The organism is Agrobacterium sp. 20P9.1.2 (assembly GCF_057799395.1).
On record NZ_JBYOKI010000007.1, the window covers coordinates 56,508 to 113,346 of the forward strand.

Annotated in this window: 53 protein-coding genes and 1 tRNA gene (2 of these 54 only partly in view); 23 read left to right on the forward strand and 31 right to left on the reverse strand. The window is 57.4% G+C overall.

Annotated elements, in window-relative coordinates; translation table 11 throughout:
* Window positions 1–1,281, reverse strand: the 5' portion of a protein-coding gene (mgtE, locus tag AC27VJ_RS18700; RefSeq protein WP_454892304.1) for a magnesium transporter. It extends 147 nt beyond the left edge of the window; 1,281 of the gene's 1,428 nt are visible here — the first part of the coding sequence; its start codon is at window positions 1,279–1,281; its stop codon lies beyond the left edge, outside the window.
* Window positions 1,282–1,605: 324 nt separating this feature from the next.
* Between mgtE and AC27VJ_RS18705 the strand changes: the two genes are divergently transcribed.
* From AC27VJ_RS18705 to AC27VJ_RS18715, 3 genes are read left to right on the forward strand one after another with little or no spacing between them, the layout of a single operon-like run.
* On the forward strand, window positions 1,606–3,912 hold the full coding sequence (locus tag AC27VJ_RS18705; RefSeq protein WP_488685288.1) for an FdhF/YdeP family oxidoreductase: 2,307 nt from the start codon (window positions 1,606–1,608) through the stop codon (window positions 3,910–3,912).
* Entirely contained in the window at window positions 3,912–4,241 is a 330-nt protein-coding gene (locus AC27VJ_RS18710; RefSeq protein WP_488685289.1) for a hypothetical protein, read from the forward strand. Before AC27VJ_RS18705 ends, AC27VJ_RS18710 begins: the two co-directional genes overlap by 1 nt.
* An 18-nt stretch (window positions 4,242–4,259) precedes the next feature.
* Window positions 4,260–4,751, forward strand: a complete 492-nt coding sequence (locus tag AC27VJ_RS18715; protein ID WP_488685290.1) for a peptide deformylase — start codon at window positions 4,260–4,262, stop codon at window positions 4,749–4,751.
* Here the strand turns inward: AC27VJ_RS18715 and AC27VJ_RS18720 are convergent, their stop codons facing one another.
* A complete protein-coding gene (locus AC27VJ_RS18720) occupies window positions 4,752–5,174 on the reverse strand; it encodes an OsmC family protein (protein ID WP_488685292.1) in 423 nt (140 codons plus the stop codon).
* A 128-nt stretch (window positions 5,175–5,302) separates the two neighbouring features.
* Here AC27VJ_RS18720 and AC27VJ_RS18725 point away from each other — a divergent pair, with 128 nt between their 5' ends.
* On the forward strand, window positions 5,303–5,470 hold the full coding sequence (locus AC27VJ_RS18725) for a Thivi_2564 family membrane protein (RefSeq protein ID WP_156462533.1): 168 nt from the start codon (window positions 5,303–5,305) through the stop codon (window positions 5,468–5,470).
* A 68-nt stretch (window positions 5,471–5,538) separates the two neighbouring features.
* Here AC27VJ_RS18725 and AC27VJ_RS18730 read toward each other — a convergent pair whose 3' ends face one another.
* On the reverse strand, window positions 5,539–6,378 hold the full coding sequence (locus AC27VJ_RS18730; RefSeq protein ID WP_488685293.1) for a TolB family protein: 840 nt from the start codon (window positions 6,376–6,378) through the stop codon (window positions 5,539–5,541).
* A gap of 1 nt (window position 6,379) precedes the next feature.
* Complete coding sequence (locus AC27VJ_RS18735) at window positions 6,380–8,059, reverse strand: NAD+ synthase (protein ID WP_488685294.1); 1,680 nt, start codon at window positions 8,057–8,059, stop codon at window positions 6,380–6,382.
* A 262-nt stretch (window positions 8,060–8,321) separates the two neighbouring features.
* On the opposite strand from AC27VJ_RS18735, the gene AC27VJ_RS18740 reads away from it, so the two are divergent.
* From AC27VJ_RS18740 to sthA, 3 genes are all read left to right on the forward strand, one after another.
* Entirely contained in the window at window positions 8,322–10,217 is a 1,896-nt protein-coding gene (locus tag AC27VJ_RS18740) for an LTA synthase family protein (protein ID WP_488685403.1), read from the forward strand.
* A gap of 119 nt (window positions 10,218–10,336) precedes the next feature.
* Complete coding sequence (locus AC27VJ_RS18745) at window positions 10,337–10,876, forward strand: DUF1003 domain-containing protein (RefSeq protein ID WP_353575711.1); 540 nt, start codon at window positions 10,337–10,339, stop codon at window positions 10,874–10,876.
* A gap of 241 nt (window positions 10,877–11,117) precedes the next feature.
* Entirely contained in the window at window positions 11,118–12,533 is a 1,416-nt protein-coding gene (sthA, locus tag AC27VJ_RS18750) for a Si-specific NAD(P)(+) transhydrogenase (protein ID WP_113088256.1), read from the forward strand.
* A 17-nt stretch (window positions 12,534–12,550) separates the two neighbouring features.
* Here sthA and AC27VJ_RS18755 read toward each other — a convergent pair whose 3' ends face one another.
* The 3 genes from AC27VJ_RS18755 to AC27VJ_RS18765 form a co-directional block, all read right to left on the reverse strand.
* A complete protein-coding gene (locus AC27VJ_RS18755; protein WP_488685295.1) occupies window positions 12,551–13,207 on the reverse strand; it encodes a hypothetical protein in 657 nt (218 codons plus the stop codon).
* A 471-nt stretch (window positions 13,208–13,678) separates the two neighbouring features.
* A complete protein-coding gene (gene tig / locus AC27VJ_RS18760; protein WP_113088258.1) occupies window positions 13,679–15,151 on the reverse strand; it encodes a trigger factor in 1,473 nt (490 codons plus the stop codon).
* Window positions 15,152–15,343: 192 nt separating this feature from the next.
* A tRNA-Leu gene (locus AC27VJ_RS18765) sits at window positions 15,344–15,428 on the reverse strand.
* A 568-nt stretch (window positions 15,429–15,996) separates the two neighbouring features.
* On the opposite strand from AC27VJ_RS18765, the gene AC27VJ_RS18770 reads away from it, so the two are divergent.
* The 3 genes from AC27VJ_RS18770 (at window position 15,997) to AC27VJ_RS18780 (ending at window position 17,104) form a co-directional block, all read left to right on the forward strand.
* On the forward strand, window positions 15,997–16,143 hold the full coding sequence (locus AC27VJ_RS18770) for a DUF1127 domain-containing protein (protein WP_082453394.1): 147 nt from the start codon (window positions 15,997–15,999) through the stop codon (window positions 16,141–16,143).
* A gap of 351 nt (window positions 16,144–16,494) precedes the next feature.
* Complete coding sequence (locus AC27VJ_RS18775) at window positions 16,495–16,638, forward strand: DUF1127 domain-containing protein (protein WP_488685296.1); 144 nt, start codon at window positions 16,495–16,497, stop codon at window positions 16,636–16,638.
* A 280-nt stretch (window positions 16,639–16,918) separates the two neighbouring features.
* The gene (locus AC27VJ_RS18780) at window positions 16,919–17,104 is read left to right on the forward strand and encodes a hypothetical protein (protein ID WP_488685297.1); all 186 of its coding nucleotides are present in this window, start codon (window positions 16,919–16,921) and stop codon (window positions 17,102–17,104) included.
* Window positions 17,105–17,304: 200 nt separating this feature from the next.
* On the opposite strand, the gene AC27VJ_RS18785 is transcribed toward AC27VJ_RS18780, so the two are convergent.
* Together AC27VJ_RS18785 and AC27VJ_RS18790 are read right to left on the reverse strand one after the other, a co-directional pair.
* Window positions 17,305–17,556 carry a hypothetical protein gene (locus tag AC27VJ_RS18785; RefSeq protein WP_488685298.1) on the reverse strand — a complete coding sequence of 84 codons (252 nt, stop codon included), beginning with the start codon at window positions 17,554–17,556 and terminating at the stop codon, window positions 17,305–17,307.
* 407 nt (window positions 17,557–17,963) lie between these two features.
* Entirely contained in the window at window positions 17,964–18,875 is a 912-nt protein-coding gene (locus AC27VJ_RS18790) for a PhzF family phenazine biosynthesis protein (protein WP_488685299.1), read from the reverse strand.
* A 208-nt stretch (window positions 18,876–19,083) separates the two neighbouring features.
* Between AC27VJ_RS18790 and AC27VJ_RS18795 the strand changes: the two genes are divergently transcribed.
* The 4 genes from AC27VJ_RS18795 to AC27VJ_RS18810 all read left to right on the forward strand — a co-directional run bounded on the left by AC27VJ_RS18795 (window position 19,084) and on the right by AC27VJ_RS18810 (window position 22,230).
* Window positions 19,084–19,857, forward strand: a complete 774-nt coding sequence (locus AC27VJ_RS18795) for an NAD kinase (protein WP_113088263.1) — start codon at window positions 19,084–19,086, stop codon at window positions 19,855–19,857.
* A gap of 10 nt (window positions 19,858–19,867) precedes the next feature.
* Complete coding sequence (locus AC27VJ_RS18800) at window positions 19,868–20,356, forward strand: hypothetical protein (protein ID WP_113088264.1); 489 nt, start codon at window positions 19,868–19,870, stop codon at window positions 20,354–20,356.
* Window positions 20,357–20,549: 193 nt separating this feature from the next.
* Window positions 20,550–20,885: a Grx4 family monothiol glutaredoxin gene (grxD, locus tag AC27VJ_RS18805; RefSeq protein ID WP_353575837.1), complete on the forward strand. Its 336-nt coding sequence runs from the start codon at window positions 20,550–20,552 to the stop codon at window positions 20,883–20,885.
* Window positions 20,886–20,979: 94 nt separating this feature from the next.
* On the forward strand, window positions 20,980–22,230 hold the full coding sequence (locus tag AC27VJ_RS18810) for a multidrug effflux MFS transporter (RefSeq protein ID WP_488685300.1): 1,251 nt from the start codon (window positions 20,980–20,982) through the stop codon (window positions 22,228–22,230).
* 69 nt (window positions 22,231–22,299) lie between these two features.
* Here AC27VJ_RS18810 and AC27VJ_RS18815 read toward each other — a convergent pair whose 3' ends face one another.
* The 5 genes from AC27VJ_RS18815 to AC27VJ_RS18835 all read right to left on the reverse strand — a co-directional run bounded on the left by AC27VJ_RS18815 (window position 22,300) and on the right by AC27VJ_RS18835 (window position 27,999).
* A complete protein-coding gene (locus AC27VJ_RS18815; protein ID WP_488685301.1) occupies window positions 22,300–23,124 on the reverse strand; it encodes an inositol monophosphatase family protein in 825 nt (274 codons plus the stop codon).
* 23 nt (window positions 23,125–23,147) lie between these two features.
* Window positions 23,148–23,975, reverse strand: coding sequence for an inositol monophosphatase family protein (locus AC27VJ_RS18820; RefSeq protein WP_488685302.1), 828 nt, complete (start codon window positions 23,973–23,975; stop codon window positions 23,148–23,150).
* 46 nt (window positions 23,976–24,021) lie between these two features.
* Entirely contained in the window at window positions 24,022–24,900 is an 879-nt protein-coding gene (gene ttcA, locus AC27VJ_RS18825) for a tRNA 2-thiocytidine(32) synthetase TtcA (RefSeq protein WP_488685303.1), read from the reverse strand.
* Window positions 24,901–24,970: 70 nt separating this feature from the next.
* Window positions 24,971–25,900: a glutaminase gene (locus AC27VJ_RS18830; protein ID WP_488685304.1), complete on the reverse strand. Its 930-nt coding sequence runs from the start codon at window positions 25,898–25,900 to the stop codon at window positions 24,971–24,973.
* 194 nt (window positions 25,901–26,094) lie between these two features.
* Window positions 26,095–27,999, reverse strand: a complete 1,905-nt coding sequence (locus AC27VJ_RS18835) for a L,D-transpeptidase family protein (protein ID WP_488685305.1) — start codon at window positions 27,997–27,999, stop codon at window positions 26,095–26,097.
* A 419-nt stretch (window positions 28,000–28,418) separates the two neighbouring features.
* Between AC27VJ_RS18835 and fumC the strand changes: the two genes are divergently transcribed.
* Both fumC and AC27VJ_RS18845 read left to right on the forward strand, forming a co-directional pair.
* Entirely contained in the window at window positions 28,419–29,810 is a 1,392-nt protein-coding gene (gene fumC / locus AC27VJ_RS18840; RefSeq protein WP_488685306.1) for a class II fumarate hydratase, read from the forward strand.
* A gap of 338 nt (window positions 29,811–30,148) precedes the next feature.
* Window positions 30,149–31,216: a GGDEF domain-containing protein gene (locus tag AC27VJ_RS18845; protein WP_113088270.1), complete on the forward strand. Its 1,068-nt coding sequence runs from the start codon at window positions 30,149–30,151 to the stop codon at window positions 31,214–31,216.
* A gap of 28 nt (window positions 31,217–31,244) precedes the next feature.
* On the opposite strand, the gene AC27VJ_RS18850 is transcribed toward AC27VJ_RS18845, so the two are convergent.
* The 3 genes from AC27VJ_RS18850 to AC27VJ_RS18860 all read right to left on the reverse strand — a co-directional run bounded on the left by AC27VJ_RS18850 (window position 31,245) and on the right by AC27VJ_RS18860 (window position 34,139).
* Complete coding sequence (locus AC27VJ_RS18850; RefSeq protein WP_488685307.1) at window positions 31,245–31,853, reverse strand: pyridoxamine 5'-phosphate oxidase family protein; 609 nt, start codon at window positions 31,851–31,853, stop codon at window positions 31,245–31,247.
* Window positions 31,854–31,916: 63 nt separating this feature from the next.
* Window positions 31,917–33,734 (reverse strand): monovalent cation:proton antiporter-2 (CPA2) family protein, encoded by a 1,818-nt coding sequence (locus AC27VJ_RS18855; protein WP_488685308.1) that lies wholly within the window; start codon window positions 33,732–33,734, stop codon window positions 31,917–31,919.
* A gap of 36 nt (window positions 33,735–33,770) precedes the next feature.
* Window positions 33,771–34,139, reverse strand: a complete 369-nt coding sequence (locus tag AC27VJ_RS18860) for a gamma-butyrobetaine hydroxylase family protein (protein WP_488685309.1) — start codon at window positions 34,137–34,139, stop codon at window positions 33,771–33,773.
* Between the two features lie 180 nt (window positions 34,140–34,319).
* Here AC27VJ_RS18860 and moaA point away from each other — a divergent pair, with 180 nt between their 5' ends.
* The 5 genes from moaA (at window position 34,320) to mobB (ending at window position 38,707) form a co-directional block, all read left to right on the forward strand.
* Entirely contained in the window at window positions 34,320–35,309 is a 990-nt protein-coding gene (moaA, locus tag AC27VJ_RS18865; protein ID WP_488685404.1) for a GTP 3',8-cyclase MoaA, read from the forward strand.
* Window positions 35,310–35,443: 134 nt separating this feature from the next.
* Window positions 35,444–36,346 carry a DMT family transporter gene (locus tag AC27VJ_RS18870; protein WP_488685310.1) on the forward strand — a complete coding sequence of 301 codons (903 nt, stop codon included), beginning with the start codon at window positions 35,444–35,446 and terminating at the stop codon, window positions 36,344–36,346.
* Window positions 36,343–37,569 carry a multidrug effflux MFS transporter gene (locus tag AC27VJ_RS18875; RefSeq protein WP_488685311.1) on the forward strand — a complete coding sequence of 409 codons (1,227 nt, stop codon included), beginning with the start codon at window positions 36,343–36,345 and terminating at the stop codon, window positions 37,567–37,569. The genes AC27VJ_RS18870 and AC27VJ_RS18875 overlap by 4 nt, the downstream gene beginning before the upstream one ends.
* The gene (gene mobA, locus AC27VJ_RS18880) at window positions 37,566–38,198 is read left to right on the forward strand and encodes a molybdenum cofactor guanylyltransferase MobA (RefSeq protein WP_488685312.1); all 633 of its coding nucleotides are present in this window, start codon (window positions 37,566–37,568) and stop codon (window positions 38,196–38,198) included. The genes AC27VJ_RS18875 and mobA overlap by 4 nt, the downstream gene beginning before the upstream one ends.
* Entirely contained in the window at window positions 38,195–38,707 is a 513-nt protein-coding gene (mobB, locus tag AC27VJ_RS18885) for a molybdopterin-guanine dinucleotide biosynthesis protein B (protein ID WP_488685313.1), read from the forward strand. The genes mobA and mobB overlap by 4 nt, the downstream gene beginning before the upstream one ends.
* Window positions 38,708–38,761: 54 nt before the next feature.
* Here mobB and AC27VJ_RS18890 read toward each other — a convergent pair whose 3' ends face one another.
* The 13 genes from AC27VJ_RS18890 to AC27VJ_RS18950 all read right to left on the reverse strand — a co-directional run bounded on the left by AC27VJ_RS18890 (window position 38,762) and on the right by AC27VJ_RS18950 (window position 54,805).
* Window positions 38,762–40,375, reverse strand: coding sequence for a peptidoglycan DD-metalloendopeptidase family protein (locus AC27VJ_RS18890; protein ID WP_488685314.1), 1,614 nt, complete (start codon window positions 40,373–40,375; stop codon window positions 38,762–38,764).
* Window positions 40,376–40,673: 298 nt separating this feature from the next.
* Complete coding sequence (locus tag AC27VJ_RS18895; protein WP_488685315.1) at window positions 40,674–41,327, reverse strand: protein-L-isoaspartate(D-aspartate) O-methyltransferase; 654 nt, start codon at window positions 41,325–41,327, stop codon at window positions 40,674–40,676.
* A complete protein-coding gene (gene surE, locus AC27VJ_RS18900; RefSeq protein WP_113088280.1) occupies window positions 41,324–42,100 on the reverse strand; it encodes a 5'/3'-nucleotidase SurE in 777 nt (258 codons plus the stop codon). The genes AC27VJ_RS18895 and surE overlap by 4 nt, the downstream gene beginning before the upstream one ends.
* A gap of 253 nt (window positions 42,101–42,353) precedes the next feature.
* The gene (serS, locus tag AC27VJ_RS18905) at window positions 42,354–43,637 is read right to left on the reverse strand and encodes a serine--tRNA ligase (RefSeq protein WP_488685316.1); all 1,284 of its coding nucleotides are present in this window, start codon (window positions 43,635–43,637) and stop codon (window positions 42,354–42,356) included.
* A 92-nt stretch (window positions 43,638–43,729) separates the two neighbouring features.
* The gene (gene tatC / locus AC27VJ_RS18910) at window positions 43,730–44,542 is read right to left on the reverse strand and encodes a twin-arginine translocase subunit TatC (RefSeq protein ID WP_113088282.1); all 813 of its coding nucleotides are present in this window, start codon (window positions 44,540–44,542) and stop codon (window positions 43,730–43,732) included.
* Window positions 44,539–45,423, reverse strand: coding sequence for a Sec-independent protein translocase protein TatB (tatB, locus tag AC27VJ_RS18915; RefSeq protein ID WP_488685317.1), 885 nt, complete (start codon window positions 45,421–45,423; stop codon window positions 44,539–44,541). Before tatB ends, tatC begins: the two co-directional genes overlap by 4 nt.
* Before the next feature lie 61 nt (window positions 45,424–45,484).
* On the reverse strand, window positions 45,485–45,706 hold the full coding sequence (locus tag AC27VJ_RS18920) for a twin-arginine translocase TatA/TatE family subunit (protein ID WP_113088284.1): 222 nt from the start codon (window positions 45,704–45,706) through the stop codon (window positions 45,485–45,487).
* A gap of 157 nt (window positions 45,707–45,863) precedes the next feature.
* A complete protein-coding gene (gene scpB, locus AC27VJ_RS18925; RefSeq protein WP_488685318.1) occupies window positions 45,864–46,595 on the reverse strand; it encodes an SMC-Scp complex subunit ScpB in 732 nt (243 codons plus the stop codon).
* On the reverse strand, window positions 46,585–47,415 hold the full coding sequence (locus AC27VJ_RS18930; protein WP_488685319.1) for a segregation and condensation protein A: 831 nt from the start codon (window positions 47,413–47,415) through the stop codon (window positions 46,585–46,587). Before AC27VJ_RS18930 ends, scpB begins: the two co-directional genes overlap by 11 nt.
* Window positions 47,416–47,463: 48 nt before the next feature.
* Window positions 47,464–48,480, reverse strand: coding sequence for a beta-N-acetylhexosaminidase (nagZ, locus tag AC27VJ_RS18935; protein WP_488685320.1), 1,017 nt, complete (start codon window positions 48,478–48,480; stop codon window positions 47,464–47,466).
* 229 nt (window positions 48,481–48,709) lie between these two features.
* Window positions 48,710–51,691, reverse strand: a complete 2,982-nt coding sequence (locus AC27VJ_RS18940) for an SPOR domain-containing protein (RefSeq protein ID WP_488685321.1) — start codon at window positions 51,689–51,691, stop codon at window positions 48,710–48,712.
* Between the two features lie 66 nt (window positions 51,692–51,757).
* Window positions 51,758–53,515: an arginine--tRNA ligase gene (gene argS, locus AC27VJ_RS18945; protein ID WP_488685322.1), complete on the reverse strand. Its 1,758-nt coding sequence runs from the start codon at window positions 53,513–53,515 to the stop codon at window positions 51,758–51,760.
* A 72-nt stretch (window positions 53,516–53,587) separates the two neighbouring features.
* Complete coding sequence (locus AC27VJ_RS18950; protein WP_488685323.1) at window positions 53,588–54,805, reverse strand: deoxyguanosinetriphosphate triphosphohydrolase; 1,218 nt, start codon at window positions 54,803–54,805, stop codon at window positions 53,588–53,590.
* A gap of 191 nt (window positions 54,806–54,996) precedes the next feature.
* Here AC27VJ_RS18950 and erpA point away from each other — a divergent pair, with 191 nt between their 5' ends.
* Together erpA and xth are read left to right on the forward strand one after the other, a co-directional pair.
* Window positions 54,997–55,326, forward strand: a complete 330-nt coding sequence (gene erpA / locus AC27VJ_RS18955) for an iron-sulfur cluster insertion protein ErpA (RefSeq protein ID WP_488685324.1) — start codon at window positions 54,997–54,999, stop codon at window positions 55,324–55,326.
* 94 nt (window positions 55,327–55,420) lie between these two features.
* Window positions 55,421–56,218: an exodeoxyribonuclease III gene (xth, locus tag AC27VJ_RS18960; RefSeq protein ID WP_488685325.1), complete on the forward strand. Its 798-nt coding sequence runs from the start codon at window positions 55,421–55,423 to the stop codon at window positions 56,216–56,218.
* Window positions 56,219–56,314: 96 nt separating this feature from the next.
* On the opposite strand, the gene rpsD is transcribed toward xth, so the two are convergent.
* On the reverse strand, window positions 56,315–56,839 hold the 3' portion of the coding sequence (rpsD, locus tag AC27VJ_RS18965) for a 30S ribosomal protein S4 (RefSeq protein ID WP_488685326.1). 93 nt of this gene lie beyond the right edge of the window; 525 of the gene's 618 nt are visible here — the last part of the coding sequence; its start codon lies beyond the right edge, outside the window — the gene reads right to left on this strand; the stop codon is at window positions 56,315–56,317.

The window sequence follows — 56,839 nt, forward strand, 5'->3', positions numbered from 1 at the left end:
GATGGCCGCTGCAAACATGTTGATCAGCATGGCGGTCGCGATAATGCCGCCCAGATTGACATCATGGAACCACAGACCTGCGATCACGCCGATGGCACAGCCGAACAGCGCACCGTTCAGCAACCCCACCCCCGCTTCGCGTCTGATAATGCGGGCAGCATTGTGAATATCGAGGTTTCTGGTCGCCAGCGCGCGTACGGACACGGTCATAGTCTGGGAGCCAGCATTTCCACCCATTCCAGCGACGATGGGCATCAGAACGGCGAGCGCCACGATCTGCTCGATTGTCGCGTCGAAAAGCCCGATCACGGATGCCGCCATGAAGGCCGTAATGAGATTGACCGCCAGCCATGGCACGCGCGAGCGTGAGGTCACGGCAATGGAGTCGGAAAGCTCTTCGTCACCCACACCACCAAGGCGCAGCAAGTCTTCTTCCGCTTCTTCCTGAATGACGTCCACGACGTCATCGATGGTCAGCACACCAACCAGACGGCCATTATCGTCCACCACAGCAGCCGACAAAAGGTCATACTGCTCGAAGAGTTGCGCTGCTTCTTCCTGGTCCATCTCGGCTGCGATGGGATGGTTGGTTTCGTGCATGATCGATTCGACCTTGACCTGCCGCTTGGAGCGCAGCAGGCGGTCGAGATCGAGCGCGCCGACCAGCTTGAAGGTCGGGTCAACAACGAAGATTTGCGAGAAGGACTCCGGCAGTTCTTCTTCTTCGCGCATATAGTCGATGGTCTGCCCGACGGTCCAGAACGGTGGCACGGCCACGAATTCCGTCTGCATACGACGACCGGCGGAGCTTTCTGGATAGTCCAGCGCGCGCAGCAACCTGACACGCTCGGTAAACGGCATTTGCGCGAGAATGTCTTCGCGGTCTTCTCGGTCGAGGTCTTCGAGAATGTAGACGGCGTCGTCCGAATCCATCTCGCCGATACCGGCGGCGATCTGGTCGTTCGGCATCTGCTCCACGATGTCGAGGCGGATTGCTTCATCCACCTCGGTCAGCGCTGTCATGTCGAAGTCGGAGCCCAGCAGCCGCACCATGGCGTGGCGCTGTTCCGGCAGAATGGATTCGAGCAGGTCACCCAGTTCCGATTCGTGCAGCCGAGCAACATTCTGCCGCAGGAACAGCACGTCGCGATCCGCGATCGCAGCGCCGACCATGGCCAGAAAATCGGACCGTATCGATCCGTCTTCGGCATAGATATCCGCCATGATTTCCGGCCTTTTGGCGTCTTCCGGCACGGAATGATGGTCGTCGGTCTGTGTCAACGTGCGCCCCTTTTTCCGGCTGAGTGGCCTGCTTCGCGAAAGCGCAGGAGAATGGCTTTTAAAAGCACAATGTCAACAACAGGATAGGACAAAAGAAGTTGCAATTTTCTATCCGAACCGTGCTCTGCGACAAGGTTTTCCATTAACCAGTCGTGAAACAGTCTCGCGGATTTGAACGCCCGGTTGAAGCCACCGTAAAGTTACGAGTTGACATATGGTAGTTATGCGGGAATCTGAGACAAAGCGCCGCAATAACAATCGATCCGGTTGGCACCGGAAACGAGCGGCGCAAAAAGAAAAACAGATCAGAAAGAGACCTATCAAATGGGCAAGATGGATTTCATCGGTAAGGCCTCATCCGCTGCGGGCGGTTGGGGCGCACTCAAAAGCGTCGGCAAGCGTCTTCTGGAATCGGGCGCACCGATTTCTGGCGCAAGAACCCTGTTGAAAGCCAATCAGCCCGATGGTTTCGATTGCCCCGGTTGCGCCTGGGGTGACCCCGAACACGGCTCCTCCTTCGAGTTCTGCGAAAACGGCGTGAAGGCCGTTGCGTGGGAAGCAACCGAAGCCCGCGTTCCGCCGGATTTCTTTGCCAGCCACACAGTGGCAGAGCTTCGCACATGGTCGGATTACAGCCTGGAAAAGCAAGGCCGCCTCACCGACCCACTGCGTTACGACCGCGCAACCGACAAATACCTTCCGGTTTCATGGGACGATGCCTTTGCTGAAATCGGCGGTGTTCTGAAGAGCCTCGACAGCCCTGACCGCGCCGAGTTCTACACATCCGGTCGCGCCTCCAACGAAGCAGCCTTCCTCTACCAGCTGATGGTTCGCCTCTACGGCACCAACAATTTCCCCGACTGTTCCAACATGTGCCACGAAGCCAGCGGCGTTGGCCTGAAGGCCTCCGTCGGCGTCGGCAAGGGCACCGTTCTCTTGGAAGACTTCGAAAAGGCAGACGCCATTTTCGTCATCGGCCAGAACCCCGGCACCAACCATCCGCGCATGCTGGGTGACCTGCGCCGTGCGGCCATTCGTGGCGCGCGCATTGCCGTGTTCAACCCGATCCGCGAAAAGGGTCTGGAGCGCTTCACCGACCCGCAGGACAAGATCGAAATGATCACCGGCGGCAACACAAAGATTGCCACCAATTATTACCAGCCACGCCAGGGCGGCGACATGGCTGCCGTGCGCGGCATGAGCAAGGCTGTCTTCGCGGCTGACGAAGCCGCCCGCGCGGCTGGCAAGCCTGCGATCATCGATTATGACTTCTTGGCAGAACACGCTGTCGAGTTCGACGCCTATCGCGCCGCCGTCGAGGCAACCAGCTGGGAAACCATTCTCGACCAGTCCGGCCTGACGCGTGAGCAGATCGAGGAAGCCGCTTCCATCTATATGGCATCCAACGCCGTCATCACAACATGGGCGATGGGTGTTACGCAGCATAAGCATTCGGTCATCACGATCCGTGAAATCACCAACTTCATGCTGCTGCGCGGCAACATTGGTCGTCCCGGCGCGGGCCTCTGCCCTGTGCGTGGTCACTCCAACGTGCAGGGTGACCGCACGGTTGGCATCGATGAGAAGGCTCCGCCTGCCCTGCTCGACGCGCTAGAAAAGGAACTCGGCGTACCGATGCCGCGCAACCGTGGCCACAACACGGTCGAGGCCATCAGCGCCATGCTGGATGGCAAGGCACAGGCCTTCATCGCGCTGGGCGGCAACTTCCTGCGTGCCACGCCGGATAGCCCGCTCATCATCAAGGCGTTTGAAAAGCAGAAGCTGACGGTGAATATCGCCACCAAGCTCAACCATTCGCATCTGGTGCCAGGCGAAACATCCTTCATCCTGCCCTGCCTTGGCCGTACCGAAATCGACCGCAACTCGCAGGGCAAATCGCAGATCGTGACCGTGGAAGATTCCATGAGCATGGTGCATGGCTCAGGCGGCATCAACGAGCCTGCCTCGCCGGAACTGCGCTCTGAAGTCGCCATCATCGCCGGCATCTCAGCCGCGACGCTGGGCAATGATCGCGTTCAGTGGGCGAAACTGGCCGACGATTACGACCTGATCCGCGACATGATCTCGCGCGTTCTGCCTGGCTTCCATGAGTTCAACGAGCGTGTGCGCGTGCCGCGCGGTTTCCACCTGCGCAATGCTGCGGCGGAACGTGAATGGAATACGCCTGCCAAGAAGGCCACGTTCTTCACCGGCCCGCTGCCGGAAAAGACGGACCATCAGGAAGCGCTGTCCAAAGAGGGCATCTTCGTTCTGCAGACCTTCCGCAGCCACGACCAGTACAACACCACCATCTACGGCATGGATGACCGGTATCGCGGCGTTTATGGTGAGCGGCAGGTGATTTTCATGAACCCGAAGGACATGGAAAAGCTGGGCGCACATGCCAAGCAGCGCGTGGACGTGATCGGTGAATATGGCGACGGCATCGAGCGCATTGCGGAAAACTTCCGCCTCGTTCCGTACAACATTCCCGAAGGCAGCGTCGGTGGCTATTACCCGGAGCTGAACGTTCTCGTGCCGCTGCACAGCTATGGTGAAGGCAGCTTCACGCCGACATCGAAATCCGTTCTGGTCTCGGTTCGCCTGCGCACCGAAGCAGCAGCAGCCTGATGAATGACGATCAATCCGCCGCGCGCTTTCTGGCCGTAGTGGAACAGATCAGCCAAACGGCCCCGGTCGCGCTCGACGCCACCGGGGCCGCGCTCATTGCAGCGGTTCACCTTGGCATCGGCAGTGACAGCCGTAGCCTTTCCAACAGGCTGGGCATTGCCCACGCGCTGGTGCTGCGGGAAATCAACGGTCTCTCCGGTCGCATGCTGACCATCGTCAAGCGAGATCCGCGGACGCAGCGGACATGGGTGGAACTGACGGATGAGGCGGTGTCTCTTGCGCAATCCGCCTCCGAAATCCTGCTTAAAAGCTCGCTTTCAGCCACATAGAATAAATGGAACTCCTCTATGCCAATTCGTTCTATCGTGCCCTATCCGCATCCGGCACTTGCCTCGCATTGCGAGCCTGTGACAGAGTTCGGGCCGGAACTGGCGCAGCTTGCGACTGATCTGCTGGAGACGATGCGCGCCGCCCCCGGTGTCGGCATCACGGCGGCCCATATCGGTGTGCTGCAACGCGTCTTCGTGCTGGAGCTAAAACCGGGTGACGTCAGAACCTACGTCAATCCCGAGATTTTGGAAACGTCCACTGAGACCTTGCGCCACGTCGAAGGCAGCGTTTCCATGCCGGGCTTTACCGAAGAGGTGGAGCGCCCGTCCAAAGTGACGCTTCGCTTTCAGGATGTCTCCGGCCAGTGGCTTGAAGAACAGGCTGAGGGCTTTCACGCAATTTGCATCCAGCATGAGATAGACCAGTTGAACGGCATGTTCTGGCTGAAGCGCCTATCTAAGCTGAAGCGTGACCGGCTGGTGAAAAAATGGGAAAAGGCGCAGCGCTGATCAGTCGACCGAGAGCTTGAACGCAGCATCCCCACGCAGCGTGTTGCTAACGGTGCAGATCTCTTCGGCCTGATGAGCGATGGCCTCTCTCGTTTCCGCATCGAAATCGCCGGTGATCTTCAGGCGCATGTCGAAATGCGTGATCCGCGCTGGCTCACCCTCGGACTTCTCACCGGTCACGCGCGCCTCCACGCTTTCGAAGCGATCCAGCACGCCCAAGCGGCTGGCGGCGATGCGGGCGCTCAGCACCAGACAGGCGGCGAGCGAGGAATAGAGCAGGTCCAGCGGGTTGAATCCGGGCTCGGACAAAGCCGTGACGACGGCGAGTGCACCGCCTGTCGGCGTTTCGATCTGCGGATGGCCGTTGCGCCTCAACGTTGCGGTGGCACCGGTCTCGCGCTTTTTCACCCTGATTTCGCTCATACCAATGTCCTTAATTTCGAATTCTCAAAAATTACATTTTGCACAATGGAACCAAAAGACAAGCTTACGCTTTTACTCACGGAACGGTGATCGACCGTTACAGATTTATAAAATAGGAGCTGGGACATATGGCTACAGGCGCACTCGTTAGTATTCTGATCACATTTCTGGTCATCGTACTCATTCTTTGGCTGATCAACCGCTTGCCTGTCGCTGGCAGCGCAAAGCAGATTGCTCAGGTCATCGTCATCATCATCGGTATTATTTCGCTGCTGAAGTATCTCGCAGTCTTTTAATCGATCCGACATAGACATCAGAAAGCCCGACCCGGTTTCAAATCGAGGTCGGGCTTTTTGTATGTGGATCAGGCCGGGAAATATCTGACATAGGCGAACTCATCACCATCCGGTGACCAGTTGGGTGAATTCATTGTGCCCTGCCCGCCGAACAAGTCGAACAGCGTTTCCACATTGCCGCCATCCGTATCCATCATGCGCACGCGGACATTCAGATCACGCGGATGATCGAATACATCCACGTCATAGGAAACGAAGACCACCTTGTCACCTCTAGGTGACGGATGCGGAAACCAGTCGCCATACTGGCTATCCGTCACGCGCTCGGCAGCCGAGCCATCCACCTTCACCCGCCAGATCTGCATCTGCCCGGTGCGGCTGGAATTGAAATAAATCCACTGCCCATCCGCCGAGTAATCCGGCCCGTCATTGCGCCCCTCGCCATGGGTCAGCCGCGTTTCTGTCGCCGTCTCCACGTCCATCGAATAAATATCAAAGACCTGATCGCGAATACCGCAATAGGCGAAGCTTTTTCCATCGGGAGACCAGCCGTGCCAATAGGACGGCAGATTATGCGTCATCAGCCTCGGCGCACCACCTTCTGACGGCAGAAGATAAATCGTGCTTTTGCCGAACTCCACCTTATCGGAAATCGCGTACAGCGAACCATCAGGCGAAATGCCGTGGTCATTGTTGCACTCGCTGGCAAAGCCGGTATCGACCTTCTCGACGGATACGTCACCATCCAGTGACAGGCGGTACAGCAGGCCTTCGCTGTTCAGCAAAAGATACGACCCATCCGGCGACCAATTGGGTGCCTCGAACAGTTCCGGCGTTTGCCAGACAACCCGGTTCTCCCGGGTGCGAATGTTGAAGATTTCAACGGAACTGCGAAGCTTTTCTACCAACTTATCGATCCCGGAAGCGGTTGGTGATCGGATAGCGACGGTCGCGACCAAAATTCTTCTTGGTGATCTTCACGCCCGGCGCGGATTGGCGGCGCTTGTATTCGGCGAGATAGAGAAGATGCTCGATGCGATGCACGGTGGCGATATCGTGGCCGCGCGCGACAATCTCTTCCACCGACATTTCCAGCTCCACAAGGCATTCCAGAATATCGTCCAGATTGGGGTATGGCGGCAGCGAGTCCTGGTCGGTCTGGTTTGGGCGCAGCTCTGCGGATGGTGCTTTGGAAATGATATTGGCGGGAATGACTTCGCCGGAAGGGCCCAGAGCAGTCGGCGGCACATGGCCGTTGCGCCATTTGGAGATGGCGTAGACCTGCATTTTATAGAGGTCCTTGATCGGGTTGAAGCCGCCATTCATGTCGCCATACAGCGTGGCGTAACCGACAGACATTTCCGACTTATTGCCTGTTGTGACCACCATGGAACCGAACTTGTTGGAGATGGCCATGAGAATGGTTCCACGGGCGCGGCTTTGCAGGTTTTCTTCGGTAATGCCCTCTTCGGTGCCTTCGAAAAGCTCCGAAAGCGCAGTCATGAAGCCATCCACCGGCTCGGCGATCGGCACGATGTCATAGCGGCAGCCAAGCGCTTTGGCGCAGTCCGCCGCATCCTTCAGCGATTCTTCGGAGGTGTAACGATAGGGCAGCATAATGCAGCGAACCCGCTCCTCGCCCAGCGCATCGACAGCGATGGCCGCGCAGATGGCCGAGTCGATGCCGCCCGAAAGGCCCAACACCACGCTCTTGAAACCATTTTTGTTCACATAATCGCGGAAGCCCAGCATGCAGGCGCGGTAATCCGCCTCCTCGCCTTCGGGTATTTGCGAGAACGGGCCTTCGCTGCAATGCCAGCCCTTTTCCGTGCGCTTCCAGTCTGTGACCGAAAGCGTCGCCTCGAACTGGCTCATCTGGAAGGCCAGCGTCTTGTCCGCGTTGAAGGCGAAACTTGCGCCGTCGAACACAAGCTCGTCCTGACCGCCGACCTGATTGGCGAAGACCAGCGGCAGGCCGCTTTCGATGACCTGTCGCAAGGCCACCTGATGGCGCACATCCACCTTGCCGCGATAATAGGGCGAACCATTCGGCACCAGCAGAATTTCCGCACCGCTTTCGGCCAAAGTTTCGCAGACGCCAAGGTCGTTCCAGATTTCCTCGCAGATGGGAATGCCGATGCGAACACCCCTGAAATTATAGGGGCCAGAAATCGAGCCTTCTGAAAACACGCGCTTTTCATCGAATTCGCCGTAATTCGGTAAATCCACCTTGTCGCGCAGCGCGACGATCTTGCCGCCATCCAGCAGAGCGACGGAATTGTGCCGCCCCGTTTCGCCCTGACGGGGAAATCCGATGATGACGCCGGGGCCACCATCTGCCGTTTCCGCCGCCAGTTCCTCAACCGCCTTCAGGCAGGACTTCAGGAATGAGGGCTTCAAAACCAAATCTTCCGGCGGATAACCGGAGATGAAAAGCTCTGTAAGAAGCAGCAGATCCGCATCTTGCGATGCGGCGTCCGCGCGTGCTTCGCGCGCCTTGGCAAGGTTGCCAGAGACATCGCCGACGGTGGGATTGAACTGCCCGACGGCAATTCGCAAAACATTGGGATTGGTGTGTACTTGGCTCATGACTCTCATTTACCGTGGCTCTGCACGCCGCGCAACGCAAGCCTTTCGACTGGCGTAAAAAATGGCGATCCGCAGCGTGCAATGCGCCTCACGCAAAGGTTATTCCCGCCGCTTGTGGATTCTGCAGAGTTCATGTCGCATTCACCCTGCTAATGTGACAGTTACATGACACTTTCATGACGCCTGATTCACAGGCACATCACAGACTGCCGGAGTTGAAATATTGAGGAATTCGGTGCCCAAAACAACGGTTGCCGAAAGGATGAAGCTCGTCCTTTCAAAACCATTGACGCGGAACCCAGACAGAGTTGCAGGCGACGTTCATCCGTTGCTCAATCTCACGCTTGCGGCCCTGCTTTTGATTGTTTGCATGGAGTGGATTGCACGCGGCTCGCTGCATGATATCGGCACGTTCCTGGCATCCCCTGCTCGCCCCGGCTTTACTACGCTGGCCGCCGTGGTGCTTTGCCTCATGGCCCTCGATGCGCTGTTCGGCAGGCATTATCAATCGCTGCTGGTCGCCGCCCCGCTTCTGCTGGTCACGGCATTCATGTCGCATCAGAAGCAGCTTTATCTTTCCGATCCGCTCTACCCATCCGACCTGCTGTTCGGACGTCAAATCCTGCAGCTTTTGCCAGCGATGCTGAAAGCACACCCATTCACCGCGCTCGCTCTTGCCGTTGGCGTTGTGCTGGCCGTTGCAGCCGGTGCGATGATGTGGCGTTTCGTGCGCAGCCACACGCCTGTTATGCCTTTCAAGGCGCGCGTCTGGCGGCTTACGCTCGCTGTGCCGCTGCTGGCGGGACTTGGTTCGCTGATGGAATATTCGCACCATTCCTGGGTGCGGGACCGGCTCAACATCATCCCCATGATGTGGGACCAGAAGGAAAATTACCGCCACAACGGCTTCCTCATGGCATTTGCCTTCAACATTCCCATGGCGAATGTCACGGCACCCGCAGGTTACGGCGAAAACACCATTGCGGATATCGCCTCGGATGGCTCGGCCTTTGCCGTCAACCACAGCACGCGGCCGGATGTCATCATGATCATGAGTGAATCTCTGTGGGACCCGACGCGGCTCTCCAATGTCTCGTTCTCGCAAGACCCGATGCCGACCATCCGCAGCAGGCAATCCGGCCACGTCTTCTCGCCCGAGTTCGGCGGCATGACGGCCAATGTGGAATTCGAAGCGCTGACTGGTTTTTCCAACGCCTTCCTTCCCTATGGCAGCATTCCCTATCAGCAATATGTCCGCCAGCCCGTGCCTTCGCTCGCCACCTTCTTCCGGGGTGAAGGCTATGCCGCCATGGCCATGCACCCGTTTCAGGACTGGTTCTGGAACCGCCGCGAGGTCTACAAATCATTCGGCTTTGAGGAATTCCGTTCGGAAGAAACGCTGCCGCCCATGGAAAAGCGCGGCATCTTTGCCTCGGATGAAGCCCTGACATCGGAAATCATGCAGGCGGTGGATGCGGCAAACAATCCGCTCTTTCTTTTCGTCGTCACCCTTCAGGGACATGGCCCCTATGAGCCGAACCGCTACGTCAACAACTCGGTCTCCATCAACGGTCCGCTTTCGAATAGTGCGACTGAGGCGCTCACCACCTATGCGCAGGGCGTGGCAGAAGCCGATGAAAGCTTTGCCCGTCTGATTGACTGGGCCAAGAAGCGCGAGCGCGATACGGTTATCGTCCTGTTCGGGGACCATCTGCCACCACTGGGCCAGGTCTATGTCGAAAGCGGCTATATGCCTGGAATGGTCGCCACCCGCCGTGCGCCCTTGGAAACGATGAGACAGGAGCATGAAACGCCGCTGGTGGTCTGGTCATCGAAGACCGGCCTGCACAACCGGATCGGCACGATCAGCCCGGCCCTCCTGCCCTATCATGTGCTGAAAACCGCTGGCTTTGACGATCCGTTCTATACCGGTATTCTGGGCAAGGTTCAGTCCTCATATTCAGTCATCGATCGGCATATGCTGGTGGAAAAAGACGGCTCGGCTGTGCCGGACTGGGCAACGGCGCCAGTGGAAATTCCTTCCGCCATCAATGAGTATCGTCAGCTGCAATTCGACATGATGTTCGGCAAGCAGTTTGGCAAGGAGCGCTTCTTTCCCGGCTTCAGTTGGGTCAATGCCGCACAGCCATCGAACTGAAAACCATGAAAACGCTGCCGATTTCATTTGAATTCGGCAGCTCTCCACGCTTATCTCTTCGGCAGTGTCGGAACCCGTCCTCTCACGCGGTTCTGAGTCAGTTTGGCTGGAGACCAACGATGTCCGCTATTCCCGATTACATCACCTCTCATTTCAGGCGCTCATCAAGAGACATAGGCGAGGTGGAAAAGCACATTCTCGAAATGGCGCACCACAAAAAACTGATCTCCACCAATACCAATGACGCTTTCTCAAAAGACTCGTCCGTTGGAGAGCGGCTGGCAGACAGCATCGCCCGCGTTGGCGGCTCTTGGGGCTTCATCATCAGCTTCATGGTGTTTTTGGGCGTCTGGGCAGTCATCAATACCATCGTGCTGGCCTCCAAAGCCTTCGACCCATACCCTTTCGTCTTTCTCAACCTCATCCTTTCCATGCTGGCCGCCATTCAGGCACCCATCATCATGATGTCGCAGAACCGGCAGGCCACGCGTGATCGCTTCGAGGCCGAGAAGGATTATGAGGTCAACCTCAAGTCCGAACTGGAGGTACTGTCGCTGCATGAGAAGATCGATGTGAAGGTCTTGGCCGAACTGGCCGCGCTGCGGCAGGAGATTGCCAAGCTGCACCACAGGCGCGAAAGCGGCAACGAGCTGCCGTAACAATACAGCGGCAACGCACAAATCCAATTATAGTCATTTTGCGCCTTTTTCTGCGCTGGTTACGAATCCGTCAGATTCTTCCGCTACAGATTGACGCGGGCATTTGTTGCATTGCACTCTTGGTGCAGCGACGCGGGAATCACTTCCGTATCAGAATGGCATCACGCTTTTCCGAGCAGCGACGCCTCCGCGCTGGAACACATGTTTCCAGTAATCGCAAATTCTGTTCCGAGGCTTTTTCATGAACCAGTACGATCTCATTGTTGTCGGTAGCGGCCCTGCTGGCAGGCGCGCTGCCATTCAGGCTGCAAAGCTGGACAAAACCGTTCTGGTCATCGAGAAAGGCCGGCGCGTCGGCGGTGTATCGGTTCACACCGGCACCATTCCCTCTAAGACCATGCGCGAAACGGCGCTCAATCTTTCCGGCTGGCGCGAGCGTGGCTTTTATGGCCGCTCCTACCGCGTCAAACAGGAAATCAGCGCCGAAGATCTCCGTCGCCGTCTGCTGATTACGCTCGACCATGAAGTCGATGTGCTGGAGCATCAGTTCGCCCGCAACCGCGTCACCCACATTCGCGGCAAGGCGACCTTCTTGACATCTGATACGATGGAAATCACCAAGGACGATGGGGAGATCGTCGTCGTCAAGGGCAAGAGCATTCTGCTGGCCGTCGGCACCCGCCCCTTCCGCCCTGATTACATGCCGTTTGACGGCAAGACTGTCATCGACAGCGACGAGTTGCTGGAACTGGAAAAGCTGCCGCGCTCGATGGTCGTCATCGGCGCAGGCGTTATCGGCATTGAATATGCGACGATCTTCAGCGCGCTAGACACCGCCGTTACCCTTATTGATCCGAAGCCCACCATGCTGGATTTCATCGACAAGGAAATCGTCGAGGACTTCACCTACCAGCTGCGTGACCGCAACATGAAACTGCTGTTGGGCCAGAAGGCGGAAAAAGTGGAGCATACAGCAGACGGAAAAGTCTCGCTTACACTCGACAGCGGACGAACGCTGACGACGGAAATGGTGCTGTTTGCCGCTGGCCGCATGGGTGCCACCGATTCGCTCAATCTGGCCGCTGCCGGTCTGGAAGCGGACAATCGTGGTCGCCTGTCCGTCAATCCGGAAACCTTCGAGACATCAGTGCCAGGCATTTATGCTGCGGGCGACGTCATCGGCTTCCCAAGCCTTGCCTCCACCTCCATGGAACAGGGCCGCATTGCCGCGCGCGTTGCCGTCGGCGCAATCGCCATGGAGCCGCAGAAATATTTCCCTTACGGCATCTACGCCGTGCCGGAAATTTCCACCTGCGGCCTGACGGAAGAGGAAATGAAGGAGCGCGGCATTGCCTATGAATGCGGTATCGCCCGCTTCCGCGAAACATCGCGCGGCCACATCATGGGCCTCGATACCGGTCTGCTGAAGCTGATCTTCTCGCTGAAAACCCGTCGCCTTCTCGGCGTGCATATCGTCGGTGAAGGTGCCACCGAACTCGTCCACATCGGACAGGCGGTTCTCAACCTCAAAGGCACGGTCGAATATTTCGTTGAAAACACCTTCAACTATCCGACCCTTGCAGAAGCCTACAAGATTGCCGGTCTGGACGCCTGGAACCGCATGGGCGACATCAAGAACGAAAACGCCACGATCTGATCAAGACGTGAACGCCCCTACCAGCGAATATTGTAGCGGGCGTTCACCGATGGGCGGAAGCTGTCTTCATAACCCTGGTTTAGCTTGCCGGTAACGGTGAAATTATCACCAAACTTCTGCTCCACGGCCACGCTTGACGTGAACTCGTCGAATGTCTCACGGCTTGCACCGGTCAAAACAAAGGCGGTGCCCGTGGCGGAGCGCGTCAGCCGCAAAGATTGCGAGACATCAAGCCCGCTCCATTGCTGGGCAGTGCCATCATAACGAACGGTCATGTTACGGTTGGATTCCACATCGAATTCCGGCGTGGCGATGCGCTTTTGCGATGTCGTCATGGTCCATGCGCTGGAGCCTGTCAGTGCGTTCATCAGCACGGCGATATCACCCGCAACCCTCGCACCCGGCAGGTTGGAGGAAAGCAGCGTGACATTGCCCCAGAATTTTACCGGCGTATCCACCAGCGCCCCGCCTTCCGAGCCGACCATGCCCATTTCAAGACCAGCACGGATCGGCGTTTCGGTCGGCAGCTTCGCACCGATGCGGGCGGAATAGGACTGATCGGAATTCTTCGCGGGAGACCAGATCAAACCTTTCTCCTGCGCATGTGCAGATACCGATGACAAGCCTATGGCGACGGCGGCGATGATGACGCCGTGACGTTTTCCTAACACCATGTCTGTTCCTCAAGCTTTGAACACGCACCATCTCTTGGGAGGCAGACGGCGCATGTTCCAGCAACTGGCGAGCGGCCAAGCCCGGCCTAAAATCGCTGTTGAGTTTGCAGATCACGCAATGATGGCGTCGTGGCCATCTCTGTGGGCATCATCATGCCAGCACAGGCGCGTCGAAAATCATCCGGCGCAACGATGGGATCGATAGCGCCAAACGGAGAGTTGAAACTGAGGGCTAAAAGCCGGGCCGCACATGTTGCGCGACGGATTTGCCGTACATCAGCACTTGCAAATCAATGAGGAGATTCTGCCAGATGAATGGAAGATGAACAAGAGCAGATGCAGCAAAAAATCATTGTGCGCTGCATTGTGATCGAAACGTCACTGCAAGCTCCAACTCTCAGCGCGGAGAAGCCAAAAAGCAAAAGGCCGCAGCTTGCGCCACGGCCTTTTAAAATGTCTTGCGAAAGAAGCTTATTCAGCGTCGCCTTCGGCGGCCTTCTTCTTCGCAGGAGCCTTCTTCTTAGGAGCGGCTTCTTCGCCTTCAGCAGCTTCGGCCTTGGCAGCAGCCTTCTTCTTGGCAGGCTTCTTCTCAGCCTTGTCGCCTTCTTCAGCGTCTTCAGCCAGCAGCTCTTCCTTTGTTACGGTCTTGTCCGTAACGGAGACTTCTTCGAGCAGCTTGTCGATGACCTTTTCTTCGAAGATCGGAGCGCGCAGCGAAGCGGAAGCGCCTGGGGTGTTGCGGAAGAAATCGAGGATTTCCTTCTGCTGGCCCGGGAACTGCTGCAGCTGCTGGAACAGCGCGCGCTGCATTTCTTCTTCTGTCACTTCAACGCCAGCCTTCTCGCCGATTTCGGAGAGAACGAGACCCAGACGAACGCGACGCTCAGCAAGCTTGCGATATTCTTCGCGAGCTTCTTCTTCTGTCGTGTCCTCGTCAGCAAAGGTCTTGCCGGACTGTGCGAGATCGGTGTTGATCTGACGCCAGATGTTGTCGAACTCGGCATCAACCAGACCAGCAGGTGTCTCAAACTGGTAGACTTCGTCCAGCTGGTCGAGGATCTGACGCTTGACCTTCTGGCGCGTGATGTTGCTGTACTGGCTTTCGATCTGGCCGCGAACGATTTCCTTCAGCTTTTCAGCCGATTCGAGACCGAGCTTGGTGGCCAGTTCGTCATTGATTTCAACGGCGGCTGCAGATGCAACGTCCTTGACTGTGATGTCGAACACGGCTTCCTTGCCAGCAAGTTCTGCAGCAGGATACTCGGTCGGGAAGGTAACGGTGATCGCCTTCTCATCGCCAGCCTTGACGCCGACGAGCTGGTCTTCGAAGCCAGGAATGAAGCGGCCCGAACCGATGACCAGTTCTGCATCTTCCGCTGCACCACCATCGAAAGCAACGCCATCGACCTTGCCGAGGTAGTTCATGGTGACGCGGTCGCCTTCAGCGGCCTTGCCCTTCTTGGTTTCGTAGGTGCGTGCGCTTTCAGCGATCTTGAGGATCTGCTCGTTGATTTCGTCTTCGGTGACTTCAACGACTTCGCGCGTAACCTTGATGCCTTCGTTGGACTTCAGCTCGATGGCTGGAATGACTTCGTAGGCAAGGTTGAATTCAAAGTCGGCTTCTGCAGCCAGGATCTTGTCGGCTTCTGCCTGATCTTCCGTCATGGAGATTGCCGGCTGCGTTGCGGACTTTTCGCCACGGCCGGAAATGATTTCGGATGGCTTGTCGCGAACGAGTTCGTTGACGAGATCAGCCATGATCGACTTGCCGTACATCTTCTTGAGATGTGCAACCGGTACCTTGCCCGGACGGAAACCGTTGATGCGAACCTTGTCCTTGGCGTCGACCAGGCGCTCGTCGAGGCGAGCCTTCATATCGGCGGCCGGAATAACGACCTTGATTTCGCGCTTCAGCCCTTCAGCGAGCGTTTCGATAACCTGCATTTTCATACCTTCACATCATGGCGGCGGTGCTCAGACAGCCGTTGGTTTACTTTCGAGCACAGCGCCGGAACCTAAATTCACCGGCCGTGGCTATATAAAATCCATGCACAAGCATTTTGCCGGGCAAAAACTGCGCTTGAGCCAGAGAAGCGGCAAAGCAGATGCTTCACACATTCTTCCCGGCGATTCATGTGGTGCGGGTAGAGGGACTCGAACCCCCACAACTCTCGTCGCCAGAACCTAAATCTGGTGCGTCTACCAATTCCGCCATACCCGCGCTCTTGAATCCTGCATAAACAACATCTGGCACATGAGGCCTTCCGGAGCGCGCGTCTCTATATCACCCGTTTTCTGGAGCGCAAAGGAAAAATGACGGTTTTACGTCGCTATTTACGCCGCCTGCCCTGCGAAACTACATATTCCGCGATGCCACCGGTGCCTTCACCTCATATCCTTATGTCATCAAGATATTCTGGCCGCCCTGATAAGGATGAGTCGCGCCTGCGCGTACCGTCTTTGACGCATGGCTCATCCGTGCCGCAAACACCCCGGACTCGCGATGAAAAGGCCGGGTTAGGGCCACACTGAAAACCCGAAACTAGATTGCGAACACAAAAAACACATCAAAAACGCGATTTCACGCCGCTCTTGGCGCAAAAATGGCGTCAAATTATGCATTTGTTAATGATCGAGGCGAGGAAACGCCCGCCGCAATGCGTCTGGCGCATAGGTGGCATACTCCTTTGTCTGTTTTTGTTTCTTCTAAACCGATTATATTCGGGATCAGCAAATGAGTTCGGCGCTGGTCCCAAGCGGCGCTGACAGACGAACCAAAGGAAACGACCATGAACATCACCCGCTCGCTGAACAACTGGCGCAAGTATCGTCAGACCGTAACTGAACTTGGCCGCATGAGCGACCGCGAACTGAGCGACCTCGGCATCGGCCGCAGCGACATCCGTCGCGTTGCACGCACCGCAGTCGGCATCTAATATAAAAGAATACCGGCGGCATTCGTCGCCGTGTTGGGTACTACCCTAAAAAGGTCTTGAGCTTCGGCTCCGGGCCTTTTTCTTTTTTGGTGTCATGCTTTTGCGCCCCGGCTTTCAGCCGCCTCTGGCACCCTTCCCGCTTCGTTTTTGAACAGCCTAAAAAACACGCAGCATCCGGCAAAAGATGCAAAATTAGCCGACACACTGCACAAACGCATGGCAGTCGCCTAAATTCTGCACTCCACATCAGCACTCTGCATATGTATATACACATCAACAACAGAGAGCGCAGACAGATGAGCCTCTGCACAGAGTTTAGAAGATCAACAAACAAAGATTGAGGAAACGATCATGAACCCTATCCGTATCGCTAAGAAATGGATCAGCTACCGCCGCACGATGAACGAACTTGGCAACCTCTCCAGCCAGGCTCTGAGCGACATTGGCCTGACCCGTTACGACATCCGTAACGTTGCTTCCCGTTCGTTCCGCTAATCAGCGTAAAACGTCTGCCTGCTGACCGACCTCCCACGGACGCAGACTGACCGAGCGACAGGTAATCGAAACGGCGCCTTGTGCGCCGTTTTTGATTCCGGGAACTCCCCGGAACGAGGCTGCTCCTTCACTGAAGCGAACGACGATTTCAGTCTTGAGCGCTGATTGCGCGAATGCGACCGCACCCTCCTCACAGCATCATTTTAAAACCGCCCGAATCGCACGCTTGACAAATGCTGCCAATTAATAGAACATAAAGTGAACAAATGGAGTTGCAGCAATGACAGCAGCAGATAAAACCATTGAACACGCCATGTCTCTGGTTGCCCAATCCCGCAGCCTTCGCGAAAGAGCGCTTGAACGCCGTCGCGAATTGCAGCGACGCACGGAAATGATGACGGCAAAGCCACTTTATATTTTGAAGAAGAATGGCGGCAGGCAGCTGTCTCTGCGTCTCGACAGCTAATCAAGCATTGCAGATGCAGTAATGAATGCGATGTGAGAGTTTGGAAATTCTCCGAAATGGGCCGTTGGAAAAACAGATGGTTTGTAGTCACCCGATCACCTTTTGAACTCTCATCATCGGCTGGTGAAAATTGTCACAAAAAATCCCGTGCTGGAGTTCACTCCGCACGGGATGTTTTGGAACAATATTTGGCATTGATATCACTGCATGCGTTGAAGTGCTGACTGTGGTGATGCGACAATGGCCGTTTCCGTCATGCCTGGCAGCCGGTCTGTCTTTCTCAAAACGACAACAGGCTTTTGTGCAGGTTCAGTTGGCGGCGTAATGCTGGCAGTTTTAAATTCGCGATCTACAGGTATAGAGGCGTTGATATTCTGGTGCATAAGGCAGTCGGCAAATGTCGCAGAAGCGGATAAGCCGATCATGGCTGTGATTACGAGAATTGTCTTCATGTCATTCTCCCTTCTTTTTATATTAGCAAAATATATTCTATTATTTGCCTGATTTGGAATCACGCTTTAGTGCTAGGCGGGCGGGTGCTGGCCTAATTCTTTCGGGCATCAAATGTATTTTTGAGAGAGCGGCGGAAAATCATCGCAACATACGTTCCTCTCAGCGGTATAATCAGAGGCTTGTATGTAGAGACTGCGGCGCTGTTTGCGGCCTGTAGCGTGCGTCGAGTATCTGAACTGTTTTGCGACTTCATGTCACCTCTCCTTCGTGCAAAACAAACGGAAGGAAAGCTGTTTGGTTCCTGCGCCACGTTAGTAAAGGTTAACAATTATAGCCAAAATCATTCAACACGCTTTCACAGGCCTGTGAGCGCGTCATTGCTGACGTATGAAAGGCCAGCAGAAAATCAGATTTCGAGCGTTCCCGTGGCCACGCGCACGGCATGTCCGCCGATTCTGGCGCGCGAAATCTCGTTTTCCTTCACATCCATGATCAACTGGATATGCGAGGGGCGTCCCATTTCGACGCCCTGCTCGATGAGGATGGGATAATGCCCATCCGCAAGACCATCGAAATGGTGAATGGCACCAGACAGCGCCGCCACGGCCGCCCCCGTCGCCGGGTCTTCGGCAATACCCATATCGGGCGAGAACATGCGGGCATGAAATTTTGCGGCGTGGTTGACGCCGCCGCGACAGTAAAGATAGGCGGATGTCAGGCGACCCTCGACCAAAGGTGCCGATTTCACCCAAAGGCCCGCATCGAAATCCACCTCTCCCATGGCGGAGATGTTCTGGATGGGGATCGTCAGAAACGGCACACCTGCAGTCCATATCGACGAGACGTGATTTTCAAAGCCGATCTGTGATGTGGCAAGGCCCAGCGCATCGGCAATCTGGCCGTGGTCGAGCGGAAGGTGGACGCGGGAGGATTTGCGTGGGAGATCGAATTCGGCAAAGCTCGCCTCGCTTTCCCGGATGCGAATGGCGCAGCGCACCGGTCCCACCTTCTCTTCCAGCACCGTCACTATGTCGGCATCGCCCTGCCCATGGTTTTTCTCGGCAATGGCAATGGCGGCCCCGACGGTCGGGTGACCGGCAAAGGGCAGTTCCGAAGCGGGCGTGAAGATGCGCAGCGATGCGGCATAGGCCGGGTTTTCAGACTTTCCGACAAAGACGGTTTCGGACAGGTTCATCTCGTGGGCAATGGCCTGCATGGTGGCATCATCAAGGTGATCCGCGTCGAACATGACGGCCAAAGGATTTCCGGCCAGTTTCTGGCGCGTGAAAACATCGTAGATACTGTAACTTATCGCCACGTCCCACTCCTTGCCAATCCGTCTTCGCACCGCAAACTGCCCGACCTCACCGGCCTCTGCAACCCTGTTTGCAGACACATGGCCAAGAAGCTGTGGACTTCGCCACCGCCTTTGGGCCGTTTCTCAAGGGCGGCGACATGATCGCCCGAAAGAGCTTGTCCTGACTGTACGTCTTCATGTACCAAAGGTCGTCAACAGGGGTGACGGCATGTCGCATACAACTCAGCCTTTATGTTTCGTAGCCTCGACCACGGATGATGCGCAAGCCGCAAGAGACGAGTTGATCAAGCATTATGGCAATGCCCCCTTCGATGAGGCCGACGTCATCGTCGTTCTCGGCGGAGATGGTTTCATGTTGCAGGTGCTGAATGAGACGATGAATTCCGGCAAGCGCGTCTATGGCATGAACCGCGGCTCCGTCGGTTTCCTGATGAATGATTACCGCATCTACGGGCTTCAGGAGCGTATCGCCGTTGCAACCGGCAATGATTTTCACCCGCTGCGAATGACGACTGTGGATGCTGACGGAACCGAGTTTTCGGCGCTCGCCATGAATGAAGTCAGCCTTTTCCGCCAGTCGCATCAGGCTGCGAAGCTGCGGGTGGATGTGGATGGCAAGACACGGCTGGAAGAGCTGATCTGCGATGGCATGATGGTAGCGACACCCGCCGGCTCCACCGCCTATAACTTCTCCGCGCATGGCCCCATCCTGCCGCTGGAATCCCCGCTTCTAGCACTGACGCCCGTCAGCGCCTTTCGTCCGCGCCGCTGGCGTGGCGCCCTGCTTCCCAATAAGGTAACGGTGGACATCCACGTTCTGGAAAGCGAAAAACGCCCGGTCAATGCCGTGGCGGATCACACTGAGGTCAAGTCTGTGCAATCGGTCCGCATTGCGCAATCTCAGGATAGAACCGCAAAAATCTTGTCCGATCCCGACCGATCCTGGTCGGACAGGGTGCTTGCCGAACAGTTTACGAATTGATGAAACGCCCATGATGAAGACACTCCTCGCCACCACATTCCTCGCTGCCAGCATTTGTTGCGCCCAGGCGCAAACCGCCGACATCGAAGCCCTGCCCGCTTCTACGATCTTCGTGACGAGCAGCGGCATGTGGGAACAGGACATGCTTTCGCCCAAGGAAGGCGACGCGAAAACACCAGCCAACGCTCCCCACACCCGCGGATATTACAAGGTCGTCGCGATCCGGCAGGGCGATGGCACCGCCAAAATCTACCTCCAGCAAATCGCCTACACCGCCGCTGGCCCGAGCCTCGTCGAAACGGTGGAGCTGGAAGAGTTCACCCAGATGAAGGCCTATGTCACGGATATCAGGCCCGAAAGCTCCAGCGGCGCATCTGATGTGCCCGGCCTTTTTGTCACCGTGCATCTCAAGACCGACCCCATGCAGAAGGAAGCCGATGCCTGGACGGTTTTGATCGATGAGCTCGGCGACATGAAAATCGAGAAGGCGTCTAACTGACGCCTCTCATGAAGCTTTTTGGGACTTCCCTCATAAGGCGGGCATCTTATCAAGTTTTCATGCCGGCAACGCATGGGCGATATGCGCGACCGTCTTTGATTTTTTGCCGTTCATGGCTGGAAATCGTCCGCCACCATGTTATTTAAGAACAAACGAAGCAGCGGCCTTGAACCGCATGTGAAAGGAAATGGCCATGAGCGGCATTCACGATATGATCGACGGCGAAGTGAAGGGTAACGATATCGTCCTCTTCCTCAAGGGCACCCCACAGTTTCCACAGTGTGGTTTTTCTGGTCAGGTCGTACAGATTCTTGACTATCTCGGCGTGCAGTACAAAGGCATCAACGTGCTTGCCGACGGCGACCTGCGTCAGGGTATCAAGGACTACTCCAACTGGCCAACCATTCCGCAACTTTACATTAAAGGCGAATTTCTCGGCGGCTGTGACATCGTAAGAGAGATGTTCCAGTCTGGCGAGCTTCAGGATCATCTTCAGGAACAGGGTATCAGCGTCCGCGGCGCGGCATGATTTCGGCCGGGTTTTCCGGCCCACCCTACTTTATTAAAACTTGTCTAGGCGTTGCCCCAAGCAACGCCTTTGCCGTTCTTTTGGGACAAAGTCTGTGACAAATCCTTCACAATCGGATTCGACGCGCGCCGTTGCTATGGGGCGTACGGAATTTATCTGCCTTGCGGCGGCGCTGATGGCGCTAAACGCTCTGGCCATCGACATCATGCTGCCCGGCTTGCAGGAAATCGGTGCTTCGCTGGGTGTCGATAATGAAAATCATCGCCAATACGTCATCTCCGCCTATCTTATCGGCTTCGGCATCGCGCAGCTGTTTTATGGACCCATTGCGGACCGTTTCGGTCGGCGCAAGCCCATGCTGTTTGGCCTCGGCATCTACATCCTTTCTTCCATAGCCGTGGTTTTCGTGCCGTCCTTTGCCGGTCTTCTGGCCCTGCGCTTCATTCAGGGCATCGGCTCGGCGGCAACGCGCGTCATCACCATTTCCATCGTTCGCGATATCTATGGCGGGCGGCAGATGGCGGAAGTCATGTCCTTGATCATGATGGTCTTCATGGTCGTTCCGGTCATCGCGCCGGGTACGGGGCAGATCGTGCTTTTCTTCGGTGACTGGCACCTCATCTTCGGCTTCATGGCAGCCATCGCGGCCATCGTTAGCGTTTGGATGTATTTGCGCTTGCCAGAAACGCTGGATGCGCATGACGTTCGCCCCCTCACCGTCTCATCCGTCATCGGCGGCTTCAAGATCGTGCTGACCAACCGTGTTGCGCTTTGCTACACGATCGCCAGCACCATCATTTTCGGCGCGCTGTTCGGCTTCATCAATTCCGCTGAGCAGGTCTACAAGGGCATTTACGATCTGGGTGCATGGTTCGCGGCGGCCTTTGCAGCGGTGGCCCTGTTCATGGCAGCTTCGTCCTTCCTGAACTCGCGGCTTGTCGGAAAGTTCGGCATGAGGAAGCTGTCGCATGGCTCGCTAATTCTCTTCATCCTCATCACCTTCCTCTGGCTTCTGGCGCAAATTTTCGGGCCACAGCCGATGCCTTTCGTGCTGTTCATCGCCATGTTCGCCCTGTCGATGTTCCAGTTCGGCCTCATCGGCTCGAACTTCAACTCGCTTGCCATGGAGCCACTGGGCCACGTCGCAGGCACTGCGTCGTCGGTCATCGGCTTTATGAGCACGATTGGCGGTTCTTTGATTGGTGCGGCCATCGGCCAGGCTTTCAATGGCACGGCGCTGCCGATGGTGACGGGCTTCTTCGTCGTTTCGGTGCTTGGCCTCGTCTTCGTGCTGATCGGTGAAAAGGGCGTTCTCTTTCATCCTCAGAACAAGCCGACACACTAAATACGCCCCATAACGCAAAAGGCGCGGATGTCACCATCCGCGCCTTTTTCGTTTTGATCTCGAGTTGACTTAAACCGTGAAAATCTTCTCGCGCAGCAGCGTCCACGTATCCTTGTCGGGCGCCAGAAGAAGCCCGCCGCTGACATGGTGCGGCAGATAGGGCGAGCCATCCAGACGTGCGGCATAAGCACCGGCTTCCTGCGAAATCAGCGTACCGGCCAGGTGGTCCCATGGCATCAGCTTGTTATACATCAGGAAGTGCATGTGGCCGCCGCAGAAGACGCGGTATTCATGGGCCGCGCAGCGATAGCTGGTGAAGAGACGCACATCGGCCAGATTGTTCAGAAGCCGACGGCGGACCTCGCCTTCGAAATAGCCTGTATTGGCAATACCCACCATCTGCGAAAGCTCAGGCGCTGGCACCACATTCATCTGGCTCTGCGAGCCATCGGCGCTGCACATCCACGCGCCGGAGCCCTTTTCCGCAATTACCCAGTCATTGCCCATGGGATCGAAGATGATACCCGCGACCGTCTCCCCCTTGGAAACCACGCTCAGCATGACGCCGAACAGCGGCAAACCCGCCGCGAAGTTAAACGTGCCGTCGATGGGATCGACCACCACGGCCAGATCCGCCTCGCCCAGCTTTGAGAGCAGCGATGGGGCGGCGGCGACCGCCTCCTCACCCACGAACAGTGCTTCGGGCATGAACTCGGCCACGCGGGCGCGGATTAGCCGTTCGGCGGCTTCATCCGCTTCCGTCACCAGATCGATAGCTTCCGTCTTTATCCGCACATCGCCTTCGCCCAGATTGCGAAACCTTGGCAGAATTTCCACCGCCGCCGCCTCTTGCAGGGCGTTGGCAAGGGATGCGATGTCGAGTTGAACGGTCATGGGTAGTCCTTCCTAGTTTTAGATCAAAGGCCGACGATTTCGCGGCGAAGCATTTTCCAGCTGTCCTTGTCGGGCGCAGACAAAATGCCGCCGGTCAGATCGCCGGGTCGGTAGGGCGTGCCATCGAATTTGGCGGTGTAACCGCCCGCTTCCTGATGCGTCAGCACACCGGCCAGATGGTCCCACGGCATCAGCTTTTCATGGCCAATGAAGTGAAGCTTGCCGGTGGAAACCAGCCAGTATTCATGAGCAGAGCAATTCAGCGATAGCGCCATCTTTGCTTTGGTCATATTGGCGGCGATAACCGGGCGACGCTCTTCGAAGCTGTGACCCCAGGAGAATATGCCAACCATCTGCGACAGATCAACAGCATTGGCCACGCGCAGTTTCGCCTCGCTGCCATTCTTGCGTTTGAGCGTCGCGCCCGCTCCTTTGACGGAAACAATCGTGTCACCCATCACAGGATCATGGATGATGCCCGCAACCGTTTCACCCTTGATGGTGACGGCCAGCAAGGTACCGAAAGCCGGAAAGCCGGAGGCGTAGTTGAATGTGCCATCGATGGGATCGATCACGAAAGCAAGCTCTGCCGTGGATAGCGCCGGAATGACGGAGTGGTCGGCATCATAGGCCTCTTCACCCACGATATGCGCCTTTGGGAAACGCTCCAGCAGCGCTGCAGTGATGCGCTTTTCGGCCAGAATATCGGCCTCTGTGACCAGATCGACAACCGAGGTCTTCTGGGAAATATCGGATGCGCTGAGATTGCGGAAGCGCGGAAGAATTTCTATCACGCCTGCGTCGGCGACGGTGGCCACGAGGAAATCAAGATCGGTATCGGAAAGGGTCATGAAGGATTTCTTTGAAAAGATGGGAGAGGCTTCACGACCTATTCTCCTAGCATGACGGATCAGTGACAGTGAGCGCGGAGAAGTCGAAAAGCTTGGTGTCCAGCAAATGGGACGGATTGACGTGCGCCATCGCGCGCAGCATCACATCTTTCCGGCCCGGCATTCGTCGCTCGATATCGGCCAGCATGTCCTTCATGGCATTGCGCTGAAGCCCATCCTGCGAGCCGCAGAGATCACACGGAATGATCGGGAATTCCATGGCTGAGGCAAATTTCGCCATATCGTCTTCTGCGCAATAGGCCAGCGGACGCAGCACCATCAGGTCGCCTTCGTCATTCATCAGCTTTGGCGGCATGGCGGCCAGCCGCCCGCCATGGAAGAAGTTCATGAAGAAGGTTTCGAGAATGTCTTCGCGGTGGTGGCCGAGCAGAAGCGCATCGCAGCCTTCCTCGCGGGCAATGCGGTAGAGATTGCCGCGGCGCAGCCGCGAACAGAGCGAGCAATAGGTACCGCCAGCCGGCACCTTTTCCTTCACGATGGAATAGGTGTCACGATATTCGATGCGATGCGGCATGCCGATCTTCGTCAGATAATCCGGCAGAATGTGCTTCGGGAAATTCGGCTGTCCCTGATCGAGATTGCAGGCAATCAGCTCGACCGGCAGAAGGCCACGCCACTTCAAATCCAAGAGCAGCGCCAACAGCCCATAGCTGTCCTTGCCTCCGGAAAGGCCCACCAGCCAGCGCTTCTGGCCTTTCAGCATATCGAAATCGTCAAAGGCCTGGCGCACATTGCGCAACAGCCGCTTGCGCAGCTTGTTGAAAGACACGGAGCGTGGTGCATTGGCAAACAGCGGATGCGCGCCACCCTGCTCGTCAGGCTCGACGCCTTCGGGCATGTCATCGATATCTGCGGCAATGTTCATGGCAATCTCGCTTGTTCCTGAACGCGCGTCAGCGTTCAGCTTCAGGGAATGCCCGCATATGAAGTGAAGATCAAGCCCCGAATACGGACCAGCCCATTTCGTTTGCCAGCATTTCCAGCGCTTCCGAACCCAATGCGGAGTTACCGACCTCGTTCAGGCCAGGAGACCAGACGGCGACGGAGGCCTTGCCGGGCGCCACCACCAGAATGCCGCCGCCCACGCCGCTCTTGCCCGGCAGACCGACATGATAGGCGAAGTCGCCCGAGCCATCATAGTGACCGCAGGTCAGCATCAGTGCATTGATACGCCGCGCCCGCCGGTCGGATACCACCGAATGGCCCGTTAGCGGGTTGCGACCGCGATTGGCCAGAAACAGCCCCGCCCTCGCCAGCTGAACGCAGTTCATGGAAATGGCGCACTGGTGGAAATAGACACCCAGCGTATGCTCGACCGGATGGTGCAGATTGCCGAAGCTGCGCATGAAATTGGCCAGCGCAAAATTTCGATAGCCCGTCGCCTGCTCGGATTTCGCGACCTTGTTGTCGATGGAAATGGTTTCGTCATCGGCCAGATAGCGGATGAAGCGCAGCAATTCGCCGATCGCCTCACGCGGCTGATGCCCCGCCAGCACCATATCCGTCACCACGATAGCGCCTGCATTGACGAAGGGATTTCTTGGGATCCCGGATTCCCGCTCCAGCTGAACGATGGAGTTGAAGGCAGAGCCGGACGGCTCACGCCCCACGTGCTTCCACACGCTTTCGCCAGTCTTGCCAAGCGCCAGCGTCAGCATGAAAACCTTAGAAATACTCTGGATGGAAAACGGCGTCTGTGCATTTCCAGCCACGAAGGTTTCACCCTCCACAGTGGTTACGGCCATGCCGAACTGCTTGGGATCGATCTTGGCCAGCTCTGGAATATAGTCGGCAACCTTCCCCTCACCCAGCCGCGACTGCATGACCTCGTAGATGGAATCGATAACCGGCTGAATGTTTTGCATGGCCTTGTCCCAAAAGAAAAAGCGCCATGACGGCGCTGAAATGACGACGAAGGCTCCCCAACCTTGACGTCATCCTCGGGCTTGACCCGAGGATCTAACGATCCACAACATCCAACGTGATGAGATCCTCGGGTCAAGCCCGAGGATGACGAAGGAGAGGTTTGCAATCTGAATCGCAAACCTCAGCATCAATATCAGATGGAGGACGCCCGTGCCTTGGTCGTCGCGTCGAAGGCCTTCATGACATAGCTGTCGCGGTCATAGACATCATCGAAATACTGCACTTTTCCGTCCTTGTCCGGCCATGCCGTGAAGTAGGCGACGTAAACTGGAATTTTCGTCGGTACCTGCACGGCGCGGTTCTGACCGGCGGCGATCTGCTTGTTGACGTTATCGAGCGTCGTGCCGAGAACCGCGGCGGCCATGCGGCGTGGATCGACCAGACGAATGCAGCCGTGGCTGAGTGCACGCATATCGCGGTTGAAGAAGCTCTTCGACGGCGTGTCATGCATGTAGATGGCATGGGCATTCGGGAAGAGAATTTTCAGGTCGCCCAACGCGTTGTCGCTGCTCGGTGGCTGGCGCACGGAAATCGCATTCGTGGAGCCGTACCAGTTGACGCTGGAAGACGACACGGCGCGACCGTTGACGGAGACCTCGTAACCGAGGCGATCCAGATAAGACGGATCGTTGCGAAGCTTCGGCAGCATTTCGTTGATGATGATCGACTGCGGAACGCCCCAGTAAGGGTTGAATTCCACGGTCTCGATTTCATCCTGGAAGAAATAGGTCTGGTTCGTCTTCGAACCGATAACCACCTTCATGCCGAAGTCTTCCTTGCCCTCATTATGGTAGTAAGCCATGAAAGCGGGCTGGTTGATGAAGACGAAACGGTCGCCCAGATCGGCTGGCAGCCAGCGAACCTGTTCCATCGCAACTTCCAGCTTGGCAATCTTGGCTTCGTTGCTGTCGCCGGTCATGGCGCGCACGGTGGCACGACCGATAACGCCGTCAGCCTTGAGGCCGTTCTCGCTCTGGAAGGCTTTGACGAGATCTACCAGTTCCGGCGTATATTCCGGTGTCTGCTGATATCCAGAAAGCGTGGTGGCGTGATCGGTCTTCAGGGTCGCCGAAGAGCGGTGCTCGATGGCTTTGACCACGGTTGCCATATCGGCATTGTTCTCGCCCGGCTTCAAAACGAGGTTGGCAGGAACGACCACCTTGTGGGTCGCGTCCTTGTCCTCGTTGTGCAGCTTCGCGAGCTCAGCCTTCAGCGCCTGATATTCCGGGTTGGAAGGCTCACGGCTGCGCAGATAGGCAGAAACATCGGGGCTCATGCTGGAGAGTTTCAGCACGGGCGCGAGATTGACCGTCTTGCGCTTGAAGTCATGATAGCCAGACAGCTTGTTTGGATCGACGCGGCCACGGGTCGTGTCCTGCACATAGGCCAAAACCTTGGCGGAAAGCGCCAGTTCGAACTGCATCATTGCGGGCGCAATGGGCTTTTCTTCGGAAACGGAAACGTTCTGCACCTGTGCCTGCGGCTCAGACGAAATGCTTGCGGTCACGTCCTGCGAAGGCGCCGAGATGGAATAATCGGCAGGGTTCAGGCCGCTGTCGCCAACTGTTTCAAAGAACGCGAGAACGGCGCTGGCGCGCTCGTTGAGATCGCCATTGGAAACCCAGATTGGCGCGCCGCCCGCATTGTAATAGGCTTCCAAAGCCTTTGCGATCTCAGGCGTCGCAGAGAGCTTAACACCTGCCAGACCGGAAGAGAATTTCGACGTATCGACAGCACGTGCGCTATCAGCCTTATAAGTGTAATAGCGAGGACCGGAAACGCGCGGCAGCGGCTCGGGGTCGACATCGCGTGCCGATGCATTGCCCTGCATTGTCGTAACACCGGGAAGACCGCGATCCTGACGCTCACGCTCTACCTTGCCCGGGCCGCCGCGCAGCAGGTCCATGAGGGTCACCGCACCAGCCGTGCCCGGTACGCCCGCCGAGACGGAAAGACCGAGAGCCAGTATCAATGCTGCCGACGTTTTTCCTGATGTAATTTGCAATTTAGTCCTCGCCGCGTCCGCGCCGTCATTCATCGAGGCGCATGTAAAGAGTATGTGTCTGTCTAGCTGATTGGTCTTCTTTTGGAAAGAAACGCACGAAGTCCAATCCGGTGCCAGACACGAGTTCCCATCACGAAAATTTTCGTTTTGGCATGGGCTCCACGTTTGGCGAGAATAGTTAAATTTCTCTTTAATTTCTTAGTATTGCGCAAACAAGTTTTCGGCAGGCAAGGCTCCGATACGGACCTATTGCGGCTTTCCAGCCACGTTACCCAAAAGCCACGCAGCCGTACTTTCGAAATCTCCTCGGCGCCATTTCGAAACTGTTGGGAAATATGGCAATGCCCTGCACGACAGGCTTTCCATGCTTGCGCTATCGCTTTATATGTCGGCGCGCGCAGGACTTGGCGAAGACGCCGCCCGGCGAAGGACACACAGGAGAGGCAGGACTGATGACAGCCACACGCACCGAAACCGATACATTTGGCCCGATAGACGTTGCAAGCGACCGTTATTGGGGCGCACAGGCACAGCGCTCGCTCGGAAACTTCAAGATCGGCTGGGAAAAGCAGCCCGCATCGGTCGTTCGTGCGCTCGGCATCGTCAAGCAAGCAGCCGCCCGCACCAACATGGCGCTGGCCGGGCTTGATGCGCAGGTTGGCGAAACCATCATCAAGGCCGCGCAGGAAGTTATCGACGGCAAGCTCAATGACCACTTCCCGCTGGTTGTCTGGCAGACCGGTTCCGGCACCCAGTCCAACATGAATGCCAATGAAGTCATTTCCAACCGCGCTATCGAGATGCTGGGCGGTGAAATGGGCTCCAAGAAGCCGGTTCACCCGAACGACCACGTCAATATGAGCCAGTCGTCCAACGACACCTACCCGACGGCCATGCACATTGCATGTGCAGAGCAGATCGTTCACCACCTGCTGCCGGGCCTCAAGCACCTGCATGCGGCACTCGACGCCAAGGCCAAGGGCTTTGCCCACATCATCAAGATCGGCCGTACCCATACGCAGGACGCGACACCGCTGACGCTGGGCCAGGAATTCTCCGGTTACGCCGCGCAGGTCGCTTCCTCCATCAAGCGCATTGAACTGACGCTTCCCGGCCTTTGCGAACTGGCACAGGGCGGCACTGCGGTCGGTACCGGTCTTAACGCACCGGTCGGTTTTGCCGAGCAGGTAGCAGACGAGATCGCCAAGATCACCGGCCTGCCCTTCGTGACCGCGCCGAACAAGTTCGAAGCACTGGCCGCACATGATTCCATGGTCTTTGCCCATGGCGCCATCAATGCAGCCGCCGCTGCCCTCTTCAAGATCGCCAACGACATCCGCTTCCTCGGCTCCGGCCCACGCGCTGGCCTCGGAGAACTCGCACTACCTGAAAATGAACCCGGCTCGTCCATCATGCCGGGCAAGGTCAACCCGACACAGTCGGAAGCGCTGACGCAGGTTTGCGCGCATATCTTCGGCAATCAGGCAGCGATTACCTTTGCAGGTTCGCAGGGTCACTTCGAACTCAACGTCTATAACCCGATGATGGCCTACAACTTCCTGCAGTCCGTCCAGCTTCTGGGCGATGCTGCCGTGTCCTTCACCGACAATTGCGTGGTTGGCATCGAAGCGCGCGAAGACAACATCAAAAAGGGTGTCGAAAACTCACTGATGCTGGTTACTGCGCTCAACAGCAAGCTCGGCTACGATGCCTGCGCAAAGATCGCCAAGACTGCTCACAAGAATGGCACGACGCTTCGCGAAGAAGCCGTCGGTGGCGGATATCTGACGAACGAAGAATTCGATCAGTATGTACGCCCGGAAAACATGATCGGCCCTAAGTGACCGATTAAAAAAAGACGGCTCTTCGGAGCCGTTTTTTGCTACCTTTGCATGCGCGAAACCCGGTGGCGCGGTTTAAGCCCACTGGAAATGTTGATAAAAATTGAAAATTTTAATGTCATACAAGATTTTACCTCTACAAAATCACCCGTAAAATGCTATGGGAAGTAACCTTTTCTGTTTTAGCCGATTCTAATTATAAGAAGCCTAAAAACAAGACAGAACACGGTTATACTAGGCCATCTTCTTACGAAATAATATTTATTTCAGTCAGTTAGATTGCGAACGACGTTTTGTAAGATTAGACAGCAGATACTAACTTTATTTCCGGGAGTGACTTGATGAGTACATCAACGCCCAAGGCACCAGGACCTGATATAGCTGCACAAATACTGTTTGCCATGCGCAACATGGGTGTCGTTCCCATTCCGCGGAACTATAACCTCTTTTATGAAGCCTATATTGGTTCCAACCCTGCTCTGACGAAAGAACTCGCAGCGCTGGGCGGTCGGGCAACGCAGGAAGAACTGGACGATCTCGGCGCACGCTATTTCGACCACACACACGGCCAGCTCATCGAGGCCGCCCGCGACAAGCTTCATGCGGAGCTGAACGCCCTACTCGTTGTCTTGCAGCATGAGCAGACATGCCTTGAGAATTACAACCGCATTCTGGATGAAACCCGGGCCGGTATTGCGGACAAGAACCATTCCAGCACGCATCTTCTGCGCACCGCCATCTCCATGCTGGCGGAAGCCACCGGCAACAAGATGGCGGAGAACGAAAGCACGTCGAAGAATTTCGACCGTCACGCAGAAGAAATGCAGCAGGTTCGTCTGGAGCTTGATGAATACAAGCGCATCGCCAACACGGATTCCCTGACGCGACTGGCCAATCGTCGCGCTTTCGATGAGAAGCTGGCCTCCATCTACGATACCAGCATCGGCCTTCACCTGTCGGCGCTGGTGCTGCTTGATGTCGATAACTTCAAGCGCATCAACGATACGTTCGGTCACCCTGTGGGCGATAAAATCCTGGCAAGCGTCGCATCCGTCATCAAGATGAATGTGCGCAAGGATGGCTTCGTGGCCAGAAGCGGCGGCGAGGAATTCGCGATTATCCTCGAAGGCAACAATCAGGAAGAAATCCATGTGATGTGCGAACGCATCCGCCTGTCGCTGGAAAAGACGCCGTTCCGCAATTCCAAATCCGGCATCGATTATGGCCAGGTGACGATATCCATCGGTTACGCGCTGGCCTCCCAGGCGCAGAACCCCGGCGAACTCTATGCCCGCGCCGATACCGCCATGTATCACGCCAAGGAAACTGGCCGTAACCGCACCGTTCTCTTCGAAGACGGCATGCAGAAGAATTATGCCGCAAAGAGCTGGCTGATTTACAAGCAGTGAGCCGATTTCTCGGCTCTCCTCCCCTTCTTTACCACATGGTCTTGGCAGCGCGTTCCGGCCATTCCCGGTCATAGGTCTCGCGATCGAAATCCGCCTTGGCGGCTTTCAGCAGCGTGCCGGGGGTCGGCAGCGATGCGGGATCGACAAAGTTTTCCGCTTTCCAAAGTTCGGAGCGGATGAGTGCGCGGGCGCACTGGAAATAGACCTCGTCAATCGTCACCACCGTCACCGTACGCGGATGCTTTCCATCCATCTCGAAACTGTCGAGCAATTCGGGATCGATGGACACCACGGCTTTCCCGTTGATCCGCATGGTCGTGTTCGAGCCGGGAATGAGGAACATCAGCGCCACTCGCGGGTCGCGCACGATGTTCAGCAATGAGTCGACGCGATTGTTGCCACGCCAGTCGGGCAGCAAGACGGTCTTTTCGTCCTGCACCCGGACCACGCCGCCCTTGTCACCACGCGGCGAACAGTCCATGCCCTCTGGCCCGACGGTCGCGAGCGCCAGAAACGGCGCTGCCTCGATCATCTGTCGATATTCCGGCGTCAACGTGGATGTGACCTTCACGACGGATGCTTCCGAAACGCCGTCGTAAATCTTCTTCAGTTCGTCCACAGAGTGAATGATGGTCATGATGAACCCCTTCCCATAATCTCGCTTTAAATCGCGCTGCTGCGACAGAGATGTGAGCGCGGCTTAACTTTCCTCTCGCGCCTCTTCCCGCGCTTCGCGTTCGGCGCGCTCGCGTGCCGTGCGGGCCGCGACGATATCGGCAGGCTGCGCATTGCCCCGAATGAGCGAGCGACCGGCATAGACACCGCCGACGACCTCGAGCGCGAAACGCTCCTTATCGACGTCGCGGAATTCTTCGATCAGACGCTCCGCGAGCTCGACTTCCTCACCCACTGCCGTCAGCACTTTTTCGCTGAAGTTGAGTGCGGATTCGTAAGTTTCGCGGATCTGGTAATCCACGCCTGCCTTCAGCAAATCAAGCGCATGGCCACGGTCGTAGGCACGGGCCAGAACCGGCACCAGCGGGAACTCATGCTTGACGATTTCGGCAATGCGAATGGCCGCATCCTTATCGTCCACGCAGATTAGAACAGCCCGGGCCGACCCGGCACCTGCCGCATGCAGAATTTCCGCGCGCGAGCCGTCGCCATAATAGACCTTGAAGCCAAAGCCCGAGGCATCGCGCACGAATTCTGCGTCCTTATCGATCAGCGAAAGCGTGTAACCCCGCGCCAGAAGCGGCTGGGAAACGATCTGGCCGAAGCGTCCGAAGCCGATCATCAGAATGCTGCCATCAACATTTTCAGGCAGATCGAGATCACCGGTTTCAGGTAGCTTTTTCGGCATGATGCGATCATGCGCAATGACCATCAGCGGCGTCAGGATCATTGAAATAATGATAGTCGCCGTCAGCACGGCATTGGCTTCGGCATCGAGAATACCGGCGGCCACGGCTGCGGAGTACAGCACGAAGGCGAATTCGCCGCCCTGCGCCATCAATACCGCCCGCTCGATGCTTTCGCGCTGGCAGGTGCCCAGCATCCGCGCCACGCAGTAGATCAGCAACGCCTTGACGAGCATATAGGCAACGACGCTCATCAGCACGAGCTGCCAGTTGGCAGCAATCACCGTGAGGTCGATGGCCATGCCTACGCCAAGGAAGAACAGGCCAAGCAGAATGCCACGGAAGGGTTCGATGTCCGCTTCCAGCTGATGACGGAAAGAGGATTCCGACAGCAGAACACCGGCCAGAAACGCGCCCATCGCCATGGACAATCCGCTGACCTGCATGAGCAAGGCCGAACCGAGAACGACAAGTAGCGCCGCAGCTGTCATCACTTCCCGCGCACCGGACGCTGCGAGCAGCCGGAAGAACGGATTGAGCAGATAGCGCCCGGCGACAATCAAGGCGGCAGTTGCGGCAAGCGCGATACCAATCGACGTCAACCGTTCCGTTAGCGTCACCGCCTCGCCGCCTGACCCCAGAAACGCTACCAGCACCAGAAGCGGCACGATGGCCAAATCCTCAAACAGCAGGATAGCGATGATGCGCTGACCCTTCAGCTTCGACATGCTGTTGCGCTCCCGCAGCATCTGCATGACGATGGCGGTGGAGGTCAGCACAAAGCCGGTACCGGCGACGAAAGACGGGATGAGCGAGAAACCGAGTGCAAGGCCGACCAGTGTGAGGCCCGCCATGCAGGCCAGCACTTGCAGGGCACCGAGCCCGAAAATATCCTTGCGCATGGACCACAGCCGCGAGGGCTGCATTTCAAGGCCAATGATGAACAGGAACATCACCACGCCGAGTTCGGCAATATGGATGATGGCTTGCGGATCTGAGAAGGCACCGAAGCCGAAGGGGCCGATTATTAGACCGGCGGCAAGGTAACCCAGAACCGAGCCGAGACCAATTCGTTTGAACAGCGGCGCCGCGATGACACCCGCCCCGAGCAGGACGACCACTTGCGCCAGATCATGTGCATTTCCCTCAACCGCCAAGTGTCACTCCTGTCCCTGTCTGAAATAATGTTCCTGCTAACGGATTCTGGGCTCCCGGCTCAAGCCTTTTTCCGCAAGTTCCCCCTCATAGGCCGTGAACAGTGTGTCACCCCGCTCGCCCAGCTCCAAAAGATACTTCCATGTATAGATGCCACTGTCATGACCGTCATCGAAAGCAATGCGAACGGCATAATTGCCGGTGGCGACGAGGGAGCGAATAGTGACGTTCTTTTTGCCCGGCACGGTGATCTTCTGGCCTGGCCCATGTCCCTGCACTTCCGCCGAGGGAGACAACACCCGCAGCATCTCTGCGGGCAGGTCGAAGGATGCGTCATTGTCGAATGTCACGACGAGATGTTTCCTGTCTTTCGACACCCGCAGTTCGGTTGGCCAGGGCTCACTCATTTTTCATTTCCGTCGCATGATAATATACTGCACACTTATGACCTTGCCCGTCCGTGGGCAAGCCACTACATGAAGGCATCAGGCCACACGCACATCATAGAATGCAATGGAGATTTCAGCTTGAACAGCTTCCTCGGATCGCTCCCCAAAGCGCAATCCCTGACGGAAAGCACTGCCCCGATGGTTGACCCCTTCGGCCGGGCTGTAACCTACCTGCGCGTCTCCGTGACAGACCGTTGCGATTTCCGCTGCACCTACTGCATGTCGGAACACATGACCTTCCTGCCCAAGAAGGATCTTTTGACGCTGGAAGAGCTGGATCGACTCTGTTCCGCCTTCATTACCAAAGGCGTGCGCAAGATCAGGCTGACGGGCGGTGAGCCGCTGGTGCGCAAGAACATCATGCAGCTGGTGCGAGATCTCGGTCGCCATGTTCAGGCAGGCACGCTGGACGAGCTGACGCTGACCACCAACGGATCGCAGCTGGCCACCCATGCGGCCGAGCTGTTCGATTGCGGCGTGCGGCGTATCAATGTCTCGCTCGACACGCTCGACCCTGACAAGTTCAAGCAGATCACCCGCTGGGGAGATTTCTCCAAGGTGATGGGCGGTATCGATGCGGCGCTCAGTGCTGGCCTTAAGATCAAGCTGAACGCCGTCGCACTCAAGGATTTCAACGAGCATGAAATCCCCCAGCTCATGCAGTTCGCTCATGAGCGCGGCATGGACCTCACCGTCATCGAAACCATGCCGATGGGTGAAATCGAGGAAGACCGCACGGATCGTTATCTTCCACTGTCACAGGTCCGGGCTTCACTGGAAGAACAGTTCACGCTTGATGACATCGGCTACCAGACCGGCGGCCCGGCCCGCTATGTCTCGGTGAAAGAAACCGGCGGCAGGCTCGGCTTCATCACGCCGATGACCCATAATTTCTGCGAAAGCTGCAACCGCGTGCGACTGACCTGCACTGGCACGCTCTATATGTGCTTAGGGCAGGACGATGCCGCCGATCTTCGCACGGCGCTGCGAGCCTCCGATGACAATGCGCTTCTGTCGCAAGCAATTGACGCTGCGATCCTTCGCAAGCCCAAGGGTCATGACTTCATCATCGACCGCACCCACAGGCGTCCAGCCGTTGCGCGCCATATGAGCGTGACCGGCGGTTGATCGGGCTTTATTCAAGTCTGCTGAAATTATTCGATTGAATTCCCAATAGCAGCGTGCCACCCATTCAATGTAAGAGGAGTGGGCGGAGTCGTACGATGTGCATCGACGCCGTTTCGTATCTGGGATTTGGAATAATGGCATTGACGGATAATACGCGCGGCGCGTTGCTCATGGCGCTCGCGATGGCCTGCTTTACGGTCAACGACGCATTCACCAAATCCGTCACCCCCTACATCAACACAGGCCAAATCCTCTTCGTGCGTGGCCTCATGACCTGCGCTCTGGTCTATATCATCGCCCGTCATATGGGTGCGTTGAGGCCGCTGAAAACCATTCTTCGGCCCATCATCCTGCTGCGCTGTCTGTGCGAAGTCGGCGCCTCCATTCTGTATCTTCGCGCGCTGGCGACCATGGGTTTCGCAAATGTTTCCGCCATCATGCAGTCGCTGCCGCTGGCGGTGACGCTGGGAGCGGCCATTTTTCTGCGCGAGCCTGTCGGCTGGCGGCGCTGGACAGCGATCCTTGTTGGCTTCGTCGGCGTGCTCATCATTCTGCGGCCCGGTCCGGATGGTTTTACAACAGCAGCGCTGCTGGTGGTCGGCGCCGTCTTCGTCACGGCGGGACGTGATCTTCTGACACGGCGCATGTATACGGACATTCCGTCGCTAACGGTGACGATGACCACCGCTGTCGTCAACACGCTATTCGGTGCAGCGCTCATCATGCCCTTCGGCGGCTGGCAGCCGATGGATGGTTATGTCTGGTCACATCTCTTCGCTGCCGCCATTCTGGTCGTTGTTGGATATCAGGCGGTTATTCTGTCCATGCGCAGCGGCGATATCGCCTTCGTCGCACCTTTCCGCTATACGAGCATGATCTGGGCTTTTTCAATCGGCTATTTCGTGTTCGAAGACAGTTTGAATTCATGGATTTTGCTTGGCACGGCCATCATCGTCGCGTCCGGCCTTTACACATTCTATCGTGAAAGCAGGCGTCATCAGCCGCCGCTTGCGAAGACGTCTACGAGAATACAATGAAGTCCGTTCGTTTCCTCGACAGATCGACGCCACCGCATATCGGAACGCTTGTTCTGGTGTCCGGCGTTGCGGCGCTCTGCATGAATATCTTTCTGCCCTCGCTTGCGGCGATGGCGGTGTATTTCGAGACCGATTACGCGGTCATGCAATTTGCCGTATCAGGTTATCTGGCCGCCACAGCGGTTGTGCAACTAATCATCGGCCCGCTATCCGACCTCTTCGGTCGCCGTCCCGTTCTTCTGGGCGCTCTTGTGATCATGCTGATCGCAACTGTGGTTTGCGCTATTGCTCCCAACATCACCGTCTTCATGATTGGACGTCTGTTTCAGGCCGTCATTGCCTCGGGCTTCGTTCTATCCCGCGCCATCGTTCGCGACATGGTGCCTGCGGATCGTGCCGCCTCGATGATCGGCTACGTCACCATGGGCATGTCCGTGGTTCCCATGGTCGGCCCTACGATAGGCGGCTTTCTCAATGATTTTTCGGGCTGGCAGTCCAGCTTTTTCCTTGTCGCCTCATGCGGCGCGGCGATGCTGTGCCTGGTCTTTTTCGATCTGGGCGAAACCAACCGTCAGAAATCCGCAAGCTTCTCCGCCCAATTTCAGGCGTGGCCACAGCTTTTACGCTCCAGTCGCTTTTGGGGCTATGCGCTCACCTCCACCTTCACCTCCGGCCTGTTCTTCTCCTTCCTCGGCGGCGCGCCCTTCGTTGGCAGCGTCCTTTACGAACTGACGCCAGCCACACTCGGCATGCAGTTCTTCTTCATGGCGGGCGGCTACATGCTCGGCAATTTCCTGTCCGGTCGCTACGCGCAACGCGTCGGGATCGCGCGGATGATGGTGACCGGAAATGGCATCTCCACCATCGGCATCATCGGTGCCATAGCCCTGCCCCTTCTTGAACTGAACAGCCACTATGAGTTCTTCCTGCCGCTCGCGCTGATCGGTATCGGAAACGGCGTCACTCTGCCCAGTGCCAATGCAGGCATGGTCAATGTCCAGCCGCATCTGGCCGGTTCCGCATCGGGCCTGGGAGGCGCATTGACGATTGGAGGCGGCGCTGGTCTTGCTGTGCTGGCCTCATCTCTTCTATCGAAAGAAGCTGGGACCACACCGCTCCTGCTGGTCATGTTGATCATCGCCGCTCTTGCCCTTACGGCAAGCGCTTACACCGGCATGCAGGAACGCAACCACCGGAACAGCATGCAGCAAGGCAAAGCATGAGCAGCATTGAAAACACCCTGCCCGGCCTCATTCTGGCCGGTGGCCTTTCCCGACGTATGGGAACGAACAAGGCACTGAGCTTGCTGGGTGGCCAACCGCTGCTGTCGCATGTCATCGAGCGCGTTGGACCACAGGTTTCCACACTGGCCTTGAATGCGCCTGAGAGCTGGGCTGAGGTATTCGGCTTGCCGCTGGTGCCAGATACCAAGGCCGGTCATGCGGGACCGCTGGCGGGCGTGCTGGCCGGTATGCGTCACTTCGCTACTCACGCTCCGCAAGCGACACATTTCCTGACTGTCCCGGCAGACAGCCCTTTCTTCCCGGCTGATCTTTCATCGCGGCTTGCGGACCATATTACCGGCGACAATGCCATCGTCATCGCAGCCTCCAGCGGCCATGTGCATCCAGTCTTTGGGCTATGGCCCATCTCCATCGTTGACGATCTGGAGCACTGGCTGGCGGATGACAACAACCGCCGCATTCGCAGCTTTCTGGCGCGGCATTCCACGCTTGGCGTGTCCTTTTCTCCCGTCGAGAGTGCCACGGCCTCCATCGACCCGTTCTACAACATCAACACGCCGGATGAGCTTGCGACGGCGGAGGCGTTTTTCAAGAGTATGAATGCATGACCCAGAAAGTATTCGGTATTTCCGGCTGGAAAAATTCGGGCAAGACCGGTCTTGCCGTTCGCATCGTTACCGAGCTCACGGCACGCGGTTACCGCGTCTCCACCATCAAGCACGCGCATCATGATTTCGATATCGACAAGGTCGGCGCCGATAGCTGGCGGCACAGGCAGGCGGGTGCGCATGAAGTCACCATCGTGTCCGGCACCCGCTTTGCCATCATGCACGAGCTTCGGGGTGGGCCGGAGCCATCCTTCGAGGATATTCTGGCGCGGATCGCACCCTGCGATCTGGTTCTCATCGAGGGCTATAAATACGAGCCTGTTCCCAAGATCGAGGCCCGTAGGCTGGAAGCGGCCAAGACCGAGCCCTTAGCGCCGACCGATCCGCATATCGTCGCCATCGCCTCCGACCATGCCGTGCCGGATACCGCGCTGCCAGTGTTCGATCTGGACGACACGGCAACGATTGCCGACTTCATCGAACGATCGGTTGGGCTGACCAGACCCTGAAACGTGAAAAAGCCGGGCGTTGACCCGGCTTTTTCGACCCTTGAGACGCAATACCTATTCAAGGAAAGAGGATGGGTTCACCGGCGTTGCATCCTTGCGGACTTCAAAGTGAACCTGTGGACGCTTGGCGCTGCCGGTCATGCCTGAAGACGCAATGGTCTGGCCGCGCTGAACCTTCTGGCCACGCTGCACGTCAAGGCTGGCGGCGTTGCCGTAGACGGTGACGCGACCGTCGTCGTGGCGGATCAGAACCGTGTTGCCCAGCTGCTTCAAGCCATTGCCCGAGTAGATGACGACACCGTTTTCTGCAGCCTTGATCGGCGTACCCTCAGGCACGGAAATGTTGATACCATCGTTACGGCTGCCATCGACGTTTTCACCGAAGCCGGAGATAACGGCACCACGAACCGGCCAACGATATTTGCCGATGCCCGTGGATTCTGGTGCAAGCGATGCCATGTCGGACTTCTTCTCGACGTCGCTGACGCTGGCTTCAGCAGCAGGTGCCTTTGGCATTTCGGCCTTGGCAACGGCTGGTGCCTCCACCGGCTTGGTTGCTGCTGGCTGCGCCGCTGGCTGATGCTGAACGGAAGCCGTCTTGATGCCATCCGTGCCTGCACCCGGGATTTTCAGCGTCTGGCCGATACGGATGTTGCCGTCGGTGATGCCGTTGGCAGACTTCAGATCAGCAACAGAAACGCCGTTTGCACGGGCAATCTTCGCGAGGCTGTCACCGGTCTGAACCTTGTAGCCGCCGGTCGGAGGAAGTGGCTTGCCGCCTGGAGGCGTCAATTTTCCGGCTTCTGCCGAGGCCTTGTCACGCGCTGCATTCTGCGAAGGCAGCACGGCTACGTTCTGCTCAGGACCGCGCGTTGGCGCTGGACCGTTGTTGTTCTTGCTCAGATCGATATTGCCGGAAGCAGCGCGGGCTGCATTGCGGGACTGACCGAACTTGGGAATGATGACCGACTGGCCAGGTGTGGCGGCGGAGGCGCTGGAAAGGCCGTTTGCCTGAAGCAGAGCCTTCTCAGGAACGCCGTAGCGCTTGGACAGTGTCGCAATCGTTTCGCCGGACTTCAGCGTAACCGAAGAGGCGCCATCCGTGTGCCAGCCATTGCCATCGGCCTTGATCGAGCCGGTGGACAGGTTGTCACCGCTGCTGGCAGGAACGCGGGCCGATGCCACCGACGGCGCCGAATTTGCCGTGGCAGACGGGAATGGCTGCGCCATTGCCTGACTACGCGTGGATGGATCGCGATTGGTTGCTGGCGACGGAGCGGCAAGCTCTGAGCGCTGGATAGGCGCAGAAGACGAAGCCGTACGTGCCGAGGATGGCTGAACCGAACCGTAGCCGCCGTTGGAAGCGGGGTAAGGCTGGTTCATTGCCGAATTCCGGGCAGAATTCTGGTTCGCATAGCCACCCTGCGGCGCAGACGATGCATAACCACCGCTATTCACATCACCCTGCGGGACAGGAGCCTGCCCGTAAGCGCCACCGGCTGTGCGGTTTGGAATGGATGCGGTCGTCATTTGGTCCGGTCCACTGGAGAAGAGGCCGCCAAATCGCGTGGCGTCCGAGCTACAACCCGTTGCGACGCTTGCCAGCAATGCCGCTGCGAACATCTTTGCGATTGATTTTCCGATTTTAGGCGAATTACTCATACGCATGACTCGATCTACACTGACGCCAACCGCCGAATCGAACCCCGATCCGGCTGGAACAACACTCTGCAAGGCCCCTCTCCCGAGACGGGAAAACCATGCGTTGATGGAGATCATTAAAGCGCGTTAGTGTTACCACGCCGTTAAAACGTTAAGGCGTTGCGATAATTTTTGACTCTTCGATAACCATGCTGCGGCCCAAAACGGACCGAAAATCAGCGTAACGACCAATAAAATAATTGTAAATCAATGACTTATAAAAATTCTGCTTTCGTTCCGTTTCGGTGCACAGAATTGAATTTTGTCAGAGGTAGCGCGCAATATGCGTTTCCATGGGCAGATAGGGCGTCTCGAACAGTTCTTCCCGCTCGAAACGGCTACCGGTCTTGGAAAACCGGGTCATCACGCAGCGCCCGTCCTCCAGAATGATCGGCGCAATCATCATGCCGCCCGATACGATCTGCTCGGTGAAGAAGCGCGGCATGGCGGTAAAGGCCGCCGTGGAAATGATTCGGTCAAACGTACCCTCGCCCACCAGACCGTTGCTTCCGTCCGCCTGCCTGATCACCACATTGCGGATGCCGAGATCATCCATCCGGTTTTGCGCCAGTTGAACCAGCGTCTTGTAACGGTCGATGGACACGACACGCTCAGCGCGTTTTCCCAGCACAGCCGTCATGAAACCACTGCCGGTGCCGATCTCCAGCACGCGCTGACCCGGCTTGACCTGAAGACGGTGAACCGTCTTCACCGCCATATCGGCGCTTTCCATGAAGGCACCGCAATCGATAGGAATGGTGCGGCTGGAGTAGGCTTCCGCCGCAAATTGCGCTGGCACGAATTGCGAGCGCGGCGTCTGCTCAACCGCCGTCAACAGGTCGATATCGGAAATGCCTTCGGCTCTCAACCGCAGCACAAGGGCTGCAAAGCCCTCTTTCTCGACCATTGCTGATTTCAATCTTTCACTCCAAGCCCAAGCGCCGCCGCCACGCGATCCTTCACCGTGTAGTCCGTCAGGTCAAGCTTGAGCGGCGTGACCGAAATCTGGCCATCCTTGACGGCATGGATATCCGTGCCTTCGCGGAAATTGCCCAGTCGCTCTCCGAAACGCAGCCAGTAATAGGGAAGGCCGCGACCATCCTGGCGCTGATCGACAGTCAGACCGAAATCGAGCTTGCCCTGTTCGGTGACGCTCACGCCCTTCACATCGGCAGGCGCACAATTGGGAAAATTGAGATTGAGGAAGGTTTCGCTGGGAAGATCGACATCGATCAGCTTGCGAATGAGATCGGGCGCAAAAGCCTCTGCCACTTCCCATGGCACGACGCGTTCGGCGTGGCCGGTATATGCGAAGGCCTGGCTCAGCGCGAAGGAACGGACACCCTGCAACGTGCCTTCGATGGCACCGGCAATGGTGCCGGAATAGGTCACGTCATCAGCCATGTTGGCACCGGCATTGACGCCCGACAGGATGAGGTCAGGCTTGCCTGGCAACACTTCGCGTACACCCATGATGACGCAATCGGTGGGCGTGCCGCGCAGCGCATAATGCTTGTCGGAAATCTTGCGCAGACGCAGCGGCTCGGACAACGTCAGCGAATGGGCAAGGCCGCTCTGGTCCGTTTCAGGTGCCACGATCCAGACATCGTCGGAGATGGTGCGAGCGATACGCTCCAGCACCGCTAGCCCTTCGGCGTGAATGCCATCATCATTCGTCAGCAATATCCGCATGGTGTTCTCCCGTTGTCACGTTCTTCATTGCGGAGTTCAAAACGGTATCCGCCCATTTCTTCTCCCCGCCGGGGAGAAGGTGGCCCGTAGGGTCGGATGAGGGGGCAAGGCTTGCCGTACCCATCTACCGTAGCCCCCTCATCCCGCTGCCGCGACCTTCTCCCCGGCGGGGAGAAGGCGGTCATAAGCACGCTGGCAATCCATACAACGAACGCTGATGTCTGAAGCACGAGGATAGAGAAGTGCTTTACCCTCAAGCCGCCTTTTCGATCCGCGTCAGACCGCCCATGTAAGGCAGCAGCACGTCCGGTATCGTCACCGAACCATCATCGTTCAGGTAATTCTCCAGAACCGCGATCAGGCAGCGCCCTACAGCCGTGCCGGAGCCGTTGAGCGTGTGGACGAACTTCGTCGCCTTCTCGCCCTTGGCGCGGTAGCGCGCATCCATGCGCCGTCCCTGGAAATCACCACAGACCGAGCAGGACGAGATTTCGCGGAAGGTATCCTGACCGGGCAGCCAGACTTCGAGATCGTAGGTCTTGCGTGCGCCAAAGCCCATGTCGCCGGTGCACAGCGTCATGGTGCGGAAATGCAGGCCGAGACGTTTCAGCACTTCTTCGGCGCAAGCCGTCATACGCTCGTGCTCTTCGATGGCGCTTTCAGCGTCCGTGATCGACACGAGTTCGCACTTCCAGAACTGATGCTGGCGCAACATGCCGCGCGTATCGCGACCGGCAGAACCGGCTTCCGAACGGAAGGATGGCGTCAAAGCGGTAAAGCGCAGCGGCAGCTTTTCCTGCTCCAGAATTTCGCCAGCGACGAGGTTGGTCAGCGTGACCTCGGCAGTCGGGATCAGCCAGCGGCCATCGGTCGTCTTGAACAGGTCCTCGGCAAACTTCGGAAGCTGGCCCGTGCCATACATCGCTTCATCGCGCACCATCAGCGGCGACGATACTTCCGTGTAACCATGTTCCGAAGTGTGAAGGTCGATCATGAACTGGCCGAGTGCACGTTCCAGACGCGCGATCTGGCTTGTCAGCACCGTGAAGCGCGAACCGGAAAGCTTGGCAGCACGGTCGAAATCCATGTAGCCGAGCGCTTCACCGATTTCGTAATGCTCCTTGGCAGCGTGGTTCCAGCCGGGCTTCTGACCAACGACGCGGGCGACCACATTGTCATGCTCGTCCTTGCCCATGGGAACGTCATCAAACGGCAGGTTGGGGATGCGCGACAGGGCATCGGTCAACTCAGCCGAAACCTGACGATCCTCTTCCTCGAGGCGCGGCATGCTGTCCTTGATGTCGGCGACTTCCGCCTTCAGCTTTTCGGCCAGTTCCCTGTTCTTCTGTGCCATCGCCGCGCCGATTTCCTTGGAGGCGGCGTTGCGGCGGGACTGCATGTCCTGCAGGGTCTGGATGACGGAGCGGCGCTTTTCATCGAGCGCAATCAGGCTTGCGGATTGCGGCTCGGCATTGCGACGGGCAAGGCCTGCATCGAAAGCTTCAGGGTTTTCGCGTATCCATTTAATGTCGTGCATCTTGGTTCCAGACCGTAATTTGCATCATGTTTTGAAAAACAAAACGCCGGGACGAATGGCCCGGCGTTTGAAGAAGGTCCTGACGAAAACCGTCAGTCGTCACTGGAATTTTCAAGCTCACGGCCTGCATTTTCCTCAGCGCGCTTCTTCTCCACGAGTCGAGCCAAATGTATGGAAATCTCGTAGAGAAGGATTGCAGGCAACGCAAGACCGATTTGGGACATCGGGTCCGGCGGTGTCAGCACGGCAGCCACGACGAAGGCACCGACAATCGCAAATTTGCGTTTTTCCTTCAGCCATTGGCTGGTCAAAAGGCCGACGCGTGCCAGCAGCGTGGTGACAACAGGCAGCTGGAACACCAGACCGAAGGACAGCACCAGCGTCATGATGAGGCTGAGATATTCCGACACCTTCGGCATCAGCGAAATCGCAACTTCACCATCCTCAGGCAGCTGCTGCATGGCAAGGAAGAACCACATGACCATGGGCGTGAAGAAGAAATAGACCAGCGCACCGCCCAGAAGAAACAGCAGCGGAGACGCGATCAGGAACGGCAGAAAGGCCGCACGTTCATTCTTGTAAAGCCCGGGTGCCACGAATTTGTAGAGCTGCGAGGCGATGACCGGAAAGGAGATGACCAGCGCGCCGAACATGGCGACCTTGATCTGCGTGAAAAAGAATTCCTGCGGCGCGGTATAGATAAGCGAGGACTTGGCAACATCCAGCCCGGCCCAGATCACCGCCCATTTGTACGGGATGACCAGCAGGTTGAAGAGATGCTTGGCGACGGCGAAACAGGCGATAAAGGCTACGAAGAATGCACCGAGCGACCAGATCAGTCGCGTGCGCAGCTCCATGAGGTGTTCGATAAGCGGCTGTGGCTTATCATCGGTTTCCCCACTCATGCTTCACCCTTCTTGGCCTTGGCCGTCTTCACTGTTTTGGCAGGCGTTGCCGCCGCCGTCTGTTCCGTATCGGTCTTTTTCACCATCGCCTTGGCCTTCTCGACCATGGGCTTTCCAGCCTCGACCGTTGCCTTTGCAGCCTTCACCCGGGAAGCCTTTGCGGCAACGTCGGTCAAGGCGGCAGGCTTGCTGCTTTTCGGCGCAACAGGCTTTGCATTGGCGGATGTCACCGCTTCCGTTTTAGCGGAAACAGTTTTGGCCGCACGCTTGGGCTTTGCCGCGACCGTTTCGGCCTCCACTTCCTGAGCGGACTTGGCAGGCGCGCGTTTGCGCACAGCTTTCGGCTTCTCGGAAGGTGTAGCCGATGGCGCGACTGCTGCGGTGGCGACAGCTGATGGTGCGACGGACGCGGGGACCGTGGTCGGTGCCGCGGTGGCTGGGCCAGTGGCAACGCCAGCTGCCACAGATGCAGCTTCCGTAGCAATCGCAGGCGGACCATCCGGCAGCTTCATCTCTGGCTCAGATAGGCTGACCGAAGGTGCACCGGCGGGTGCGCTGGTTGCCGCAGAACCTGGCGGCGTCGTCGCGCCCTGAAGATCGGAGCGGATTTCATTGCCCAGCTGGCGAAGCGGGTTCATCGCATCGCGCAGCGAATTCGTGGGGTTGAGATTGCGCACATCGGAAATCGTCTGGCGCACGTCGTCCATGTCAGCCTCTTTCAAGGCCTCATCGAACTGAGTGCGGAAATCTCCCGCCATCTTGCGCAATCCCGCCATCGTCTTACCGAAGGCGCGGATCATGGGCGGCAAGTCTTTTGGGCCAACGACGACGATCAAGACGACCGCAATCACCAGCAACTCGCTCCAGCCGATATCAAACATCACAAAGCTCCTGACACGCCTAAGGGTGCGGCCCGATTTTCAACCCGCGCCGCAAGATCGATTACTTGATCTCGTCAGCCTTGTGGTCGACCGTCTTGGAATTGACGTTGCTGGTTGGGTCTGCTGCTGGCGGTGGCGTATTGTCTTCGTCAGCCATGCCCTTTTTGAAGCTCTTGATACCCTTTGCAACATCGCCCATCAGTTCCGGAATCTTGCCGCGACCGAAAAGGACCAGCACGATGACCAGAACGATTAGCCAATGCCACACACTAAAAGAACCCATAACGCAAACTCCCTGAATTTTGCTTTGATCCGATGTAAGACGTTTGCGGAGGTTTTTCAAACACCAAAATGGCTATCAACAAACGATAAGACACTATAAATCCGCTGGTTGCCAAATGTTGGCAACTCTTTGTGATGACGGCAACAATAGAATGCGCTCAGCTTTCCGGCTCGTCGCCGCTGGGTGCCAGCAGCCCGAGTTCTTCCAGATCGAGCTGCGTGATCGGATCTTCATCCTCGGTCAGCTCATCATTCATGGATGGCAACGGAATGCCGAAGTTGGACGGGATGCGGCCAGAAAGCAGCCCTGCCCCCTTCAACTCATCCAGCCCCGGCAGATCGCGCAGTTCTTCCAGCCCGAAATGATCCAGAAACTCCACCGTCGTTCCCATGGTCACAGGGCGACCCGGCGTTCTGCGCCGCCCGCGAAACCGCACCCAGCCCGCTTCCATCAGCACATCCAGCGTGCCGCGCGATGTCTGCACGCCCCGGATTTCCTCGATTTCCGCGCGCGTTACCGGCTGGTGATAAGCGATGATGGCCAGCACTTCCAGAGCAGCCCTCGAAAGCTTCTTCGGTTCTTTCTCATCCATGCGAATGACGAAGGACAGATCGCCGGCCGTACGAAAGGCCCAGTTTCCGCCGACCTGAATAAGATTGACACCGCGCTCGGCATAGACGCCCTTGAGCTTCCACAGAAGCGCCGCAACATCGATACCCTTCGGCACACGCTCGGCAATGAAGGCTTCGGACACGGGCTGCGCAGAGGCAAAGATCAGGGCTTCAGCAATGCGCTCGGCGTCTTTCAGCTGCCGCTCGGTGACCGTGGGTTCGAATCCCACCCCATCTGTCACGACAGCATTATCATCCGCATCCAGTTCACTCGACATCACGTGTCCTTTCACGGCCAGACCCCTTGCGCATGAAAATCGGCTGGAACGCGCCGTCCTGGCGAATCTCCAGCGATCCCTCGCGCACCAGTTCCAGCGAGGCGGCAAAGGCACTCGCCATCGCGGTTGCGCGCATGGCAGGGTCGGCAACATATTGCAACAGATAGCGATCCAGCTCCGTCCACTCGCCGATTTCGCCCAGCATGGAAGTCAGCAACTCGCGCGCATCGACCAGCGACCAGACATCCCGTTTTTCAATGGTCACCTGAGTGATGGCTTGGCGCTGACGCAAATTGGCATAGGCGCTGAGCAGATCGTAAAGACTTGCCTCGAAGGAGGAGCGGCTCTTGTGCGGAATGTGCTCAGGCGCACCGCGGGCAAAGACATCACGGCCCAGTTGATTACGATTGACCAGACGCTCCGCCGCCTCGCGCATGGCTTCCAGACGCTTCAGCCGGAAGGCCAGCGTTGCAGCCATTTCCTCACCGCTCGGGCCATCATCCTTGCTTTGCTGAGGAATAAGCAGCTTGGATTTGAGGAAGGCCAGCCACGCCGCCATGACCAGATAATCGGCAGCCAGTTCGATGCGTACGCGCCGTGCCTGCTCCACGAACACGAGATACTGTTCGGCCAGCGCCAGTACGGAAATGCGGGAAAGATCGACCTTCTGCGTGCGGGCAAGATGCAGCAACAGATCGAGCGGGCCTTCAAAGCCCGCCACATCGATCATCAATGCTGCTTCACCGGTGGCTCGCTCTGGCTTGATATCCTCCCAGAGCTTTTCCATCGGCGCGCTGCCGCGCGATTTATCTGCCGCCATTCATTCGTCCACCGGGCCCAACATTAAAGACGCCCGGCTGGTCGCTTATCAGGCAACCGGCAGCATGGCGTTGAATTCGTCTCTGAGCGCCGCTTCATCTGCACCGTCAGCAGCCGGGAAACCAGCCTCGACAGCCCGAACACGCTCCAGAGCCTTGCCGGAAAGAACGGGTACTTCTTTCACGACCTGCAGCATTTCATCCATCACGCCGTTGCAATGCAAGACTATATCGCAACCACCCGCAACAATATTGGCAGCGCGCTCACCGAGTGTCCCTTTCAAGGCATTCATGGAGCTATCGTCGGAGATCAGCAGACCATCGAAACCAATCCGCCCTCGAATGATCTCATCGATGACGATCGGCGATGTCGTTGCCGGACGCTGCACATCGATAGCGGTAAAGACCAAATGCGCGCTCATGGCCATCAGTTCCTTGTTCAGCGCGCGGAATGGCACGAAATCATGCGCGTCCAGTTCATCCAGGGAAACGTCGACAACCGGCAATTCGTGGTGCGAATCGACCAGACCTCGACCATGGCCGGGAATGTGCTTCATGACCGGCAACATGCCACCTGCCTTTAACCCATCCGCCGCCGCCTGCCCCATGGCAGCGACCAGCGCTGGATCAAACCCGTAGGCGCGGTTGCCAATGACGTTGCTCGCGCCTTCTACAGGCACGTCCAGAACCGGCAGGCAGTCCACTGTAATCCCAAGCTTCATCAGGTCGAACGCATGCAGACGCGACATCAACCATGCAGCGCGCAGACCTTGAGCCGCATCACGCAGATAGATTTCACCCAGCGCCTGCGCGTTGGGATAAGATTGCAGCAAGGGCGGACGGATACGCTGAACGCGACCGCCTTCCTGATCGATCAGGACAGGCGCATCAGGCCGACCGATGGCATCCCGCATGGACGCCACGAGGTCCGTGATTTGCGCAGCATCACCGATGTTGCGCCCGAACAGAATGAAGCCCCACGGACGCTCGGCCTTATACAGCGCGATTTCGTCATCGGTCAGGGTGAGGCCGCTACAGCCAAGGATCATAGCTTTCGTGTCGGTCATGGATGTGTCCTGCTTGGGATGAGTTTGGGGTGTGGGATCGGGAGCGATAAAGGCCTCTCTCTCCACCGTCATCCTCGGGCTTGTCCCGAGGATCCAACCAACCCCGACATTGAATGTGGGCAGATCCTCGGGACGAGCCCGAGGATGACGTCGAGTTTATGGAAGAGCCAGTCAAAAATAAAGCCGGGACAGTAGAACCATCCCGGCTTCAATTCTTTTCAGTCTAAAATCAGCGAGCAATCAGGCAGCTGCCACCGGCAGAGCGCAGGCGCTCGCACAATGCTGCCGCTTCGTTCTTGTCGCCAGCCGGGATGCGAACGCGGTAGAACGTACCCTTGCCAGCAATTTCCGCTGCCTTGATGTCTACGCCGCGACCGCCGATGACGGAGCCGAACTTGACCGACAGGTTCTGGTAGGACTTCTGCGCTTCCGCCTGGCTCGGCAGCGAGGCAACCTGCACAAAGTAACCACCCGTGGAGGACGCGTTCGTCGTTGCCGTTGGCGCTGCAGCAGTTTCCTGTGCGGGCTGCGAAGGCGGGGCCGGGCGAACGTTGCCCTGATTTGTCACGGTCGCCACGACATTGGCAGGCTGAGCCGCCGGACGCGATGCAGGCATCGGTGCTGCCGTCTGGGCAGGCTTCGGTGCAGCGGCAACCGGAGCCGGTGTCTGTGGCTGGGCTGGCTGTGCCGGAGCAACAGGAACACGCGATGCGGAGATCACAGCCGGTGCGCCTTCTGCCGGAGCGTTAGCCTTCGGTGCGGCAAGCTCTTCAACCTTGTCCGCCTGTGGTGCGGATGCAGCAGGCGCAGGAACTTCCTGCGCAACCAGCGTACCGTCAGGCTTGACGATCATGGTGCGGACCTTGCGCGGCGATACATTGACCGGCGAACCGCCCTGATTTTCAGCGGCCTGCGCCTTCTCTTCAGGAGAGAGCAGACGTGGGTCTTCCGTTTCGCCAACCGGCGTGGAGGTGACCGCATCCATGTCTTCGTTTTCGCCTTCAAGCGGCAACTGCTCGGGGATCAGCGTGCGCTGAACCACATCGACTGGCTGCTCGTTGGTGGAAATCAGCGAAGGCTGCTTCGGGTCAACAGGCGCGCCACCGGCAACACGGTCATAAACCGCCTTATCCTGGTTTGGCACCACGCGACCGCCCGGATTTTCCGGCACGACCTTGGTCGGCTCGCTATCAGCGGAAATGATGACCGGCGCTCCGTTGGAGCCCTGCCCGCTGCCATTGCCGAACATCAGCGCGTAAGTACCGCCACCGACGAGAACGACACCCAGAACGGCTGCCATGGGAACGAACCAGCGGCGTGCGCCACCGCGTTCGTCGTCGGAGTAGCGAACCTGCTGAGCAAGATCGGTCGGCGCAATTCTTTCGCCGGATGCGCGCGTCTCTGCGGCTTCCTGCATGCTGCGGCGGAAATCCTGTTCCAGCGCGCGCTCGAATTCGTCTACTTCTTCCGGGCTCGGCTGCGGCTGGGCCTGACGAGGAGCGGCATTCTTGTTGCGATCCAGCCCACCGGAAACGGCAGGCGCGAAAAGCGTTGCCAGCTCAGTGTCGAGATCAAGGTCTTCTTCCTGACGGCGTGGCGCTGGCTTCGGCTCGAACACACCAACGGGCAGTTCCGGCACTTCCATCTCGGTGATAGTTTCCGGCTGGTCTTCCGTCTCACCGATCTGCGAAGGATCGAACGGGAGGCTTTCGAGCGTAGCAGGCGGTGCAACAACGACCGGCGTGACCAGACGTGGTGGCTCCTGACGGGCGACCGGAGGTGTCACGACAGGCTGTGGACGAACGGGCGCTGCGGCAACAGGTGCGGGTGCAGGCGGTGCTACAACAGGCTTCGGCTGAACGACCGGGGCCTGCGCAACAGGCGTTGGCTGTGGGGCAACGGCAGGCTGTGGCACTGGTGCCACCGCGACATCGATATTGGCGATTTCAGAAAGATCGATGTCGAAATCGATATCATCAAGAGCAAGCTCGAAATCATCGTCCTTGAACGCATCGAAATCGCTGAGATCAGGCTCAGACTTTGCAACACTCGGCTCAAAGGCAGGCTCTGCGCGCTTTGGCGTAACAACCGGCTGTGGCGCAACAGGCGCGGAAACGACAGGCGTCGGCGCAACGGCAACAGGCGGCGTAACAGCCACGACCGGCTCGATGCGCGCTGCTGGAGCAACGACACTACCGATTTCGTATTTCGCGACGTCGTAGATCAGCTCATCCATCGCCGACAGCTTCTGTCCGGCGGGAATGGAAGGCTCGACGTGATTTGCAGGCGCTTCCATGGGCTGGGTGAACTGCGCGGCAACCGGTGCCGGTGCAGCGACCACAGGCTCTACCTTCGGCGCAACCGGCGTCGCGCGGGGCGCGCCGAAGTTGGCCAGCGGCAGGCGCAGGCTGGAATAGTCAAGCGAAGAGCGACGGGCAATCGGCGGGGACACCTGAAGCGGAGCCGGAGCTTCATCCGCAACAGACAATTCCAGCTCGCTGGCAAGATCGATGGCCACTTCGCCAGACGTCTCCGCCATATGCTCCCAGTTCGGCTGGTGCGCTACGGATGGCTCGATGTGATGATGGACTGGAGTTTCAACGACCGGCGCGGAAACGACAGGCTCTTCATACTGAGCAACCGGCTGCTGTGGCTCGGCATAGGTTACCGGCTCAACATAGGCTGGTGCCACCTCAGGCTCTGGTTGGTAAACCGGCTCAGGAGCGATGTTGCGATGAGCGACATCGAACAAGGCCGCAACAGATTCCGGATCATCGCTGAAATCGTCACGCAAGTTGGAAGCCGCAGCGGACGCATGTTCGGCGACCAGATACTCTTCCGTTTCGGCAGGCGCATATTGCTCGACTGGCGCAGGCGCAGGCGGTGCAAGCTCAGGCTCCTTGCGGGAGAATACGGATTCGACGCGCTGCATAAACTCGCCAGCCGGAACGGGCGAACGCACGTCATTGGCCGCATCGAGCGCTACAGGCTCGTAGCGTGGCGAATCGTAGATCGCGAATTCGCGAAGCAACTCGTCTTCGAGATTGAATTCAGGCTCCCGACGCTCCGCCGGATGCTGCGCAGCCGGGGAAGCGACATGGGAAGGACGATCCTCTTGACCGACGAGACGCGCAAGCTGCGCCAAGGGATCGTTGTCGGCGAATTCTTCTGCCCGGTTATCCCGGTTATACGCGACATTTTTTTCGACCATTACGTGTTCCACCATCTACGCATCACAGCTCTTGCCAGCGTATTGTGAGCAAATAATGGTGAGATGTTATCGCATTTCGTCAGGTGCGTCCGCTCCCAAAAGCGTCAATCCAGACTTCAGTACATTTGCGACAGCATTCACCAGCCCTAACCTGGCAACGCTTAATTCTCGGTTTTTATCGTTAACAAAACGTAATTCTGGCTGATCTTTACCTTTATTCCAATGGCCATGGAAGGAACTGGCCAGATCATAGAGATAAAAAGCAAGCCGATGAGGCTCGTGATTGAGCGCAGCAGACTCAATCAGACGCGGGTATTCGGCCAGTTTAGCAATCAGCTGCAACTCATTGACATCACTGATTAAAGTCGTGCTGGACGCCATGGTCAACTGGGACACATCCAGCTCCGGAAATGCCTCGTTTGCCTGCCTGAAAACCGACTTGCAGCGCGCATGTGCATATTGCACATAAAACACTGGATTATCTTTGGATTGCTCCGTTACTTTGGCAAAATCGAAGTCCAGCGGCTCAGAATTCTTCCGATAGAGCATCATGAATCGCACCGGGTCGCGCCCGACTTCATCCACAACATCGCGCAAAGTGACGAAATCGCCGGAGCGTTTCGACATCTTTACCGGCTCGCCGTCGCGGAAAAGCTTGACCAGCTGGCACAGCAAAACCGTCAGTTTAGATTTGCCTTCGGAGACCGCCCGTGCAACCGCTTCCAAACGCTTGACGTAACCGCCATGGTCGGCACCCAGAACATAGATCATTTCACCGAAGCCACGATCATACTTGTCCTTGAAGTAGGCCACGTCAGCCGCGAAGTAGGTATAGGAGCCGTCAGACTTGATCAGCGCGCGGTCCATATCGTCACCGACTTCGGTGGAACGGAACAGCGTCTGCTCGCGGTCTTCCCAATCATCAGGCAGCTCGCCTTTTGGCGGCGGCAGCGTGCCCTTGTAGACATGACCCTTGAAGGTCAGATCGTTGATGGCAGACAGAATAGGTCCAGCATTGCCCGCATGCAGCGTGCGCTCCGAATAGAACACGTCGTGCTTCACGTTCAGCGCGGCCAGATCCTCGCGAATCATCACCATCATCGCGTCGATGGCCTTGTCCTTGACGATCGGCAGCCACTGCTCTTCAGGCATGGCACGCAGCTTGATGCCGAATTCATCTGCCAGAGACTTGCCCAGCGGCACCAGATAATCACCCGGGTAAAGACCCGGCGGAATGGCACCGACCTCTTCGCCCAAGGCTTCGCGGTAACGCAGGAAAACCGAACGTGCCAGCACGTCGATCTGCGAGCCCGCATCGTTGATGTAATATTCCTTGGTCACCTCATAACCGGTGAAGGCCAGAACATTCGCCAGCGTATCGCCCACAACGGCGCCACGGCAGTGGCCGACATGCATCGGGCCCGTCGGGTTGGCAGAGACATATTCGACGTTGATCTTCTTGCCAGCGCCGACAGTTGAGCGGCCGTAATCGACGCCCTGCTCTATCATGCCTGCCAGAAGGCGCTGCCAATAGGCGACGGATACGCGGATATTGATGAAGCCCGGACCGGCGACGTTGACGCTGTCCACGTCCTCATCCTGCTCCAGCGCTGGAACGATCAGTTCCGCCAGAGCGCGCGGGTTGGTGCCCAGCGGCTTTGCCAGCACCATGGCAGCATTGGTCGCAACATCGCCATGGCTGGGGTCGCGCGGAGATTCAACAGTAATTCGGCCGAAATCCACAGCATCGCGATGGGCTTTGACGAGGTCGATCGTCTCAAGCGCGTTTTTGATTCTGGTATCGAAATCGGCAAAAAGGTTCATCATCATATACCTGCGCGAAGGCTGTCATCTACGTCCCGGCAATATTGAAACCGGGTCTGCGGTTGCCGCTGCCTATCGTAAATCGGGGGTGTGGTCAAACAGGCGCTGATGGGCTTTCAGTGCATAACTGTCGGTCATACCGGCCAGATAATCCCCGACGTGCCGGGCTTTTGCGGCCACGCTCATGCCCGGAATGCTGTCTACCCAATAGTGGCTCTGCATTTCTGCCGGGACCTCCATATAACGGTGGAAAAGGTCGGTCACGATCTGCGTTGCACCGGCACGGATGCGCATGATTTCCGCATGGCGGTAGATATGCGCAAACAGCAGCTTCTTGATCTGCCTGTCCGTCTCCGCCATCTCGGGCGAGAACGTCGCCACGGTGTAATCGGCACCACGAATATCCGCGGCAGATTTCGGCTTCAGCTTGCTCAGGTTCTGCTGCGCGACGCCGATAACATCTTCCACCATGCGGGTGATTTGCCGGCGCATGATTTCATGGGCGAAGCGGTCGTCTTCGAGGTTGGGATATTTCGCTCGCACTTCCGCCATCAGGCCGCTGAGGAACGGCACCTCCTCAAGCATGTCGAAAGTCAGATAGCCCGCCCGCAGACCGTCATCGATATCATGGGTGTTATAGGCGATGTCATCTGCAATAGCTGCAACCTGCGCCTCCAGGCTAGCGAAAGTGCCGATCTCCAGGTCCTGCAATTGGCAATATTCGAGGATCGGCAGCGCAACGGGGCCATGATCGCCCTTCGCGTTTTCACCGATCAGCGGGCCATTGTGCTTCACAAGCCCTTCCAGCGTCTCCCATGTCAGGTTGATGCCGTCATATTCCGCGTAGCGACGCTCCAGCTTGGTAACGATGCGCAGCGACTGGGCATTGTGGTCGAAGCCGCCATAGGGCTTCAGCACCGCATCCAGCGCATCCTCGCCGGTATGGCCGAAAGGTGTGTGGCCAAAGTCGTGAACCAGCGCCACGCCTTCCGCCAGATCCTCATCCAGCTTCAACGCGCGTGCCAGCGCACGGGCGATCTGCGCGACTTCCACCGTATGAGTCAGCCGGGTGCGATAATGGTCACCATCCGGGCTGATGAAGACCTGCGTTTTGTGCTTCAGCCGCCGAAAGGCAGTCGTGTGGACAATGCGATCTCGGTCACGCTGAAAATCGGAGCGCGTGAGGCTGGAGGCCTCCGGAAACAGCCGCCCGCGTGTCGTCCATGGATCGGTGGCATAAACCGCCCTCTCTCCGCTTCCGAACCCCAATGCGCGCTGATCGATAATCATTCCGTATCCTGCTGAACTTTATCCCACGGTCTTGCCATTGACCTTTTCATCTACCCTTCATACCTATCCCGAAGGTTGTCGCAAAGCGTCATCGCTGCGCAACAAGGCTATAGACCGTTAATTTGACTGGTTTATAATCGCGTTTATACAAACATAGCTCTCCGGTTCTTGACGCCGGTTGGAGAAATCACATGACAACACCGATTACACTTTCCGAATCCGCCGCAAAACGAATCGCCCAGATCGTTGCAGCTGAAGAGGGCAAACAGGCTCTGCGCGTCTCCGTCGAAGGCGGCGGCTGCTCCGGCTTTTCCTACAAGTTCGATCTCGATGGCGCCCCGACGGACGACGATCTCGTCATCGCCCGCGATGATGCCAAGGTGCTGATCGACAGCATGTCCGTGATCTACATGGAAGGCTCGGAAATCGACTTCGTCGACAACCTGCTCGGCCAGTCTTTCCAGATCAAGAACCCGAATGCGGTTGCAAGCTGCGGCTGCGGCACCAGCTTCTCCATTTAAGCCAGCCTTCATTCCGCCTGTTGAAACCGTGAAAACGGGTGGCATTCGCCAGCACTTGGTTTAAAACGGACTCCATCACACAATGGAATGTCCGATGAAGATTGCCACCTGGAACATCAACGGCGTCAAGGCGCGCATCGAAAATCTCTGCCAATGGCTGAAGGATTCGAATCCCGATATCGCCTGTCTTCAGGAAATCAAATCCGTCGATGAGAATTTCCCGCGCCTGGAAATCGAAGCCCTTGGATATCATGTGGAAACGCATGGCCAGAAAGGCTTCAACGGCGTAGCGCTACTATCGAAGATGATGCCGGATGAGGTCAATCGCGGCCTGCCGGGCGATGATACCGACGAACAGGCCCGCTTCATCGAAGGCGTGTTTTCCGTCAATGGCGGCGTTATCCGTGTCTGCTCGCTCTACCTGCCCAATGGCAACCCGCCGGATGATCCGGTCAAGTACCCTTACAAGCTGGCATGGATGGAGCGCCTGCACCGTTTTGCAGAGGACCGCCTGCTGCTGGAGGAGCCGCTGATCCTCGCAGGCGACTACAATGTCATTCCCGAGCCATTCGACTGCTACGACCCGCGCGCGTGGGAAGGCGACGCTCTGTTCCTGCCGCAGACCCGCGCCTCTTTCCGCAGGTTGGAAAACCTCGGGCTGACGGACGCCGCGCGCACCACAACGGACGAAGCTGGCCTCTATACCTTCTGGGATTATCAGGCGGGCGCATGGCCCAAAAACAACGGCATCCGCATCGACCACCTGATGCTGTCCTCGGAAGCAGCGGACAAGCTGCAATCCGTCTCCGTCGAAAAGCACGTCCGCGCCTGGGAAAAGCCTTCTGATCACGTTCCGGTCTGCGGCTATTTCGACTTCAAGGTAGCCAGTTGACGTTTCACGATACCGGCAAACGTCTTTCTCTTCAAAAACCGCCCAACAAAAAAGCCGCCTCGAAAGGCGGCTTTTTCTATAACTGACACGCGTTGATTAACGCGAGTAGAATTCGACCACGAGGTGCGGTTCCATGACGACTGGGTATGGAACGTCAGACAGAGCTGGTACGCGAGCAAATGTCGCAACCATCTTGTTGTGATCGACTTCAACGTAGTCAGGAACGTCGCGTTCTGCGAGAGCAACAGCTTCGAGAACGGTTACGAGCTGCTTGGACTTCTGGCGAACTTCGACAACGTCGCCGACCTTGCAACGGTAAGAACCGATGTTGACGCGAACGCCGTTAACCGTGACGTGGCCATGGTTTACGAACTGGCGAGCAGCGAAAACGGTCGGTACGAACTTTGCGCGGTATACGATCGCGTCCAGACGGGACTCGAGCAGACCGATCAGGTTCTCGGATGTATCACCCTTGCGACGGTTAGCTTCGTCGTAAGTTGCGCGGAACTGCTTCTCGCGGATTTCACCGTAGTAGCCCTTGAGCTTCTGCTTGGCGCGCAGCTGCGTGCCGAAGTCGCTCATCTTGCCCTTGCGGCGCTGGCCGTGCTGGCCTGGGCCGTA

Excerpts from the sequence above, each read along its gene's own strand:
- AC27VJ_RS18705 (WP_488685288.1), top strand. The coding sequence starts at position 1,606 with ATGGGCAAGATGGATTTCATCGGTAAGGCCTCATCCGCTGCGGGCGGT.
- AC27VJ_RS18710 (WP_488685289.1), top strand. The coding sequence starts at position 3,912 with ATGAATGACGATCAATCCGCCGCGCGCTTTCTGGCCGTAGTGGAACAG.
- AC27VJ_RS18715 (WP_488685290.1), top strand. The coding sequence starts at position 4,260 with ATGCCAATTCGTTCTATCGTGCCCTATCCGCATCCGGCACTTGCCTCG.
- AC27VJ_RS18720 (WP_488685292.1), bottom strand. The coding sequence starts at position 5,174 with ATGAGCGAAATCAGGGTGAAAAAGCGCGAGACCGGTGCCACCGCAACG.
- AC27VJ_RS18725 (WP_156462533.1), top strand. The coding sequence starts at position 5,303 with ATGGCTACAGGCGCACTCGTTAGTATTCTGATCACATTTCTGGTCATC.
- AC27VJ_RS18735 (WP_488685294.1), bottom strand. The coding sequence starts at position 8,059 with ATGAGCCAAGTACACACCAATCCCAATGTTTTGCGAATTGCCGTCGGG.
- AC27VJ_RS18740 (WP_488685403.1), top strand. The coding sequence starts at position 8,322 with ATGAAGCTCGTCCTTTCAAAACCATTGACGCGGAACCCAGACAGAGTT.
- AC27VJ_RS18745 (WP_353575711.1), top strand. The coding sequence starts at position 10,337 with ATGTCCGCTATTCCCGATTACATCACCTCTCATTTCAGGCGCTCATCA.
- sthA (WP_113088256.1), top strand. The coding sequence starts at position 11,118 with ATGAACCAGTACGATCTCATTGTTGTCGGTAGCGGCCCTGCTGGCAGG.
- AC27VJ_RS18755 (WP_488685295.1), bottom strand. The coding sequence starts at position 13,207 with ATGGTGTTAGGAAAACGTCACGGCGTCATCATCGCCGCCGTCGCCATA.
- tig (WP_113088258.1), bottom strand. The coding sequence starts at position 15,151 with ATGCAGGTTATCGAAACGCTCGCTGAAGGGCTGAAGCGCGAAATCAAG.
- AC27VJ_RS18770 (WP_082453394.1), top strand. The coding sequence starts at position 15,997 with ATGAACATCACCCGCTCGCTGAACAACTGGCGCAAGTATCGTCAGACC.
- AC27VJ_RS18775 (WP_488685296.1), top strand. The coding sequence starts at position 16,495 with ATGAACCCTATCCGTATCGCTAAGAAATGGATCAGCTACCGCCGCACG.
- AC27VJ_RS18780 (WP_488685297.1), top strand. The coding sequence starts at position 16,919 with ATGACAGCAGCAGATAAAACCATTGAACACGCCATGTCTCTGGTTGCC.
- AC27VJ_RS18785 (WP_488685298.1), bottom strand. The coding sequence starts at position 17,556 with ATGAAGACAATTCTCGTAATCACAGCCATGATCGGCTTATCCGCTTCT.
- AC27VJ_RS18795 (WP_113088263.1), top strand. The coding sequence starts at position 19,084 with ATGTCGCATACAACTCAGCCTTTATGTTTCGTAGCCTCGACCACGGAT.
- AC27VJ_RS18800 (WP_113088264.1), top strand. The coding sequence starts at position 19,868 with ATGATGAAGACACTCCTCGCCACCACATTCCTCGCTGCCAGCATTTGT.
- grxD (WP_353575837.1), top strand. The coding sequence starts at position 20,550 with ATGAGCGGCATTCACGATATGATCGACGGCGAAGTGAAGGGTAACGAT.
- AC27VJ_RS18815 (WP_488685301.1), bottom strand. The coding sequence starts at position 23,124 with ATGACCGTTCAACTCGACATCGCATCCCTTGCCAACGCCCTGCAAGAG.
- AC27VJ_RS18820 (WP_488685302.1), bottom strand. The coding sequence starts at position 23,975 with ATGACCCTTTCCGATACCGATCTTGATTTCCTCGTGGCCACCGTCGCC.
- ttcA (WP_488685303.1), bottom strand. The coding sequence starts at position 24,900 with ATGAACATTGCCGCAGATATCGATGACATGCCCGAAGGCGTCGAGCCT.
- AC27VJ_RS18830 (WP_488685304.1), bottom strand. The coding sequence starts at position 25,900 with ATGCAAAACATTCAGCCGGTTATCGATTCCATCTACGAGGTCATGCAG.
- AC27VJ_RS18835 (WP_488685305.1), bottom strand. The coding sequence starts at position 27,999 with ATGAATGACGGCGCGGACGCGGCGAGGACTAAATTGCAAATTACATCA.
- fumC (WP_488685306.1), top strand. The coding sequence starts at position 28,419 with ATGACAGCCACACGCACCGAAACCGATACATTTGGCCCGATAGACGTT.
- AC27VJ_RS18845 (WP_113088270.1), top strand. The coding sequence starts at position 30,149 with ATGAGTACATCAACGCCCAAGGCACCAGGACCTGATATAGCTGCACAA.
- AC27VJ_RS18850 (WP_488685307.1), bottom strand. The coding sequence starts at position 31,853 with ATGACCATCATTCACTCTGTGGACGAACTGAAGAAGATTTACGACGGC.
- AC27VJ_RS18860 (WP_488685309.1), bottom strand. The coding sequence starts at position 34,139 with ATGAGTGAGCCCTGGCCAACCGAACTGCGGGTGTCGAAAGACAGGAAA.
- moaA (WP_488685404.1), top strand. The coding sequence starts at position 34,320 with ATGGTTGACCCCTTCGGCCGGGCTGTAACCTACCTGCGCGTCTCCGTG.
- AC27VJ_RS18870 (WP_488685310.1), top strand. The coding sequence starts at position 35,444 with ATGGCATTGACGGATAATACGCGCGGCGCGTTGCTCATGGCGCTCGCG.
- AC27VJ_RS18875 (WP_488685311.1), top strand. The coding sequence starts at position 36,343 with ATGAAGTCCGTTCGTTTCCTCGACAGATCGACGCCACCGCATATCGGA.
- mobA (WP_488685312.1), top strand. The coding sequence starts at position 37,566 with ATGAGCAGCATTGAAAACACCCTGCCCGGCCTCATTCTGGCCGGTGGC.
- mobB (WP_488685313.1), top strand. The coding sequence starts at position 38,195 with ATGACCCAGAAAGTATTCGGTATTTCCGGCTGGAAAAATTCGGGCAAG.
- AC27VJ_RS18890 (WP_488685314.1), bottom strand. The coding sequence starts at position 40,375 with ATGCGTATGAGTAATTCGCCTAAAATCGGAAAATCAATCGCAAAGATG.
- surE (WP_113088280.1), bottom strand. The coding sequence starts at position 42,100 with ATGCGGATATTGCTGACGAATGATGATGGCATTCACGCCGAAGGGCTA.
- serS (WP_488685316.1), bottom strand. The coding sequence starts at position 43,637 with ATGCACGACATTAAATGGATACGCGAAAACCCTGAAGCTTTCGATGCA.
- tatC (WP_113088282.1), bottom strand. The coding sequence starts at position 44,542 with ATGAGTGGGGAAACCGATGATAAGCCACAGCCGCTTATCGAACACCTC.
- tatB (WP_488685317.1), bottom strand. The coding sequence starts at position 45,423 with ATGTTTGATATCGGCTGGAGCGAGTTGCTGGTGATTGCGGTCGTCTTG.
- AC27VJ_RS18920 (WP_113088284.1), bottom strand. The coding sequence starts at position 45,706 with ATGGGTTCTTTTAGTGTGTGGCATTGGCTAATCGTTCTGGTCATCGTG.
- scpB (WP_488685318.1), bottom strand. The coding sequence starts at position 46,595 with ATGTCGAGTGAACTGGATGCGGATGATAATGCTGTCGTGACAGATGGG.
- AC27VJ_RS18930 (WP_488685319.1), bottom strand. The coding sequence starts at position 47,415 with ATGGCGGCAGATAAATCGCGCGGCAGCGCGCCGATGGAAAAGCTCTGG.
- nagZ (WP_488685320.1), bottom strand. The coding sequence starts at position 48,480 with ATGACCGACACGAAAGCTATGATCCTTGGCTGTAGCGGCCTCACCCTG.
- AC27VJ_RS18940 (WP_488685321.1), bottom strand. The coding sequence starts at position 51,691 with ATGGTCGAAAAAAATGTCGCGTATAACCGGGATAACCGGGCAGAAGAA.
- argS (WP_488685322.1), bottom strand. The coding sequence starts at position 53,515 with ATGAACCTTTTTGCCGATTTCGATACCAGAATCAAAAACGCGCTTGAG.
- AC27VJ_RS18950 (WP_488685323.1), bottom strand. The coding sequence starts at position 54,805 with ATGATTATCGATCAGCGCGCATTGGGGTTCGGAAGCGGAGAGAGGGCG.
- erpA (WP_488685324.1), top strand. The coding sequence starts at position 54,997 with ATGACAACACCGATTACACTTTCCGAATCCGCCGCAAAACGAATCGCC.
- xth (WP_488685325.1), top strand. The coding sequence starts at position 55,421 with ATGAAGATTGCCACCTGGAACATCAACGGCGTCAAGGCGCGCATCGAA.